The organism is Pontibacter indicus, from assembly GCF_900156345.1.
Classification (GTDB): domain Bacteria; phylum Bacteroidota; class Bacteroidia; order Cytophagales; family Hymenobacteraceae; genus Pontibacter; species Pontibacter indicus.
In genome coordinates this window covers 345,896-403,566 of the sequence record NZ_FTPP01000001.1, presented here as the reverse complement: position 1 = coordinate 403,566, position 57,671 = coordinate 345,896, and the positions used below count along the sequence as shown (strand labels likewise).

Here is a 57,671-nt window from a genome sequence, read left to right as displayed (position 1 = left end):
GTATAATAAGCTTTGGTTATCAGAGACAACCCGTAGCCAATTCCGCTCCCTAACAATATGAAAATCAGAAGTAAGCCAATGTTATTCTTAGCAGCTTTGAAAGTGAAAGCAATGCCTCTGCCGATTTTATTAAAGAACTTCCTTATTAAATCAATTAAAACAATTAGATCTACCTCATCATTTGCCTTAGACATTTGCTCGCGCTCTTTTAATTGTTGCATAACATCGAAATTTGCCAAATATACTGCTAAAATTTCAGATGCAATATTTACCATATTAAAAGGCAAATATTTTTAATAGCTTTGCATTCCGTTTGAAAAAGGATTTTTTCACTGCTTTCAAGCACACGCGCAGTAGTGATCAAAATTGCTAGTCGGGTGCCAGGAACTGCAAATCAGCCTTCTAAAGAGATTAACAGATTATTTGCTTATCCAGTCCCAGTGGTAGCTAGCATAAATGGGTTACTCTAAATTAGTGTGTTATAACCATAATTTTAGCAGGCCACATACTATACTACTCGCCATGTAGGTAGTACAATGGCTGAGGTGTCTGATGACTACCATTGTAAATAAAGTTTTAGAGCTGAGATCCAGTAAAATAGCAACCAATATTCTTTGGTTACTTTTTGACAAGGGGCTGAGAATGGGTTCCGGCCTGATCATTGGCATTTGGATAGCGAGGTACCTTGGGCCAGAACAGTTCGGTAAACTGAATTATGGCCAAGCGTTTATCGCCATATTTTCTGCCTTTGTCAGCCTAGGACTCGATACGACCTTAGTGAAGGAAATTGTAAGCGGGGAGCATGAAAAACACAAGCTTCTTGGCACTGGCTTTTTACTGAGGCTCACTGGAGCAATCGTTGCACTTGCAGTTGTTATTGCTTCATCCTTTGCCTTAGATTACGAAGCAGACCCACAATCTTTCACAATAATTGTTATTCTTGGCTTCAGTCTGGTCTTTCAGTCAGTCGATGTCGTGGATTTGTATTTACAAGCCCACCTGAAATCAAAAATTTCGGTCATTCTTAAAAACTCGGCTTTAGTTTTATCTTCCTTATTTAAAGTATACCTTCTCCTTAATGATTATCCGGTAAGCTACTTTGCCTTCGCAATTTTGTTAGATATAGGACTGGCTGCACTGTTTTTATTAGGGTACGCCTATAAAGGCCTGGCAATAAAAATAGCCACCTGGAAATGGGATACCGCTATTGCCAGATCACTCATGCAGTCCAGCTGGCCACTGGTTATCTCTGCCCTTACTGTTATAGCCTATATGCGCATCGACCAGTTGATGATAAAAAATATGCTGGGATCGGTTTCTGTCGGAAATTATTCCGCTGCGGTTCGTATTACGGAGCTATTCTCGATTCTGCCGGTCGTGATTACAAACTCCATGTTCCCATCATTGGTGAACGCAAGCAAAGACACCCTTTTATACCATAGTAGATTAGCTAAGCTTTACAGCATCCTGATCTATAGCAGCTTTGCCTTGGCTATCGTGACAACGGTACTCAGCCCCATTATCATTTCTTTGCTATATGGGCAGCAGTACCAGGACGCTATACCTGTCTTACGCATCCATGTCTGGTCCACCGTTTTTATTTTTTTGGGTGTCGCCAGCAGTCAGCAGTTGGTAATAGAAGGTAAATCAAAAGAAACGCTGTACAGAACCATACTGGGCCTTACTTCAAACATAATTCTGAATATTATCCTTATCCCTGCTTATGGAATCAATGGAGTTGCCACGGCTACACTAATCTCTTATGCAATCTCTTCCTTTTTGAGTAATTTTATTTTCAAAAGCACAAGATCCATTAACCTTTTATATTTAAAGGCTATATTATCTGTCAAAGGAAGAAACAACGCTTAGTATGTTAAAAAGAGTTACGCGTTACATTAACAAGATCGTTGATCTGAGGTTCGGGAGAGTTTCCTATTCCCAGGAAGGTGAAGATCTTTTGCTGGACAGAATATTTGAATATGCTCCCTCCGGATTTTATGTAGATGTAGGCGCCCACCACCCTAAAAGGTTCTCCAATACTTACATATTTTATAAAAGAGGGTGGCGTGGCATTAATGTAGATGCCATGCCAAACAGCATGCAGCGCTTTAAGGAAGTCCGCCCACATGATATCAATCTGGAGCTCGGTATTTCGAAGACAAAGCAAATATTAACCTATCACATGTTTGATGAGCCTGCGCTCAACAGCTTTGACGGAAAGCTGTCGGAGGAGCGGCACAATACGACTGGCTATAAGATAATAGGCAAAAAAGACATTCAGACACTCCCCCTCAGCGAACTGCTTGACACCCACCTCCCTCCTGCAGTCAATATTTCCTTCATGTCCATTGATGTAGAGGGACTGGACCTGGAGGTACTGGAATCAAACAACTGGACTAAGTACAGACCTGCTGTTATACTCATTGAAATACTCCACTCGACGATGGAAGACATCTATGAGTCAGCAGTACATAAGTTCCTGGCTGAAAAAAACTATGGGATTTACTGCAAAACACCTAATACCGTAATGTATCGGGATACCCAATTGAACGCCAAAGCAGTTAAGAACTAGTTGCAGCTTTACAGAATACATAACAAAGCACAAATCACCATAAATTTAAAACATATCTTGTGCTTCTTATTTTAAGATGGAAAGTACCCAAAACATGAATACTGGCGAGCTACTGAAAACAGCAATTTTATTCATCGTATTCAACCGACAGGAAACCACTCGGAAAGTTTTCGAGGCCATACGCCAAATCAGGCCGTCCAGGTTATACATCGCATCTGACGGACCCAGAGAAACTGTAGAGGGCGAGATGGAGAAAGTGCAGGCAGTCCGAGCCTATATAAAAGAACATGTGGACTGGGACTGCGAGGTCAAGACCCGATTTCAGGACAAAAACCTGGGGTGTGGCAGAGCGGTAAGTGGCGCAATTTCCTGGTTTTTTGAGCACGAGGAGAGCGGAATTATTCTGGAAGACGACTGCTTGCCGAGTCAGAGTTTTTTTAGGTATGCTGAAAAAGCACTTGCCAAGTATAAAGATCAGGAAAACATTTACGGTATCACTGGCGATTACCGGGCTCCTGTCAACCCGGCTATTGCTAACAAAACCTCTCTGATAAGCTTTCCATTAATCTGGGGATGGGCAAGTTGGAGACGCGTCTGGGAAAAGTATGACAGAGAGATGAAGAACTGGTCTGGCAGTATTGATGACATCCCGGCATTAAAAGATGCGCCTGAGGATACTAAGCGATATTTCCAGCGAGCCTTTCACAAAACAGCCATTGGGGAAATAAACACATGGGACTACCAACTCTCCTACCAAATGCTGATGAACAACGCCAAGTTCATTTCGCCTAATACAAATCTGGTATCAAACATAGGTTTTGGCGAGGACTCAACTCATTTGGTAACCTTCGATCCAACATACAGTGCGTTACCTGCCCATGAAGTTGAAGTAGACCTGGATGGACTGGTTGACAATGGCTATGACCAGTGGCTGTGCGCGCATGCCTTCAACCGCAAGTCTATAACAACACGGGCCTACAACAAACTGTACAGACTGGTACTGAGGAAATAGAGGCATGAGAGTAGTTCACGTCAATACCTCGGAATCGCAGGGGGGGGCCGCCCGTGCTGCGTCCAGAATACACAAGGGCCTTTTGGACATCGGCATTGACAGCCATATGCTCGTACAGTCAAAAGAGTCTGATGACTTTACGGTCACAGGTCCCAGTACCCGCATGCAAAAAGCTGCTGCCTTGGCCCGGCCATTTCTAGACCAGTTGCCTAAGCTATTTTATAAGAATAGCACCAAAGCTCAATTCTCTGCTGCCTGGGTTCCGTGGAGTGGTATTGCCAACAGAATAAATGCTCTGAAGCCTGATATCGTACATTTGCATTGGATAGGCGAAGGGATGATGCGCATAGAGGAGATCGCCCAAATCAAATCCCCTATCGTTTGGACTCTGCACGACAGTTGGGCATTTACAGGCGGCTGTCACGTTCGCTTCGATTGCAAAAAATATTTTGAAGGTTGTGAGGCATGTCCTGTTTTGGGCTCTGAGCGGAAGAGTGATTTAAGCAGCCGGGTATTTAAGCGCAAAGAGAAAGCATATGCTAAAATCGGGCATTTACGTATCACAGCTCCTAGCAATTGGCTGTCTAGCTCAGCTGCTGAAAGTAAGCTGCTTGGCAACAGAGTGGTTACAACCATACCTATCCCGCTGGAAACCAGCTCCTTTTCTCCGATCGATAAAAAACTGGCAAAAAAATTACTGAATCTTCCTGAGGACAAGCGCATTATTCTGTTTGGTGCAAAAAATGCATTAGGCGATCACAATAAGGGATTCTCTCTTTTGATAGATAGTTTAGGCAAAATTGAGACACAAGATGTGGAGCTTCTGGTTATTGGAAGCAGCAAGCCCGCTTCGCCTCCTGACGTAAGTATTAAGACCCACTACCTCGGTACAGTACATGATAACATAACACTCCGGATTATCTACAGTGCGGCTGATGTCAGTGTTATACCCAGTTATCAGGAGGCGTTCGGACAGGCCGCCACGGAATCCATGAGTTGCGCCACACCAGTGGTCGCGTTTGGAACCACTGGGCTGCTTGACATAGTTGACCATAAAATCACAGGCTATCTTGCTGAGCCATACAGCACCACTGACCTGGCCAAGGGTATAGATTGGGTCCTTTCCAATTCAGATTATGAAACTCTTTGCCGTTCTGCCCGCAAAAAGGCGATCCATGCCTTTGATGTAAGTGTGGTGATTGAGGCATACCTGGATACCTACCGAAAAATACTAAACTCTGATTCTTAGCATATTCAGAATGGTTTAGGCTGCGTGTTTGCGCCAAAGAAATCACCATAACTTTATTAGTCAGGCCTGCCTATCGGGCTTTGTCAACTTAACCGATGGCTCTTTCATTTACAATCTTTAACTTTGTAGCCGTTTAATCTAATTGCCTACCCCTTTTCATGAAAATAGTCCATGTAGTTGAGTGTTTTGCAGCCGGTACGGCACATTTTATAAACCTGCTGACTCAGTACACTTCCTGCGAACATGTCGTCATTCATGGGGAACGGGTGGAAGAAACCAGTGCGGAAGCAGTAAAAGCGAAATTCCCCAAAGGCGTTAGCTTCATCCATTGGAAAAGTGCACAGCGCGAGATCAGACCTGGTCAGGACCTCAAGGCATTAAAAGAACTGATCAAAATTCTGAAAGGCATTGAAGGAATTGATGTTATTCACCTGCACTCTTCCAAAGCAGGTTTCCTGGGCAGGGCCGCCTGTTTCTATTTAGGTATAAAACAGGTTATTTATACTCCGAATGGTGCTCCCTTTGCCCGTGCCGACGTTTCTCCTAAAAAGAAAACACTTTACGTGATGCTGGAGAAAGTTGCCGATAAGCTTTCCGGCCGGGTCGTGTGCTGCTCCCCTTCCGAGGCCCAGAGCTACGAAGAAATTGGAATTAGCACGACTTACATCAACAACGGAACCATTCTACCTGAGGAGACCACAGACCCTCAATCGATTGAAACAGACCGGCCTTTCACCATTGTCACCTGCGGACGGATTACGGAGCAGAAAAACCCAACACTCTTCAATGAGATAGCAGCTGCTTTTGTCCAGCGGCATGACGTTCGATTCGTCTGGATAGGGGAAGGTGAAAAAGAACAGCGGGCTATTTTAAGCGCTAAAAATGTAAATATAACTGGCTGGCTTGCTAAATCTGAGGTAGAAAGCAATGTAAGAGCCGCTGATCTATACCTGTCTACATCTTTATGGGAGGGCCTGCCATTTTCAGTACTGGAGGCCCTGAGCCTGGGGAAATGCCTGCTGCTCACAGACTGTGTTGGCAACAAAGACCTGGTGAAGGACGGCTATAATGGATTCCGATTTCTGACAGCGGAAGAAGCCATCAGCAGAATACAGTGGTTCATGCAAAATCCGGAGGCGATACGCCAGATGGAGAAGAACTCCCGCGAGTGGAGCGAGCAGGAATACGATATCCGTATTGTCTCCCGCCAATACCAGCAGCTTTATAGCCAGATAGCAGGCACAGACCACAAATTGAGTGCTCAAAAGGCCCTTTCTTCAAAAATTTAGCATACCATGGCCCACGCGTTGGAAGGAGGATACCGCATAAACAAACTTCAACCCGAATCAAGATCGGGTGTATTGGTCTCGGTGATCACTATAGTTTATAACGGTGAAAAGTATTTGGAGCAGACCATCCAAAGTGTTCTTTCACAAACTTATAAGAACTTAGAATACATCATTGTGGATGGTGGGTCTACGGATGGCACCCTGGACATCATCAGGAAATACGAAAGTCAGCTGGCTTACTGGAAGAGCGAGCCGGACAAAGGTATAAGCGACGCCTTCAACAAGGGAATCGCACTGGTTACAGGGGATTTGGTAGGTATACTCAATGCCGATGACTGGTATGAGTCAGATGCAGTCGCTAACATTGTCAACAAATACGAGCCGGAATGTGTGCTACATGGCAATAAGCAATATTGGAACCAGGACGGCAGCAGGGCTCACCAGGCGAAACCGAATCTGGAAATCTTGCCTTTGGAAATGAGCCTGAACCACCCGACTGTCTTTGTCAGCAAAAGCCTTTATGATAAGTATGGCAAATTTGACCTCAACTATAAATTGGCCATGGATTACCATCTGCTATTACGCCTCTATAGTGCTGGCGTAAAGTTCATCCATGTGGACCGCATCATCACCAACATGAGGCTGGGAGGCGTGTCTGCCAACATAGAGGGGTGTTACCGTGAAGTGCTCCGGGCAAAAAACGAGGTATTTGGCAGCAAGCTTAGCCATCAGATATACTACTATTGGACCATGCTGCGGTACAGGGTGTCGCAGACACTGGATAACTCGCCCCTGTCTTTCATCACTCGTTTCTATCGGACCCGCATCTCCCCAATAAAGAAGCAATATTAGTTTTTGGGAGCATTATTTTCCTAATTTTACATTTTATCGGTGCCCTAAGCTCCTTTGCAGCAATAGCGCTGAACCCTATTAACTAAGATGCGACTCACGGTAAACAGCTTTAGTTTATTTCTATTCCTCTTTTTCCTGTTCCTCAACCTGCAAAACCTAGGTTTAACAGGATGGATACTCTATGAGGAATCAGCTGTCAAGTTTTACCATTTTTTCTCGCTCTTTTTTATACCACTCTTGTTCATTAAACCAAAAGAGGGTCTGCCCAAAATACCGCGCTTTATCTTTCATTATTTTGCGGGTGTTATAGTTATATCCCTTCTGCTCTTTCTGGTATACCCGGTCAACAGACTACTGGTAAACCACCTGTTCGCCTTTTATGCTTTTGTCATCGGCTATTATGTGGCAGGCACAGTAACACCGGAGCAGGTATACAATGTGTTGCAGAAAGCGGCACTGCTTGTCTTCGCCATCATTGTTGGCAAGCTGTTCTTTCATCTTCCGGAGATACAGCGTTTTATGAAAGCCCCCGACGGACACCCTGACATTTATACCTTGTATGGCGGCGGAACCAACTTGGAGGCGACCTGGATGGGGTTGAACACGGCTCTTTTTATCAACAGGAAAAGGCTCTTTTACTTGTTTCTTACTATAACCCTGGTAGTTAGCATTATCTACGCTTCCAGGGTAGGAGTTGTCATAGCCTTTCTGGTGGCAGGCTTTAAGTTCATATCAGCCTCTACCTCAAAACAGGAAAGACGCGCTATCGTTGCGCTCGGTATGCTTGCCGTGCTGGCTTTTGTACTGTTCATAGACCTGGACAACCTGGCCGAAAAGGTATACGCTCTGCAGCGATTCACAGAGTTCGGCAGCAGCACGGACAAAGGGATGGGCGGCAGGTTTGCCATGTGGCGTTACTACGGCACAGCACTATGGGACAGCAAAATGCTTGGCTACGGCGCCGGTAATGGCATTTATGCCATAGAAGCAATTTCGGGGATCGACTACGAGGAAGACAACCTGCACAACCTGTACATGCAGCTCCTGATCGAGTTTGGAATCATAGGCTTGCTCTTATACCTGATCGTGGTTTACAATGTCAGTATCAAGGCATTTAGATCCAGTTTGAGCAATCCTATCGCGATTGTCATTATGGTATACTTTATAGCTTCTCTAATTCAGTTTAGAGGCACGGATGCGCTGATCTGGCTGTTTATAGGCCTGTTCCTGAAGATAGAGTCAAACAAAGCAAAACTGGCCGCCAATGCGTAACGATATCGTCATACTGATTCCACATTACAACAATCCTGCTGGATTGGAGAGCTCATTAAATTCAGTAGCCTTTCCTACCCCGATCCATGTGCTGGTAGTGGATGACGGTAGCCACACGAAACCTGATGAGCAGCGGCTCCGAAAGTTGTTTGAGGACAGGCTCAGCATCAGTTTCCTTTATAAAAGGGTAAACGAAGGGATAGAAAGAACGCTCAACAACGGACTCAGGTATATACAGGAACAGTTACCTTGTCAGTATATTGCCCGGCTCGACTGTGGTGACACATGTGCTCCTTCCCGGTTTGTCAAACAGAAGCAGTACCTGGACGCCCACCCGGATGTATACCTCATTGGCTCCTGGGTGGAGTTTGTTGACGAACAGGGGAAGAAGGTCTATACTTACAAAGCCCCTGCCGACCACAAGGACATTGTGAAAAACATGTACCTCAAGTGCAGTTTTATACATCCGTCTGTCATGTTCCGCGCAGCCGCTCTAAAAGAAATCGGCCCATATCCTGTTAATTATAAAGCTGCTGAGGATTACGCATTCTTTTTCAGGTTTGTCCAAAGGTATAAGACACACATCATACCGGAAGTACTCACCTACTGCGAGATTAATCCTGCGGGCATTTCGCATACGAAACGGAACATTCAACTAAAAAGCAAAATAAGAATCCTGATGGATAATAGAACAGCCTCCCCCTACTTTGTGGCCGGCCTGTTCCGAAATCTTGTCTTACGCGCGTTGCCCTACAGCCTTGTATCCAAAGCCAAGGCCATACTCCTTAAATGAAGACAGTTTACCAGTCATTCGATAAAGCTACGCTCTTTCAGAGAGGCTATCTATTTAGCCTAATCTTGGTGGCAGTGTCGCTGTTTTCCCCAAAGCAGGCATTGACGAACATCGCTATCATGCTGCTGGCGCTGGTCTGGCTGCTGGAGGGTGATTTTAAAGCAAAGTACCAGAGACTGGCAGCGAATTGGGTAGCCGTTTCGTTTATGCTGCTTTTCTTCCTATACCTGACCGGCGCATTTTACACAGACAATCTGGGAGCCGGCTTCAAGCGGTTGGAGACCAAATCCTCCCTGCTGATTTTTCCGCTGCTAATCGGCTCAGCCATCATCCGGCAAGACTACCTGCGCAAGACCTTGCTCACATTTGCCTTTACCTGCGTGGTCCTCAGCGCAGTAGCACTGGTTTACCAAACCTTTGTTGTACTGGAGAAGAATGACTTCAATTATTTTTTCAGCGACGGACTTGTTTCCATTATGGGGAAACAGGCGGCTTACTATTCCATTTATGTAGCTTTTTCGATCCTGATCCTCATCCAAGACCTTTGGCAGCGGTTTTCAGGTATAGGATGGGGCAGGAAAACTGTGTTCCTGGTAGCTATCCTATTTTTGCTCCTCTTTCTTTTCCTGTTAGCCTCCAGAACCTCCCTCGGCATTCTGCTGCTCATCCTGATCATTAGTCTGGTAGGGGTTGGCGTCAGGTATGGCAAACTCAGGTATACACTGCTGATGGTTGCGGCCCTTCTGGCATTTATTGTGGGACTTTCTGTGGTATTCCCACAGACCGTATCGCGTTTCAAGAGCCTGCGCAACATCAGTTTCGATTTTTCCAACACACAGGACATCTATCACTTTTCTGGGGAGGACAGCGAGGCCAAATGGAACGGGCTAAACATGCGGCTAGCCAAATGGGTGTGCGCGATAGATGTGATCAGGCAAAACCCGCTTGGAGTAGGCACCGGTGATGTGAAAGACGAATTGGTTGAAGCCTACCGGAACAGAAACTTTACTTACGCCGCTGAGAACCGTTTCGACCCCCATAACCAGTTCCTCGACACAACTGTGGCAATTGGTATTCCGGGCTTGATTGTGCTAATGTGCTGCTACTTGCTCCCTCTCTACCTAGCCATCAAACAAAAAAATTGGCTGTTAGGAAGCTTTGCCATTTTGATTATCGCCTGTTCGATTACGGAGTCTGTGTTATCAAGCGCACAAGGGGTTATCTTCATTTGTTTCTCTTTGTTCGTCCTGCTGGGGGCCTCTGTACCTGATAAATCACGAAAGGAACGTGCTGCCAACTTGCCGCAGTAGTTTTCCTCTACGAGTTGGGTAAATGCTGACTGTTTGGCGCTTCATTGCATACCAGTGCTTCCACACCTGGTCCCCAACTGAGATGCCCGTATCGATTTTCTATTTACAGTCAGCAATCATAAGTACAAAAAACATAAATAGAGTATAAATTTTTCTTTTGATATATTTGCAGCGATCTTTCTATGCCTGGCTTATATAACAAATACATCAGACCGCTGCATGCGGCCGGCGACGCTGTTTCCATCGCGCTTTCTTTTGCATTGGCTCACCAAATTGCACCTGGTGAGACTGCAACTCTGACTTTATCAGGTTACACGCAACTTTTGCTATATGCGCTCTTTGCCTGGTATACCTGTTCACTTCTACTAGGGACCTACAAAATCTATCGTGCGGTTTCGATCAACAGGCTCTTGCTAAATGCGCTGCAGGTTATCCTGCTCTATGTGCTTTTGTTTGAGGTTATCATTCAATTGTTCGATCTAGAGGCCGTATCCCGTCAGCTCCAGTTTCTCCACTATGGCTTCCTGACGTGTTTTGTACTCTTTTACCGCTTTGTGGTGCTCCTTTTGCTGCGTCATTTCCGAAGAAAAGGCTATAACAAACGTTTTGTTGTAATTGTGGGGATGGGAGAGGCTGGCAAGGAGTTGCGTCGTTTTTTTGAGCAGCACCCGGAGTACGGCTACCACTTTATGGGCTTCTTTGATGATAAAGCCGTTGGTGGACCGGACGTACTTGGGTCGATAGAAGATATTACGGCCTACTTGGAGGAAAACCATATCGACGAGATCTACTGCTCTCCTTTCGAGCTGCCGCGTAACCAAATCATCCGTCTGATGAACGATGCAGACGATCGCCTTATCCGGATGAAGTTCTTGCCAGAGCCAGGCACCTTTCACCATACCCGCATGAAGCTGGACTTTCATGACATGCTTCCTGTGCTGGTTTTCCGCTCCATCCCGCTCGATGATACCTTCAACAAGGTCATCAAACGCGCCTTTGATATCCTCTTTTCCTCCGTCGTGATTATCCTGGTTCTCTCCTGGTTGATTCCACTACTGGCACTGCTTATCAAGATTGACTCACGAGGACCGATTTTCTTTGGCCAGGAGCGCTCGGGTATAAATTATAAAACATTTCGCTGTTGGAAGCTCCGCTCTATGTATGTCAACAACGAAGCGAATTCGCTGCTGGCCCGGCGTGGCGACTCCCGGATTACGCGTGTAGGGGCATTCCTACGCAAAACTAGTTTGGACGAGCTGCCGCAGTTTTTTAATGTGTTCATGGGGCAGATGTCGATTGTGGGTCCCCGTCCCCATATGCTCAAGGTGAACGAAGAATACGCCATGGTGGCCGAGAAGTACATGGTACGCCATTTCATCAAGCCAGGTATAACAGGCTTATCGCAAGTGCGTGGCTACCGCGGCGACACCAGCTCCGATTACCAGATCCGCGGCCGCGTGAAACTCGACATCTTCTACCTCGAAAACTGGTCTTTCTTCCTCGACCTTAAAATCGTGTTCTATACCGTGTACAACATGCTGCGCGGCGAGGACAACGCATTTTAAAAATCAGTCTGCACGATTTGCTCCTGTTTTAGTAACTTCGCCTGCAAAGTTGAAAACATGAGCAAGGAAAAACCCTCTATACCGAAAGGAACACGCGACTTTGGCCCCGCCGTGGTGGTCAAGCGCAACTATATATTCGGCGTGATCAAGCGCACTTTCGAGAAATTCGGCTATTTGCCACTCGAAACGCCCGCCATGGAGCAACTCTCGGTACTCACGGGCAAGTACGGCGACGAGGGCGATCAGCTGATCTTTAAAGTGCTGAACTCCGGCGACTTCCTAAGCAAAACCACGGCTGCCGATATCGAGCAGGGCTCCAAACACCTGACCCGCAAGATCTCCGAAAAAGCGCTCCGCTACGACCTAACGGTGCCTTTTGCCCGCTTCGTAGTGATGAACCGAAACGAGATCAGCTTCCCTTTTAAACGTTACCAAATACAACCAGTTTGGCGTGCCGACCGTCCGCAGCGGGGCCGCTACCGCGAGTTTTATCAGTGCGACGCCGACGTGGTGGGTACCAATTCCCTGCTCTGCGAGGCCGAGATCGTGCAGATGATCGACGAGGTGCTGAGCACACTGGGCATGACGGACTTTACAATCAAGATCAACCACCGCGGCGTTCTGGCAGGTATAGCCGAGGCCATCGGCGAGAAAGGCCGCGAGGGCGACATCTGCGTGGCCATCGACAAGCTCGACAAGATCGGGGCGGAAGGTGTGCGCAAGGAGTTGCTGGAGCGAGGTATAGCCGAACCAGCTGTTGATAAGCTGGAGCCACTCTATGACCTCAAAGGCTCTAACCAAGAAATACTGGCCCAACTGCAAACCCTGCTGGGTAACACCGAGGAAGGCCAGCGTGGCCTGAAAGACCTGCAGGAGGTATGGGAATATTTAGATAACCTAGGCAGTGACGCCCTCACGACACAAAACCCGTCCGGTCAGCCACGCCTGCAACTGGACGTAACACTGGCGCGTGGCCTCTCCTACTACACCGGCTGCATCTTTGAGGTAAAGGTGAACAATGCCAACATGGGTAGCATCAGCGGCGGTGGCCGTTACGACAACCTAACGGGTATGTTCGGTATGCCGGGCGTGTCCGGTGTGGGCTTCTCGTTTGGCGTGGACCGCATTTACGATGTACTCGAAGAACTGCAGCTTTTCCCGGCCAGCAGCGAGGTGGGTACGAAGGTTCTAATCGTGCAATTCGATAAGGAATCCGAGCGCTACGCCCTGCCGTTGCTACAGAAACTGCGCAACGCAGGTATAGCCTCTGAGTTATACCCGGAACCCGCCAAGCTGAAAAAGCAGATGGGCTATGCCGACCAGAAAAAGATACCGTTTGTGCTGCTAGTGGGGTCTGAGGAAATGGCATCCGGCAAGCTGAAGCTGCGCGACATGCAGACAGGCGAACAGGACGAACTCTACATCGACGACATCATCTCCCAACTGAAATCTGAAGCGAACTAAACCAAACTATGAGCGACGTTCACCATATCTCCAGTCAGCACCTGAGCCTGGAGCGCATCGAGGAAATCATCAGCCGCAGGTATAGCCTGGCCCTTTCGCAGGAAGCGGAGGAGCGCATTCTGCACTGCTACAACTACCTGCACCGCAAGATCGCCAGCACCGACAAGAGCATTTATGGCATCAACACAGGCTTTGGATCGCTGTACAAAAAGCAGATATCGCACGACAACCTCGAGCAATTACAGCGCAACCTGATGATGTCGCACGCCTGCGGGATGGGCGACGAGGTGCCGGCTGAGGTGGTGAAACTGATGCTCTTGCTCAAGATTCAGTCGCTGGCTTATGGCAACAGCGGGGTGCAGCTGCAGACCGTAAAGCGCTTGATCGACTTCTATAACCGCGACATTTACCCGATCGTGTACCAGCAGGGCTCGCTCGGTGCCAGCGGCGACCTCGCACCGCTGGCCCACCTCTGCCTGCCGCTGATCGGTTTGGGTGAGGTATACTACCAGGGCTACCGACTGGAGAGTCGCCATGTGCTGGAGATGTTCAGTTGGGAGCCGATTGCCCTGCAGGCCAAAGAAGGCCTGGCTTTGCTCAACGGTACGCAATTTATGAGTGCCTATGGGGTGCACTGCTTGCTGCAGAGCCTGCGCTTGTCGCGCACAGCCGACGTGGTGGGTGCGCTGTCGCTGGATGCCTTTGATGGACGCATCGAGCCGTTCAACCACCTGATTCACCAGGCGCGTCCTCACCGAGGGCAAATTGAGACTGCCGCTACTTTCCGAGAGCTGCTGCAGGGCAGCGAGCTGATCGGCCAGTTCAAGCAGCATGTACAGGACCCTTACTCCTTCCGCTGCATTCCGCAGGTACACGGGGCCTCGAAAGACGCTATCCATTACACTGAGGGCGTGATTCTGACTGAGATCAATGCGGTGACCGATAACCCGAACATCTTCCCGGACGAGGACGAGATCATTTCAGGCGGCAACTTCCATGGGCAGCCGCTGGCTTTGGCGCTGGATTTCCTGGCAATTGCTTTGGCGGAGCTGGGCAGTATATCGGAGCGCCGTACTTACCAGCTCATCTCGGGTAGCCGCGGTTTACCGGATTTCCTGGTCGCGGAGCCAGGCCTGAACTCCGGCTTCATGATCACACAGTACACGGCTGCCTCTATCGTGAGCCAGACCAAACAACTCTGCACACCAGCTTCCATCGACACCATTCCTTCGTCCAACGGACAGGAGGACCACGTGAGCATGGGGTCGAATGCTGCTACCAAACTCTATAATGTAGTGCAGAATGTGGAACGCGTGCTGGCTATTGAGTTGATGAACGCGGCACAGGCGATGGAATTCAGACGACCACAACGCACTTCGGCGCCACTCGAACAATTACTGGCCGAATTCCGGGAGCAGATTCCGTTCGTGAGCACCGATCGCGTGATGCACCCGGACATGGAACGTAGCGTGTCTTTCCTCAGAACCTGCCATTTGCCGGCTGCTCTGGCTTAGAAAGCACTTCCTATTTCTGGAAATCCGCAACGGACTGAAAACCGTTGCGGATTTCTTTTTTATGCCTATTAGAAGTAGTACGACTAACCCATTAAGGGGATTATAGGGGTGTAAGTTCAGTCCTAAATGCTGCTGATAGACCAATGTGGGAGCCCCTCACAGCATCTGATGATCCTATACCTGTGCTTGTTGTCCTGACTTAAAAGCGCCACCTTCATGCATCGGATAAAGGACCAACGGCACTGGAAATCCAATACACAAAAGCTGTTATTGAAGTCGACTTCTCACAAATTAAGCTGAATCGCTGTGCTCCTATACCTAAAATTTAGGTATAGGCTTTTCTCCTATACCTTGCTTAGCTATATTCGTAGCACACCCTATACCTACTGCTTGAGATTCCTGCTTTTCATATCGCTTTTATTGACTGCTATACCTGTTTTGGGACAGGACGGCTGTTTTCGGGCTATACAGAATGGGCAGGAGGTGAAGGTGATTTGCGTCGGCGTACCTGTTTTTTTCGAGGATTGCAGCTCCGACCAGAATACGCAGTACACTACTTTTTACGACCCCGGTCCGAAGGCATTTGACCCTAAGAATTTCAACGAGAGCGAGTTAGTGAGTCGCGGCGCTGACGGCCGCTTTCAGTATACCTACACAGCGCCGGGCAAGTACATTATCACCCAGATCATCAACCGGGGAGGCGGCCAAAGCACCACCATCGAGCCCATGGAGTTTGAAGTGGTGGCTACTCCTGCTCCTGCTTTCTCAGTACAAGCCTGCGCCAGCCGATCGGTTCAAGTAACCATACCCGACACAGGCTACGACCTGTACGACATCGATTATGGCGACAATACCACAGTGCGGGGCGTGGCAGCCGGGGAGCAGCCACGTTATACCTATTCGGGCACTGCTTCCTCCTACACCATCCGGGTAAGCGGCAGGTATACATGCAGCTCATGCGAGAGCAGCTCCACCAGCACGGTTACGCTATTGCCAATTCCCCCTGCCCCGGTTATCGCTCAACTGGAGGTAGTGCGGGAAGCGGCAGACGGCGAGCTCCTGTTCACGTTCGAAAACCTGCAGCCCGGCTACCGCTACGTGCTGGAGCAGCGGACCACTGCGACCGGTAACTTTGTAGCCATCTATACAGGTACTCCTCTGACTCAAAACAGGCTGGCAAACTTCAGGGTCGGAAATGTAGACACCCGACAGCCCATCCAGTTCCGGATCCGCCCGGCCGATAACTGCGGCAATGAATTCCCCATCTTTTCGGCCCCTGTCAGCAGCCTGGTATTGGGCGTGCAGACGGGCAATGAACTTGCAAATCTTCGTTGGGCAGCTATAGCAGGGGGTGTCCAGGGCTATACTGTATTCCGAGACGGCAACCGGATTGGGGAACTCGGCAGTACCACAACCACTTATACCGACCTTAACTTGAGTTGCGGTCAAAACTACTGCTACCAGGTTCACAGCATCCTGCATAACGGGCAGAGCCGCTCGATCTCTGCCGCCCACTGCATACAGGCCACTTCCACCGCTACGCCACCGGCCGGCTACCTCTACAGCACCTACGACGAAAACAACCAGGTACAGCTTACCTTGACCCTCCCGCAGGGGCAGACAGTCCGGCAGGTACGCTACCTGCGCAGCATCGACGGCGTGCCCTTTGCCGATCTGCCCACCGACGGACAGACAACCTACACAGACGCACTGCAACCCCTCAATCCAGTGTGCTACCGCGCCAGCTATACCAACCCTTGCGACCGCAGCTCTACGCTCAGCAACACCACCTGCCCCATATACTTGGTCGCAATCTCTCAGGAAAACTCTCTGGCTATTTCGCTGGGTTGGACGGGTTATGTGGGTTTTCCGGATGGGGTGGGCGGCTACACCCTGGAGTTGCTGGACGCCAACAACATGGTTGTCAGCAGTTTGCCAGTTTCGGGCAACACCTACCTGGAACGCAACCCAAGCGATGAAATGCAGGAACTCCGCTACCGCATCCGGGTGACTTCAGGCAATGGCGGCGCCACTTCATATTCCAACACAGTGGTCATCCAACAGCCGCTACAAGTGCATATTCCGAACGCTTTCACCCCCAATGGCGACGGGCTAAACGATGTGCTCGAAGTAAAAGGCCGCTTTATCAGTTCCTTCAGCGTCAAGGTATACAACAGCGCTGGTCAGGTCGTATTTTCGGCGGATGACCGCAACACCTACTGGGACGGCACTTACCAGGGCAAGCCACAGCCAGCCGGTGCCTATGCCTACGAGGTGAACATTGTGAGCCAGAGCGGAGAAACAAAACGCCGTACCGGCACCGTCACGCTGCTGCGCTAGGATGGCCGACACGGCGATCTCCATTATCTTTTCACCATTATTTTAACGGACTTCACTTTGCCTCCACTCGTAATGCGCGCCAGGTACATGCCATCTTTCAGACCAGAAACATCCAGCTGTACCTCCGTCACTTCCCCGGCCTTTGCCAGGCCCTGCCTTGCCTGTTGCACCCGTGCCCCTTTCAAATCGAACAACTGAACTTCGTAAGCACTTTCCACATCCGCTGTAAAGCGAATCGTGGTGAGCGCATGGGCTGGGTTCGGATAAGCAAGCAGTTCGGCAGATGCTATACCTTGTATACCTTTCCCATTGGTGGCCAGCAGGTCGCGGTTGTCTTTTCTGCCGTTGATCTCGATGTTTCCCCGCCCGATACGTGGCCCGGTTTCTTGGCTGAGGTAGTAGATGTCACCGCCTGCCTCAAAGTTGTCGAATACCAGGTCATTGCCGCGGTCCATGTCCCAGATGCGGATGCGAAGCTGGTCGTTGGGGTCGTTTTTGCCCTTGCCGCCCGCATCACGAACCGACACGATGTAGCCAAAACGTCCGATGCCCTGCAACCGTGCGGTGCCTTTCCAGATAGCCTGGTTTCCGGTGATCACGAGCCAGTCGAGGGCGCCGCTTTGGGAGAATTTCTGCTTGTTCACGGTAAGCTGCACGGTACCCTGTGGCCTAGTAGCGTGCTTGTTCTGGTACCTAACAAAGAACGAGAACTCCGCTTCCAGCTTCTGGTTGTTGCCACCCAATCCAAAATCGGCTAAAGCAATACTGCCAGAGCCTTTCACATGGCCTGCCTCCGGATCGTAGATGACGTGCCACTGGTTGTAGTCGTTGTTAGCTGCCTTCAGGCAACTCTCCGAGAAGTCGAGCCCGACTTGATAGATGCCCGCCTGGGTATAGGTATGCTTGCCTGTGATGCGCGAGGTGCCGAAAGCGGTATACGACATCGTTGGCTCCGAGCCGTCGCCCCAGGTCCAACTCAGGCCGGTGTCTTCGTTGAGGATATGAGGTGAAAAGTCGGCGGTGGTGCGGGCCTCCCAGCCTGCCCGTATGGCATAAGGCGCCAGGTATAGCTGCACGTTCACAGGTATGGCGCACGGTTCTTCTGTAGACTGGGTGTATTTTACTAGCAGCACGTCTTGCTTGGTGTCGGGGTCATACACAATGCGGGCAACGATCACATTCCGGTCCGCATCCACAGCCAGCAACCCATCACCCGAATGCACTGGCTTCATTTCCTCCCATACCTTGGAGCCATCGGAGGTCAGCAATTTCACGGTGCGTAGGACCTGCTGTACGCCGTCCGTGTTCCAGCCAGTCACGTAAATTCCGCCCTGCTGGTCAAGTACCAGTTCAGACAGGACACCATCGTACGGTGATGCCCACACCACGCCCGGCGCTTCCGTGCTGAATTTGACCACATGAGCCTTGCCATTGATGAAGCATGTCACGTAAGCTCCTCCGGCATTGTCCACCATCAGGTTCTCTAAAGAGGTAGGTGTTGTCCCCTGGTCAGTCATGGGCTGACGCCAAACCAAGGCTCCGTTGGAGGCAGCAAATTTCAACAAATAGGACACACGCTCGCCTGTGTCCAGGTCGTCGAAGGCGGCCAGGTATACGCCCCCCGTATTGTCTACTGCCAGCCCCGAAACCCTATGCAGGGTTTGTCTGTTGCCGCTGTTGTAGATTTCCTGCCATAGCTCTCTGCCGTCACCTGACGCGTATTTGATCAGCACCAGGTTGTTCACAATGCCCGGCCCTGGTGCAGTGCCCGTCACGTATACCTCCCCTGCTTCATCCAGCGCAAAAGCCACCAGTTCATTCAGCACGTTATTCGGGTCGAACCTACCATATCGTTTCGTCCAGATGCTCGCTCCTGTGTCCGGGTTTATTTTCAGGAGGAAGTCCTCTGTCGCCACATCGGGTTGCAAACGGGTGGTACCCATCAGGTAAATGTTGCCTTGCAGGTCCAGTCTTATTTCCCTGCCTACATTGGCTTCGGTCGGCCCGTGGGTCGTTTCCCATAGCGCCTCACCTGTGGCCCCATCTACTTTATACAGCATAATGTCGGGCTGAGCATTACCTCTTGAAGCCTGCACCATGACGTACGCCGTACCCGTGGGATCCACAGCCAAATGCCTGGTATCGACACCTGTCGAGCTATTGTCGAACTGCCGCGACCAGAGCAAATCACCCGCTGCTGAGTACTTGAGTAAAACGGTGTGCAGATTTCTGTTGCCAGCATCATCAGTACCAGTCGATACCGTCATGTAAATATTCCCTGCATCGTCCGTCACCATATTGGTTGGCAGGTCTATACCTGAAAAAGTTTGCAGGAAGGTGAGGTTATAAACGAGCGCTCCTGTCGTTGTCTGGAGGCTTGCGGCGAAAAGGTGTGTTTCATCGGTACCAGTTGTGCCGGTCAGGTGTAAAGTGCCTGCCTCGGATAGGGCCATTCCCTGCAATAAATAGGTACTGTCTGCAGGAGAGGTATAGGTCCAAGCTACGTTCCCACGGCTGGCGTCATACCTGCGCACGGTGTAGGCGGCACTGTCCTGCCGGCTGCCCAGGTATAGGTTTCCAGCTTCGTCTGCCACCATATCGATGCTCCTACCTGCAAAGGTGGAAGACCAGCTTTGCGAGCCCGTGGAGGCGCTGTGGCGAGCCAGTCGGTTCTGGCCTTGCGAACTACTCCGCAGGTACAGCCCACCCGCTTCGTCTGCCAACAGCTGCTCAGGTATAGCGCTTCCGGCCATACTATGGAGCCATACCTGCCTGCCAGTGGCCGCATCGTACTTAAGCAGCGTGTTGGTCGATGGCTGATCAGGGTCGGAGGCATAGTGGATGCTCCAGGCATAAACTCCCCCTGCTTCGTCTACGGCAAGCTGCGCGGCGCGGTCCTGCAGATTAGTGTCGTACTGCATTTGCCAAACCAAAGAACCATCTGCACCACTGCGCTTCGTGGTCAGCATCTGGCTGGCATTCTGGTCTATGCCTGTGCTACCTGTCAGGTAGATGTCTCCCTGGCTGTCGAGGGCTATATCTGCCATCTGCTGGAACACGTTAGGGGCTACACTTCCGGATAAGGATTGTCGCCATGCCCTTTGCCCGGTGGTGGCATTGTACTTAAACAACTGCGTAAAATCGCCAGGCATCGTAAAGTGTCCGGAGCCTACCAGGATCACCCCTCCCCTATTATCGGCCAGCACCTGTATACCTGTCATCGTACTAAAGGGCGTCTCACTTTGCCGCCATACCTGTTTTCCATCTGCCAGGGCGTATTTTATCACGTCCACCATGGTTCTGGAGCCCATGTCCACTGTGGAAGTTACCACATAAAAACCCGTTTCATCAAGGGCGACATTCTTCACGGCATGTGGATACTGGAAGAAAGGAAAACGGTGCTGCCAAAGTACCTCGCCAGAGGGGTTGAATTTTGCTATGACATAACCATCATAACTGTTGGGAGAGCCCTGTGGGTTGATTCTGCTATTGCCCGCCACATAGGCATTGCCTGCGGCATCGACAGCACTGAGGGCACCTGACTCAAACGTGGGGATGGCGCTGTCGTAGCGTAGCTCCCATTCCTGTGTCACTTGCTGCGCCGTAGCCGGTAGGTTTGTTAGGTGCAGCAACAGAGATACTACAAGTAAAAATCCGAAGCCCCGATTGGGCAAGCTTAGAAAATGTGACATAGCAATACGGGTAAAATTTATTGGACCATATAGAACTGTTAGCAAGTGAAAGCAGGCATGAGATGACCGAGAAAAAGATAAAAAGGGTGAAAGAGGCAGGTAGAGAGCAACTACACGACAGGCAGCAAAAAAGTGGCCTGCGTAAAGTAATTTATTATATGCATTATTCCAATACGGAGGTTTCGCCTTTTAGGATAACTATTTTTTTAAGGAGGAGTGCAAAAAACACCTAGCCAGAATTGGACTGAATCAATAGAGAATATAGCAACCATTCTCCTTAACAGCACCATTATTCCTTTAATTTAAGATATGCTTGTATATTTGTATACCCCCTCGTAATAGATGGACGTTTATACCTGTACATAACACCAACAATACACCAAAAAGAAGATAGACTATGTTTGATATGATGGGCATGATGGGCAAGATGAAAGAAGTCCAGGCCAAAATGAAACAAGCGCAGGACAACCTGCAGCATATCACGGTAAGCGCCGAGTCGGGCGCGGGCTTGGTGAAGGCCACCGTGAACGGGCAGCGTAAGCTCCTCAAGATCGAAATCGACGACTCCATCCTGAACGCCAACGACCGCGACATGGTGAACGACCTGGTGGTGGCCGCCGTAAACAACGCCATGCTAACTGCAAGCGAGCGTGCAGCCGAAGAAATGAAGAAAAGCACAGAGGGCCTTTTACCTAACATCCCCGGTTTAGATCTAGGAAACTTTGGCCTCTAATCCCAGCCTCACGGCTATTGTCATACTTAACTGGAACGGGCTCCGCTATCTGCAGGAGTTTTTGCCGTCGGTAGTGGAAAACAGTGCAGGCTGCGAAGTGATCGTGGCCGACAATGCCTCTACCGATGGCTCCATCCCCTTCTTACAGGAGCACTTCCCGCAGGTGCGCATCATCCAAAACGACGACAACTACGGTTTCTGCGAAGGATACAACATTGCCCTGCGACAGGTAGAGGCTAAATACTACGTGCTGCTCAACTCCGACGTGCACGTGCCGCCAGCCTGGACGGAGCCGATTATTCAACTGATGGAGTCGGACGAGAACATCGCCGTTTGCCAGCCCAAGATCGTCGCGCAGCAGCACCCTGACTTTTTTGAATACGCTGGCGCGGGCGGTGGCCTGCTGGATGCGCTCGGCTACCCGTATTGCCGCGGGCGTTTGTTCGAGACGCTGGAGGAAGACAAAGGGCAGTACAACGATGTGGCGGAGGTGTTCTGGGCAACGGGCGCCTGCATGTTCGTGCGTTCCAATGTTTTTCACGGGCTAGGCGGCTTGGAGCCAGCTTTTTTTGCGCACATGGAGGAGATCGACTTCTGCTGGCGCGCCAAGAACGTGGGCTATAAGGTGATGTATAACGGCCACAGCCAGGTATACCACGTGGGAGGCGGCACGCTGCACAAGTCAAACCCGCGCAAAACATACCTGAATTTCCGGAATGGACTGGCCCTGCTGTACAAAAACCTGCCCGGCGGCGAGCTGTTTTCAACTGTTGTTATCCGGATTCTGCTGGACTGGCTGGCGGCCCTGCGCATGCTGATGGCAGGACAGTCGGCCGATGCCAAAGCGGTGCTGCGTGCGCATACCGACCTGCTGCGAAACAGCAAGTACTGGCGGCAGCGCAGAAAAGCACAGCAGCTGAAAGGCACTTTTCCAACTATGACGGGCGTTTACAGGGGGAGTATTGTGTGGCAGTACTTTGTGCGCCAGCGACGCACAGCGCGGGACCTATAAATCCCAGACGGTGCTGCGCTCGCGACGCAGGTGCTTGCTCACGTTCATCCAGAAAGCCATGATGAAGTACAGGATGATAGGTGAGCCCAGTGTGAAAAACGAAATGTAGATGAAGGACAGGCGAATGCTGCTAGAGGCTATTCCAAGCTTCTCTCCCAACATGGCGCAGACACCAAAAGCCTGAGATTCGATAAAGTATTGTAGCCTTTTCACTTTCGTTTGATTTAAAATTAAAAGTAGGAAATTTATAGATTTTCGTCAAAGATTATCGACAAAAATCAAGGTACGGCAGCTAAACAACGGCTGTACCAGCTATATCTTACGTTGGTTACCTCAATCTGATATGAAACACAACAAAAAAAACGTCGCTTTGTTTCTGCCGCTTGCCGTGGTGATGCTCTCTGCCAACACAGGTTGCACCCTGCAGCGCATGGTAAAACAGGCCAAAAAGCAGGAAATTGAAGTGACGCCCAATCCCCTCGTAGCAAATGGACAGGAGGTGGTATTTGAAATGAAGGCCACCTTGCCCGAGAAAATGCTTCGCAAAAACCAGGACTACCGCTACAAGATTGATGTGGTATACGAAGCTGCCGGTCAGCAGCGCGAGCAATTGGGCGCCCTCAACTTCGACCTGGGCAATTACCTGTACGAAAACAATCGCCCGACCATCACACAGGAGTTCACCTTCCCCTACGCACCGCACAAGAACAAGGGTAAGCTGCTGGTGCAGGGCACCGTCATTGACAAACGCAAGCGCGACCGCGTGGCCTATACCCCGGAGGAGCAGGTAGCCACCGGCCTGAACACCACCGCCCTGCTGATGGTGCGCAGTAACGACTATACCTATGTGCCCGATAACTACAAAACCATCGCCGAGGGTCCTGCCACCATCCTGTTCTACTTCGACGAGAACCAGTTCGCCACCAAAAACTACCTGGGCGAAAACCTGCCCGTGCTGGACCAGTACGCCATGGACACGGTGAAGCAGCAGACCATCAAGGTGATCGGCAGTCAGGCACCCAATGAAAAAGGCACCGACCTGGCCCAGAAGCGCGCCAAGGCCCTGGCCGACTACTATAGAACCAAAGTTGGTTTGCTCGACTACTCCGGCAAGAAAATAGAGATCAGTACCGAAACGGAACCGACCGACTGGGCAGCCCTGTTGGAGCGCGTGAATAAATCAGCGTTGCCTAAGGCACAGAAGCAGGAAGTTGCCACCATGCTGCAAGGCACCGGTTCTGACAAGCAGAAAACGGACGCCCTGCAGCAGAGTGCAGCCTTCGAGTACATCCGCAAGTACATTTACCCGACCATGCGTTTTGCCCGCGTGGAGGTGGACTATAACCGCGCCCGCAAATCGGACTATGAGCTATACCTGCTAGCCCGCCGCATTGCCGAAGACAGCCTGAGCGCGCAAGCCCTCACGGCCGAAGAACTGCAGTACGCCGCGACGCTGACACCACTATTGGCCGAGCGCCGCAAACTCTACGAGGCGGCCGTGAAAACCACCGACTTGTGGCCCGCCTACTACAACCTGGGTGTGGTGTATACCGAAATGGCCCGCAAAGAGTACCGTCCGAAGGCAAAAGAAGCCCTACTGGACAAAGCCATCCACAACCTGAACTTCGCCGGCTTCCGCAACCCGACTGCCGAAGTAAATTATGCCTTGGCCAGTGCCTACCACCTGCGTGGCGAGCGCGAAAAAGCACTGCAGATCTACGACTACGCCATCAAACTGGGTGGCGAGCAGGAGCTCCTGCACCGCATCTTCACCGACAAAGCCGCGCTGGAAATGGAGATGGGCCTCTACGACGAAGCTATCCGCAGCCTGACCTACTCCGGCGACGACTACCAGACGAACATGAACCTGGGTTTAAGTTATATGCTGAAAGAAAATTACGAAGGTGCCCGCCAGTACTACGAAAAGGCTTTGGAGCTGAAAGAGGAAGATCCGCTGGCGCACTACTCGCTGGCCGTATTGGGCGCGCGCATGCAGAACGAGGGCATGGTGCGCATTCACCTGCGAAGGGCCATTCAGCGCGATCGCAGCTATATGGAACGGGCCTTCGACGACCCGGAATTCGCCGCTTATCATGGGAAACAAGCCTTCCGGGAGGGGATGATACGATAAGTTCCCGCTTATACATTGCAAATTGAAAGAGTTATCTTAATTTTACCAGCTGAACAGAGATTTTAACATTACTATGCGAAGTATACAGTTTAGAGAAGCCCTTCGTGAAGCCATGTCTGAAGAGATGCGCCGCGATAAGAGCGTTTTCCTGATGGGTGAAGAAGTAGCCGAATACAATGGCGCCTACAAGGTGAGCCAGGGCATGCTGGACGAGTTTGGTCCGGAGCGCGTAATTGACACTCCTATTGCCGAGCTTGGCTTTGCCGGTATTGGCGTGGGTGCCTCCATGAACGGCCTGCGTCCGATCATTGAGTTCATGACCTTCAACTTCTCGCTGGTGGCCATTGACCAGGTGATCAACTCTGCCGCCAAAATGATGTCGATGTCAGGTGGTCAGTACTCCTGCCCTATTGTGTTCCGCGGACCTACCGGTAGTGCCGGCATGCTGTCTTCGCAGCACTCTCAGAACTTCGAGAACTGGTATGCCAACACCCCAGGTTTGAAAGTGGTGGTTCCTTCTAACCCATATGATGCCAAAGGCCTGATGAAGTCTGCCATCCGCGACAACGACCCGGTTGTTTTCATGGAATCAGAGCAAATGTACGGCGACAAAGGCGAGGTGCCTGAAGAAGAATACCTGATTCCGATCGGTGTGGCTGACATCAAGCGCGAAGGTACGGACGTAACCATCGTATCGTTTGGCAAGATGATGAAAGTAGCCCTGGCTGCTGCCGAGGAACTGGCCAAAGACGGCATCAATGCTGAGGTGATCGACCTGCGCACTGTTCGTCCGATCGACTACAAAACTTTGATCGAGTCTGTAAAGAAAACCAACCGCATGGTGGTGGTAGAAGAAGCATGGCCTCTGGCCTCTATCTCTGCTGAACTGGCCTACCACATCCAGAGTAATGCATTTGATTACATGGATGCCCCGGTGAAGCGCGTAACTTGCCGCGACGTGCCACTTCCATATGCTCCTACCCTGATCGAGGCATCGCTTCCAAACGTAGCGCGTACGATTGAGGCGGTGAAAGAAGTGACTTATCAGAAAGCTTAAGCTGGACTGATTGTATAAAAAACGGCCCCTGGTTTTTGGAACCAGGGGCCGTTTTGCTTTAGAAACCGGCACAGTCAGACAGAGGCACCTGCACGCCGCCGGCCTGTTCGTAGACGAGCTTGGCGCCGAGATGCCCGGTATAGGCCAGGTAACCACTGCCAACCAGCATGAGCACTACCATTACAGCTGATAACGGCCGCTTATACCTTTGTACCCAGTCCACCATAATACTCAGGTCGAGCACCGAAGCTGCTGTAAACAGGTAGGCCAGGTTGTAGGCGGCCAGTTCGTGGCTTTTCAGCACCGTGGGGTCGCACAACTGCCGCGAGACAATGCCATCGGCCAGGTCGCCGGTATAGATGCTCAGCCAGGCGCCTGCCGTGCCCGCAGAGAGCAGGTAAGCACCCATGCGGTGCCAGAAAGCAGCCGGCTGCGGCTTCAGCAAAACAGCCAGCAGTTTGGCCAGCGTGGCGAAGAGCAGCAGCGCCACCGGGAAATGCACCGTGAGCGGATGCCAGGCCTCGGTGCGCCAGCTCAGCAGTTCCTCCATGGGGTTATTCCAGAATGCGCACGGCTACGGGGTCCAGGCGTTGGCCTACTTTCTCTACCTGCACTTCCACCCGGGTCCCTTCCTTCAGATGGTCAAAAGGAACCGTCTCACCATTGTGGGTCAGCGTAGTGGCATCTGTGAAGTATAGTTCCAGCGTTTTGTTGTCATCAGTCTGCACGTAAATCTCAGTCTTCTCAGGCACAGCTTTTTTCACACTGCCCTGGTACGTGCCCGACTCCACTACATCGGTGCCGCCGCTATCGCAGCCATACATAAACACGGTGAGCATGGCAAACATGGCCAGCCAGGATTTCAGATTTTTCATAGGTATAGGTTTTAGTTAATAATCTCTGTCTCTGATGCTATGCAACTACGTGATATAATGCATTAAGTATCTAAAACTTAACATGATTAAGCATCAATCAAATATTTCATTTCAAAGCTTGATCTTTCGGAAAGGTGAAGGGGCGGTTTCCTTACGCTATACCTATCATTTTAATAAGGAGAGCACAACCCGTTAGTTGAGACCTGACTTGCGTTTCACTTCGACGGTGCCGGTGTCCTCGTCTTTCTCTATTTCCTGCTTTTCTACTTTCACGGCGGTATCGGTGGGCTCAACGCCGCGGTCATGATCTTCGGAATATACCTGCGTGAACTCAGCTCCCAGCAAAAAGATAACGGAGGTATAGTATACCCACACCAGAATCAGTACAAGCGAGCCAGCCGCTCCATAGGTGTCGGCTAGCGGGTCGTGCTGGAAGTAGATGTTGAGGACGTACTTACCCAGGGTGAACAGAATGGCGGTAACGACAGCGCCGACCCACACATTGGCCCAACGAATGCGGGCATCAGGCAGCACTTTGAAGATGGCAGCGAAAATAACCGTGGCAATGGCAATGGATACCAGGATGTTGCCGATCGTAACCAGGTATACGGCTATGCCGGAGAGCTCCTGCCGCAGGTAGTCGTAAAAAAGCCCCAGCACCACATCCACCGAAAGCGAAACGAGCAGCAGAAAGCCAAAGCTCACCACCAGGGCCAGCGACAGAAGACGGCCGATCACCAGCTTCATGAAGCCCTTTTCTACTTTGGCCTTCACCTTCCAGATGGCGTTGAGCGAATCCTGTAGCGCCACAAATACCGTCGTAGCACTGAAGGCCATGACGAGCACGCCAATCACCGTGCCGATGGTGCTGGCCTCGGACTGGCTGGCATTCTCGATGATGCTCTGTACCTGCGTGGCGCTGTTGCGCCCCACAATACCGCCCACCTGCTTCACCACCTCGCCGCGCACAGCCTCCTCCCCAAAAGCGGAGCCTGCAATGCGGATCGTGATGATAAGCACGGCCGGCAGCGAGAAAATAGTGTAGAACCCGATGATGGCCGCATAGTCCAGGGGGTTGTCATCGACGAACTTCTTGAAAGTCTGTTTGGTCAGTTCCCAGGTGGTTGTAAGCCTTTTTCGCATGAGGTTTGCCATTTTGCTATACCTACAGGCATACGGCAAAGCGGTCGCTTAAGGTATAGCCACCGCGCGAGGGCGGTTCTATGCCTGCGCGAGTGCCAGCCGGGCCAGGTAATTACCGGCCTCCCCTTCGTAGAGCAGCTCGAAGGTATAGCCGTGGCTGGTAGCATAGTCTTCCAGAATGGCCGGGTCGATGAAGAGCCATTTGAACTTGCCGGTCTGATGCTCTTTGTAGCGCATGTTGTACACTACCTCCCCGTAGTAGCCCGCGTTCAGGTCGAGCAGCACAGAGCCGTCTTCTTCTTCAAACATATACAGGATATCCGATGACTCGAGCAGAATCTGACCGCCAAGGTTCAGCAGTGTTTTGGTATGCTCCAGGAAGCGCTCCAGCCCTTCCAGATCGCCGGCTATACCTATCCCGTTCATGAGCAGTAGCAGCGTGTCGTAGCGCTGGCCACTCAGTTTGAAAATATCCTGCTCAAGTACCTGCCGTATACCTTGCTGTCGCATGGCCTGCACCGCCCCAGCCGACACATCCAGGGCTGTCACATCGACTCCAAGGTACTGCAGGGCAAGGCTATGGCAGCCGGCTCCTGCGCCCACGTCCAGCACCCGTCCCCGGCACTCATCCAGTGCCAGCAGCTCCAGCTCGGGCATTTCTTCGGGCGTCCGGAAAAGGTAGGCTACTTCTATTTCGTCGTCTTCAGTCAGGTTGCTTTCCACCACGATCCGCGCCTTGCGGTTTCCGGCCATAAAATCCTGTATAGCAGCCCCTACCGGGTCGTTGGTCATTTCCATGCTGTGTGTATTTTTTCTGCAAAGAAAAGGAACATTCGCCTTTGTTTCATCAGATTTGAACTTATCCAATTATATATTTTACTCCATATTAGATCACAAGCCTTATTATCAGTCATTTAGGCTCAAAAAAACAGCATCTTCCGTTGCACTAATCAGAAATTTATGTAGATTGGCAATCAATAATCGACCTCAACCTGCGTTTACCTATGAGCACAACCACCTATAGTCACATTCAATTGATGAATCCTTCGTTGGAAAGCCAATACCTGAAACTGGAAGAGTCGCGGAACCGACTGATCGGAGAGCTGGAGGGGCTGGACGAGGAACTGCTGAACCGCCCTGCCGCAACTGGCAAGTGGTCCATCAACCAGATCGTGGCTCACCTGATTCAGGTGGAGCAACTGACCAACAGCTACATACAGCGCAAAGTGCAGGAAAAGGAACTGGAATCAGCCTCGCTGGCACACAGCATCAGGTCTATCTTGCTTCGTGTGGCGCTGCATTCGGGTATGAAGTTCAAGGCCCCTGCCGCTGTGGCGAAGGTGCCGGCCTATGCCAGCCTGAACTCACTGCGCATTCAGTGGGACGCGGCCCGTTACCAACTCGAAGACACCCTCACCGAACTGCCTCCGCAGCAGTTAGGCAAGTGCCTCTTCCGTCACCCTTACGCGGGTATGCTTTCCATCAGCCAGACGCTCGATTTTTTACAGGACCACTTTACCCACCATGCCCGGCAGATCGCCCGCCTGCGGCAGCAGTGGCTCCAGTAGCCGCACTTAAAAGTCCCCTAACTCCATTTTCCTGATCACCAGTCCACGTCCTCCGGCACGTAACCCCACAATGTGACCCTCCCCGTCGAGCTGCAGCATCACTTCGATCTGGCTTGGCGACGGATGGCGCATGAGGTAGCCCTGGTGAATGAGGAAATTCGCTTTGTGATACTGCAGATGATCGTGCAGGTAGCAGGCAAGTGGGCCGGCCGCCATGCCTGTGGCCGATTCTTCGGCTATACCATAGCTCGGTGCAAACATGCGGGCGCTCGCATCGGCTACTTCCGTATTTGTCGTAAAGGCATAGAAGCCCACCAAACCTGCTTTGTCCGACACGGCCCTGATCAGCTCCTGGTCAGGCTGCAGGTGGTGGAGCGTGCGCTCGTCAGGTATAGGCACCAGTAAAAAAGGAACCCCGGTGCTGGCGACTACAGGCGCTTGTGGAAGGACAAATCCCTCCGGCAAGCCGAGCGATGTAGAAATCACGTTCGGATCAATGCCGGCCGCTCCCAGCGTTGTGTACTGCGGTGGCAGCTGCGCCTGGTATACCTTGCCTTCCTCGTAACTGATCTGGCGTGGTCCCTCTATAGATTCTTTCACAGCGCTTCCGTCCAGCAGTAGTCCCTTTTGCCAGAGCAAACTAAAGGCAGCGACCGTGGCATGACCGCAGTGCGGAATTTGCTTGAGCGGGGTGTAAAACTCTACTTTCACATCTCCCACATCGGAGGCGGACACAAAAGCCGTTTCGGAAAGCCCCAGCACGGCGGCTATTTTCTGGCGACGTTCACGAGAGAGCTTGTCGGCAAAGAGGACGACGCCGGCGGTGTTCCCTCCGTTTGGCTGTTCTGTAAATGCTTTGACCAGGTATAACTCAGGTGTAAGGGTCTCTGTATTGGTCATAGGGTGTAGCTGTTATTAGGGTATCTTTTTAGTTCGTTGTCTCGCTGTCCTTTAGCGCGGCAAATTCCATCTGAAGGGTCTTTATACGTACCTCGGTTTCGTCGGGCAGTTCATCGAAGGCTTCTTTGCGCTGGTTCAGCTCCTCGAGCACGGCGGCCGCCATGTCCCAATCCTGCTGTTTCCAGTTTTTGCTTCGGGCACGCACGTTGCTCATGAAGTTCTGGTAGGCCTGCTCCACATTTCCTTCACTCAAAGCGGTGCCATTGGCGTACTGTCCCAGCAGGTCGCGCTCCCATTTCGATAACTCGGCCTCGTTGTTCGCCAGGCTGTCTCGTTCCCGCTCACGGGCCTTAAAATCTTCTTTGATCTGCTGATAGTCAGCACGCAGCTTTTCGGAGAAGCGCTCCTGCTTGCGGTCGAGCTCCTCGGTGCGAGTTCTAAAGTCTTCTTTTGTTTTTTTCCAGTCCTCCTCGGTTCGCTCCTCCAGTTTGTTTGTCTGGGCATTCACCCAGGAGCGAAACTCGTTTACGTCCCCTTCAATCTCCTGCTCTCGCGTGGTGGTGCAGGCGCTTAGCAAAAGCGTGCTAAAAAGTACAAAAGCACACCAACGCACTTGGTGCTTCATCTTTAAAATAAGATCTGTAACCGACAGTTGAAATTTGGCAGTCATAAGCATATGAATCATTAGTTATCAGATATTTCCATTTTCAGGCATTGGTTCAATAAAATATACCTACGTATTTTCTGTATTCAAAACCAATGCTATAATTGGTGCGTAATAAATTAAGAAAGATTGCTATAGTCCAAATTATAAACTCTATACTTCCAAAACTAGATATTTCATTTGAGTAAGGTACGGGCTGCCCACTTTTGAGGAGCAGCATTAGCTAGAATAGCTTGCACTACGAGTATGCGTTAAAAGGCACAAGTGTAGTGTAAGCTATTGCTATTTTATATACTTGTCTCAGCCAGTTTTGGATAGGTTTATGACTAACAATTACAGCTTTTTCACGACGACGAGGAGCACGATCACAAAGCGGCATCATACATCGATTTCTGCCGGTATAACGTATGCTGCAGCGTAAGGCATATCCTATGACAGAAGAACAGAAAAACTTTATGCGGGAGGCCATCAGGCTATCCGTCGAGAAAATGGAGGCTGGTTTTGGCGGGCCTTTCGGTGCAGTGGTCGTGCGGGACGGCGAAATCATCGCTCGTGGGTATAACAATGTGCTCGCTACGAACGACCCGACTGCCCATGCCGAGGTAGACGCCATTCGCAAGGCCTGTCAGGCGCTAGGCACCTTTCAGCTGACGGACTGTGAGCTTTATACCAGCTGCGAACCCTGCCCCATGTGCCTGGGCGCCATCTATTGGGCCCGTCCACGCAAAGTATACTACGCCAACTCCAAAACTGATGCCGCTGATGCCGGTTTCGATGATCAGTTCATCTACGACGAGATCGACAAAGACGCGCCCGAAAGGTCCATACCCATGGTGCAGATGCTGCGAGAAGAAGCACAGGAAGCCTTCGAAAAGTGGGCGAAGAAAGAAGACAAGCAGGTATATTAGCGCTATACCTTTGCTAAATTGTAGGCTTAAGAATTTTCAGGTAAAGCTTTGGGCTTAGGAAGGTATAGGCTTGGGTATAAACAGGTATAGCTTTAACTGGTTAGTGCAGGTATAGGCAAGTATAATTGACACCGCGGAGGTATAGGCATGATCCTGGCAGGTATAGCAGCAGGCACAACTTGCTAAAAATGAAAAAGGCTGAGCTTATACCTGCTCAGCCTTTTTGCTTATATCTGGAAACCTCCTAGCGACGACCGCCCATCATTTTGGCAAGGTTGGCCATACCGCCTTTGGTGCCGGCCATTTTGTTCATGGAGCGCATCATCTTGCGCATGTCGTTGAACTGCTTCATCAGGTTGTTCACCTGCGTGATGTCGGTGCCGGAACCCTTGGCGATACGGGCACGGCGGCTGCCGCTGATCATATCCGGGTTTTCGCGCTCCTGTGGCGTCATCGACTTGATGATCGCTTCGATCGGCTTGAACGCGTTCTCGTCAATCTCCACATCTTTCAGCGCTTTGCCAACACCCGGGATCATGCCTACTAGGTCCTTGATGTCACCCATTTTCTTGATCTGCTCGAGCTGGGTCAGGAAGTCGTCGAAGTTGAACTGGTTTTTGCGGATCTTCTTGTTGATGCGCTTCGCCTCGTCCTCGTCGAAAGCCTGCTGGGCACGCTCTACGAGGGAGATCACGTCACCCATGCCGAGTATACGCTGGGCCATACGATCTGGATAGAACAGGTCGAGAGCCTCCATTTTCTCACCCGTAGAGATGAACTTGATCGGCTTCTCTACCACAGAACGGATAGAGAGGGCCGCACCACCGCGCGAGTCACCGTCGAGCTTGGTCAGCACCACACCGTCGAAGTTGATACGCTCGTTGAAGGTCTTGGCTGTGTTCACCGCATCCTGGCCCGTCATGGAGTCCACCACGAACAGCGTCTCGGTCGGTTTAATGGCCGCCTTGATCTCGGCTATCTCTTTCATCATCGCCTCGTCCACGGCCAGACGACCGGCGGTGTCGATGATGACTACTTTCTTGTTAGTCTTTTTAGCGTGGGCAACGGCGTTGAGGGCGATCTGAACCGGGTTCTTGTTTTCCAGCTCGGTATAGGCCTCTACGCCTACCTGCTCGGCCAGCACCTGCAGCTGGTTGATCGCGGCCGGACGGTACACGTCGCAGGCAGCCACCATGACGCTGCGGCCCTGCCTCTTAAGGTGATTGGCCAGCTTGCCCGTGAAAGTGGTTTTACCAGAACCCTGCAGACCCGCGATCAGGATGATGGCCGGCTCGCCTTTCAGGTTGATGTCTTGCTTTTCGCCGCCCATCAGCTGGGTCAGCTCCTCGTACACGATCTTCACCATCAGCTGCCCCGGCGACACGGCGATGAGTACGTCGCGGCCCATGGCCTCGTCTTTGATCTTGTCGGTTACCGTTTTGGCTACTTTATAATTAACGTCGGCGTCTACCAGGGCACGGCGTACCTCTTTGATAGTGGCGGCCACGTTGATCTCGGTGATGCTTCCCTGGCCCTTAAGGGTTTTAAAGGCGCGGTCTAGTTTGTTACTTAAATTATCAAACATCTCTCTAGTTCTGGATTTACCTACAAAACTAAGGAATATCAGGAATAGTTGCTATAGGAATGAGGAAAGGGGAATGAATAATGAGTAATGACTAATGAGTAATGACTAATGAATAATGAGTAATCAAGTATGAAGAATTGATAGGTATAGCGTGAAATGAATAATAAATGGGTAGACAGATAGAGTTGACAAGCTGAGGAATGTTGTTATTTGCTTCAGCTTTGATCTGCAAGCCAACCTATTCCCTGGCTTTACCGAATACAGCCATGATTAGGTATGGCCACAAGTCATTCCCATTAATCAGCAATTATTTCTTATTCATGACGCATTAATCATTTTTCATTCGTCATTACTCATTAAACTTCATTTGCTATCTTTGGGAAAGAAGATACTCTGCTGATCGCTTTGGAAAAAACAGACCAGATCAAATTACTATACATCTCCTACTACTGGCCCCCATCGGGTGGGCCGGGCGTGCAGCGTGGGCTGAAGTTCTGTAAATACCTGCCACAGTCGGGTGTGCAGCCGAGCGTGCTCACGGTTGACGAAAAACAAGCTTCCTATCCGGTGCTAGACCATACCTTTGCAAGCGAAGTGCCCGAAGGTATAGCCGTATACCGTACTGCTACCTCCGAGCCCTTCGAGTATTACAAGAAGCTCTCCGGCAAGAAAGAAATTCCTTATAGCGGCTTTGCCAACGAAGAGGCCAAAACCGGCTTTCTGGACAAAGTGTTCAAGTTTGTGCGCGGCAACCTGTTTATACCTGACGCCCGTGTTGGCTGGAACAAGCATGTCCTCAAAAAGGCTGATGAGTTACTAAAGGGGGGCCAGATCCAGGCAATCCTGACGACCAGTCCGCCCCACTCTACCCAACTGATCGGCCTGAAGCTAAAGGAAAAGTACGGCCTGCCCTGGATCGCGGACCTGCGCGACCCCTGGACGAACATACACTACTACGATCAGCTCTACCACACCCCCATTGCCAAACGCATCGACCGGAAGTACGAACTGCAGGTGCTGGAGCGGGCCGATGCCGTGATCGTGACGAGCGAAGACACCAAACGCCTGTTCATGAACAAGCCCGTGCGCGTCAACCCCGACAAGATCCATGTGATCCCGAACGGGTACGACGAGGATGATTTCATCTACCCTTCCACACCGCCGCAGGACGAATTTCTGATCACCTATACCGGTACGATCACCGAGAATTACAACATCGATGTGTTCCTCAAAGTGATCTCGCAGCTGCGGTCCGTAAACAGCGACATCCGTTACAAACTGCGTTTTGTAGGGAAGGTATCAGAGGGTGTAAAGGAGCGCATCAGAAAGGCGGGTCTGGAAGGTATAACGGAGTTTGTGCCGCATGTGCCGCACACCGAGGCCATTAAGTACCTGATGGAAAGCACCATGCTGCTGATGGCCATCGCCGATGTGCCGGCTGTGTACTCCAACGTGCCAGGCAAGCTGTTTGAGTACCTGGCGTCGAACAAGCCAATCATTTGCCTCGGCCCGGTGCACTCCGACACCGACCGGATCATAGACGAATGCGGTGCCGGTCGTTTATTCCACTATACGGCTCACGAGCTTATGCTCGACCACATGATGCTGATGAGCAAGGCCTGGACAATCAACCCGAACCTTGACCTGCCCTACCTCAATCACGCCCAGTTTTCGAGACGTGAGTTGACAGAGAAGCTGGCCAAGGTGGTGAAGCGGTTGGTGGGGAAGGCTAAGGTTTAGTCAATTTTCCAGTCTACCGTAACGGGTCTGAATTCATCTACTATATAGGAAATTAATATTTCTCTGTTATCAATAACCTTGATGACGTGGCGGGTTGTTCTTAAATTAAGAAAAATGGAGTCAGCAGCTGTGGGAGTGCCTAAAGCTGATTGTGAGAGGTTTGCAAGCCTTTCTTTCGTTATAGTGAAAGATGTTTCGCCAGGTTTAACTAAATAGCCGACTTGTCGAGTCCGATTAATAGTGGGCGATGAAAGGACTTTACCTATGCCTTCTTTAGGGACAATCAACAGACCGACTATAATGCTGTCTTTTACAGAATTTCTTTCGAATTGAAAGTTAATTTCTTCATCAAATGAAATACGCGAAGGTACTGCATGCCATTTAGCAGCTTTCGGAACATCAGTCATCTCCACCCTGTACCCCTTGCTCTTATCACTATTTAAGTACTCCCATTTCAAATTTCTCACCTCGTGCTGGTTCCCGTATAAGTTCCAGGATGTAGAGGGTTTCGAAGAGTCACAGATATTATTAATATAGGTCTCGGTGCACATGGTCTGCCCGTTTATTTTGCTGCTTTGAAGCGGGACATGGGGACCATTTGTATCCTTCCCGAGATACGAGGCCTTGAAGTACCCTTTATCAATCGTGAATTGAGAAGGTGGGCCAGATGTAAAGATATGATTCTCCGTGTACATGAAAATCCCATCCACTTCATCGTATTTGCTAGCTTTGACAGGTACATCAGTGGTGTTGGCATCTACTACGACATATTCTACTTCTTCCTGTGTAGGCAGTACTGTTTCATCTTCTTTGCTGGAGTCACAGCTGTATAGCAGGAGTGAAAGGCTGGCAAGAACTAGCGAGGATCTGTAAAGTTTCTTCATGATTTAAGTTTTGTTAAAGGTGGGACGCTAAATACAAGGTATTCTTAATATTCTATACAAGCAATTACTGTTCCATGATTTCAGTAAAAGCATAAATAATAGAATTATATTTAAGATGTAAGCCACCTGCTAACCATCTAATTTCTCACGCTTCTGTTGCTCCCAGAAGGCAGAGATAAATAGCAGCAGGAAAGAAAGCTTATAAATCCGGTACCACCAGACGTTTGTCTCCCAGAAGAACACCCGGTAAACTTCTTCTGAGGTATAGAAGGAGCTTACCAAATCTACCAGCATGGCAGCAGCAAATACCAGGTATAGGATCTTGAGAAATTTCATGTGTTGATTTCTTTGGCTTTGGAAGGATCGGTGAAAATTAAATCTACTGTTTTTCTGCTTTACTTGCTATACCTTGATTGATTAAGTTCAGGGTATAGCTCAGCACCGTATCCTCTCCTTTCAGGAAATCCGCTGCGGTGGGTGCTACCAGGTGGGCGGTTGGTATGGATTTGCCTTCCATCGGAAAGCCTCCGACAGAAACTCTGGGCTCGCGGGTAGGTATACGGAAAGTCAGGCCCTGACTAGTCGCAAACAGGGTGGCGCCATTGCCGGTATCGCCGTGGGTGGGCGTGCCGATCAGCACGGCATCCGCACCCTCCCAAAGGTCTATGGCAAAGCTCTCGGCAGACGAGAAGGTATAGCCGCTCGTCTGCACAAGTAAGTTACCTTGGTAATTGTCCGCGCCTGGGATGAGCGACTTGCGTGAAACACTCGCCTTGTATTTCCTTTTGATCAGGTAGGCAGCCATTTTCTCACCCAGAGCAGAATTTCCGCCACCGTTGTTTCGGAGGTCAATGATCAGGTATGGCTTGTGTTTAAGCCTCTGGTAATGCTGCACAAACTGCTCCACCACATCGCCGCGCATCCCATTGATGGCGATATAACCGACCTCTTCAGAATTGCTTTTCCCGGTAGCCAAGGTATAGCCTGGCGCTTGCGAAGAAGCCTGATCATCGAAGGTGATAGCAATCTCCTTCAGACTATCGGCAGTCTGGATGAGGTAGCGCCGGGTATCCTTGAAATAACTGGTAAAAAGGTTATTGCTAAGTACCAAAGCGGTTCTACCCTGCGTTGTGGAAGCAGACACATAAGTTTTCTCACGCTCCAACCAATCCAGCACCGGTATACCGTCGATCTCCAGGATCTCGTCCCGCCCCTTTATACCTGCTGCAGCAAAGCGATCGTCCCACACGTTGCTGATAAACACCCTGTCCTCTACCAAAACAGCACTGCAGTTGATGACACCCCTGCGGAAATACACATTGGAATGTCCATTCTGTAGGTCACCAAAATATTGAAGCATCAGCTTGCCATAAGCTGCATTGTCTTCTGCCTTTGCGACTAGGGTAGCGTATTTCGCATAAAGAGAGTCTGGCTGTATACCTTTCGTTTTCAGGTACGGATGCTTGCTTTCCACAATAGCGTGGATTTCCTTGAAGTTTGCAAGATACCTGGCCTGATCATGCTCCAGATCGCTGAGGTAGATGCTTTGGAAGTTGGGGGATGAAGTGGAGCAGCTGGAGAGAATGACGAGAGTGATGAACAGGGCGAGGTAAAGTTGTTTCATGTGGTGGGTTGGTGAATACTAACAGCTGAGACATGAGGTGAGCAAGGCGTATACTCTGCTTTACACATGTGCTTTGTTGGCGCTTCGTTGTTTTTATTTTTTCTGCTCGTCCCACATCTCCTGTATACTATCCCACCATTGACTAGCCCACTGCTTCAGTTTGCCAAGTGTCAAAGGTTCACCGTTATCATTGAAGATTTGGTAATCTGTTACAGTAAAAGTCAATTCACCACCAGCAATTTCTTTAGAACTATTGCAATGAAGCACGTAAATGTCAGGTGTAGTATAGGTATAGCTTTGAACTTCAAGCCCCAGTTTCGCCAAGGTCTGTGGGTCGTTTGTTATTCTTTTTTCTGTTTCTTGGAGTGCAAGAGGCTTTGACTTGTTAGCTTCATAGTCTTTAAACACAAAGAATTCGCAAAGTAAATCCCTACACCCTGACAGCTCAACTATTATTTGGTATTCCAAAACGACAGGATTCCATACCTGCCCCCAAGGAATCACAAACTCCAAAGTCAAAGCTTCCCCGTCTTTGCTCACACCCTTCAACTCAAAGTCGTGAAACATTGAAAACAGTTGTTCAATGTCTTGTTGTCTATTCATATTTCCAATGTACGCCAACTACTTGCTGGCAGAAGTACCTACTCCCACTATCCATACTATAGCTGGATAAAGCCTAAACCTGCCCCACCCTACAACTTAAATTTAACTAAATATACCTAAACTCCTATACCTTTCATCCAGGCTTCTACCTCCTCAACCGATACGGTATAATTCTCCAGCCTGTCCCCTGTCGTTCCAACCAGGGCGCTGTACCGGAAACCAAGCGCTTTACAGAGCAGAAAGTAGTGGGTTTTGATGAGATTGGCCGGGTGAAACTCGAGCACCTGGCACTGCTCCGAGAATAGCAAATTGGTGAGCCCGGCGCCATGGGGAGCAATGACGAGTTCGGCTTCAAAGAAGAGCTGCACTTGCTGCTGGTAGGTCAGTTCCTCGGCCCGCACCATCTCAAAGCCATACCTTTCAAGAAGCGGTAGTAGCTCCTGCTCGTTCAGCACCCGGCGGGTTTTGGCCTTGGCTCGGCTGATGTAGATGCGTCTTCTGCGACCGCTTTGCTCCACTGCATAGCCTTTCCATACCTTGTGCCGCAGCCACTCGGCCACTTCGTGGGGCAGGTAACCGCTTTGGGCATTGGTTATGAAAGAAGGTAAAACAAATTCATCTAATCGCCATTTCTCATGTTTATCAATGAAGACCAGTTCGGCCTGGGGATAATCTTTCAGCACGAAAGCAAATGTTTCCAGCTGGTAAGGGGCCATGTCACGGCGCATAATCACCTTGATCGGTTCCTGCGTGTGCTCCAGCACCAGGTATAGCCGCGGCAGACAGTCAAAAAACCAGTGATAATTGTTGTTATCAGCCCAGGGCAGGAAAAGCACCGAGGTATAGCGACCGGCTTTTCGCTTGGGCAGCAGCAAAGACACCTCCTTAAAGGCATCGGACTTAGCCAGACGGCTCACCTCCCCCACCGACTCCACCACCACATTGCCGTCCAGCACCAAAGCACCGGAGTTGCCTAGCAATTCCACATCCTGCAGCCGGACCAGGTACTGCTCCTTTTGCCGGTAGCCCAAGCTATAGTCGATGGCGTAGTTAAAGCTGCTCGCCGAATCTTCAAGAAAAGCTTTCTCATCTGCATTGAAATCTAGCACGCAAGTTTGGCTAAGCAATTGTTTGCCAGGGTGATGCAATACGGAGGTATAGCGGGAGTAGTAACCCAGAGTATGCAGCAAACTGAAGAATGCTTTTTTTAACATGAAATAGGTGGAGTTTGGGAGTTTAAGAGTTAAAAAGTCCCTACATTGAAACAGCGTTCTTCGTAGGGACAGGTCGCGACCTGTCCGATTCTAGCACAAGTCATTTGTCTGAATCAGAATTTAAAGGATTAACAGGATTCTCAACATCAATTATGCTTGTGTACCAATCCTGAAAATTTTAAAATCCTCTAAATCCTGGGGTAAGGCCCCTTTGTATATATTCAGAGAGTTAACAACTCAGCAATCTAAACGGCCAACAACGAGCAATTAACAATTTCCACGGGCAACTACCAACCTGCACCCAACAATTTATCCATTCAACAATTTAACAATTACCAATCAGCAATTAAATATTTAACTTGCACCTCGGCGTGGGTTACGATTAACTGGCCCGCTTATTAAGTAAAAAAGAAACATGGCATTAGACCTTAACAATAAGTCTATTTTGATTACAGGCGGCACCGGCTCGTTTGGGAAGAAGTTCGTGGAGATGGTATATGCGCGCTTTCCGGATGTGAAGCGCGTGGTGATTTACTCCCGCGACGAGCTGAAGCAGTTCGAGATGTCGCAGGTGTTCCCACACAGCAAGTATAATTCTGTCCGCTACTTTATTGGGGACGTGCGCGACGGCGACCGTTTTAAACGTGCGTGTGAGGGCATCGACATTATTGTGCACGCTGCCGCCATGAAGCAGGTGCCAGCCGCTGAGTACAACCCGATGGAATGCATCAAGACAAACGTGCTAGGTGCTGAGAACGTTATCAACGCTGCCCTCGACACAGGCGTGAAGCACGTGGTGGCGCTCTCTACCGACAAAGCCGCCGCTCCGATCAACCTGTATGGCGCCACCAAACTGTGCTCCGACAAACTTTTTGTGGCCGCCAATAACATGAAAGGCAAGCGCGACATCAAGTTTTCGGTGGTGCGCTACGGCAACGTGATCGGCTCCCGTGGTTCGGTGGTTCCTTTCTTTTTGAAGAAGCGGGAAGAAGGCGTACTGCCGATCACCCACCCGGAAATGACGCGCTTCAATATTTCGCTGGAAGAAGGCGTGGAACTGGTTTTCCATGCGCTGGAGCACCATTGGGGCGGTGAGATCTTTGTGCCGAAGATACCATCTTACGTAATTACTGACCTGGCCGAGGCCATTGGTCCTACCTGCAAGCAGGAAGTGGTAGGTATACGCCCGGGCGAGAAACTGCACGAAGAGATGATCACCGAAACCGACTCCCTCAACACCGTGGAGCTCGAAAAATACTACGTGATCGTTCCTTCAACCCCACTCTGGAAAGTGGAGGACTTCATGAAGGCCCACAACGGCAAGATGGTAGAACTGGGCTTCAAGTACAACTCCGGCACTAACAACGACTGGCTCAGCGTGGAGCAGCTCCGCGAGCAGATCCGTCAGCACGTGGACGCGAGCTTTAGTGTTTAATTAATAATGAGTAATGAATAATGATTTGCTCTTTGGTGTAGCAGTCCACATTAATTATTACTCATTATTCGTTCACCATTACTCACTATTCATTATTCATTACGAATTAAAACCATGAAGCCAATCCCCTACGGACGCCAGCACATCACCGAGGCCGACATACAGGCGGTGGTGGAAACATTGCAGTCGGATTTCCTGACACAGGGGCCGAAGGTGGCCGAGTTTGAGCAGGCCTTCGCCAGGTATGTGGGCGCTAAATATGCTGTGGCGGTGAGCAACGGGACGGCCGCCCTGCACCTGTGCGCCATGGCGTTGGGCGTGAACGAGACCTCGCGCGTGATCACCACGCCCATCACCTTCGTGGCCTCGGCCAACTGCGTGCGCTACTGCGGCGGCACGGTCGAGTTTGCCGACATCGACCCGGCCACGGCTCTGATCGACATTGCCAAGGTACGTCAAATGGTGGAGAGCAAGCCAAAAGGCTACTACAGTGGCGTCATTCCGGTGGACTTCGCCGGCAACCCTGTCAACCTGGAACAACTGCGCGAGCTGGCAGACGAGCACGGTCTGTGGATCGTGGAGGACGCGGCACACGCGCCGGGTGGCTTCTTTGTCGACAGCCAGGGTAAAAAGCAGTTCTGCGGCAACGGTCGCTATGCCGACATGGCCATTTTCTCGTTTCACCCCGTCAAGCACATCGCCACCAGCGAAGGCGGCATGATCACGACCAACGACGAGGAACTCTACAAGAAACTTTTATTATACCGCACCCACGGCATCACCCGTGATCCGGAGCTGCTGCAGGAGAACCACGGCGGCTGGTATATGGAGATGCAGGAGCTGGGCTACAACTACCGCATCCCCGACATGCTCTGCGCCCTGGGCATCACCCAACTGGCCAGAGCCGACGAGGGCATGGCCCGGCGGAAGCAGATCGCCCGGGTATACGACGAAGCCTTCGCAGGCGCGACAGGTATAGACGTATTGGGCACCAACCCAGCAGCGCTGACAGCAGACGGCGAGACAGGCCACGCCTACCACCTTTATGTGATTCAGGTACAGGACCGCAAGGGGCTGTACGACTTCCTGCGCGAGCACAACATCTTTGCGCAGGTGCACTACATCCCGGCCCACACCATGCCCTACTACCGCGGTGTGGGCTATAAAAAGGGCGACTTTCCAGAGGCTGAAGGCTACTACGAGGCCTGCCTGAGCCTGCCCATGTACCCGAGCCTGACGGACGAGGAGCAGCAATACGTGATCGAGAAAGTAAAAGCGTTTTGCAAGGCTTGAGTCCGGACACAACATCAACGGGACAGCGGCTGGTCCTGGGCACGGCGCAGTTCGGACTTGCCTATGGTATCAGCAACCAGCGCGGTCAGATTCCTCAGACCGAAGTAAGCGCCATTCTGGAAGAGGCGGCGAAGGCAGGTATAGGCACCCTGGACACAGCCGCAGCTTACGGCAGCAGCGAAGCGTGCCTGAGCAATGTCCTACCCGCGTTGCCAAACTCATACCGCATCATTTCCAAATACCCGCCCAACCAACCCGACAAAAGCATCCGGCAGGCCTTCCAGGAATCGCTGGAGCGCCTACACGTTGACAGGCTTTACGGCTATCTGCTGCATAGCTACGCCAGTTACAGCAGCAGGCCAGGTATACTAGATGAGCTTCTGGAACTGAAAGCGTCAGGCTTGGTCGAAAAAGTGGGCATCTCTCTTTACCATCCGTCTGAGGCTGAGGAGTTACTGAAAAGGGAGGCGCTGATCGACCTGTTGCAGTTCCCCTACAGCGTATTCGACAGGCGATTCGAGGAACTGCTGCCCGAGCTGCGCAACCGTGGCATTGAAACACACATCCGCTCGGTATACCTGCAGGGGCTCTACTTTATGCAGCCGGGCAAGTTGCCGCTATACCTGCAGGAAGTGGCACCCAAGCTGGAGCAGCTCCAAAAAATGGCCGAAAGCTATCAACTCCCGATCGGAGCAGTTTGTCTGGCTTTTGCGCTGGCAAATTCCTATATTTCACAGGTGGTGGTTGGGGTGGAGAGCCTGCAGACCCTGCAGGAGAATATCCGCTACAGCAGCGTAGAACTCCCTGCTGAGCTCTATACCGCACTTTTAGAACTGAAAGAAGAAAACGAGCACATACTCTTACCCTACAACTGGCCCGCACGATGAGTAGCAAACTGACCGACTTATTTTCCCTGACTGGCAAAGTGGCCCTCGTCACGGGTGGCTACGGTCACCTGGGCACCGCCATCAGCCTAGGACTGGCCGAGGCCGGGGCCACTGTCTATGTGCTGGGCCGGAGCGAGGATAAATTCCAGGACGCTTTCGGACAGCAGCCCGATCTGAAAATCTCCTTCGTCTACTGCGACATATCAGATACGGCCACTGTAGCTGCAGCGTTCAAACAGATGCAGCAGGCAGCAGGGCGCATTGACGTGCTGGTGAACAACGCCTTTTACTCCAAAGGACAGCATCCGGAGCAACTTACAGACGAGGAGTGGGCTTACGGCATCGACGGCAACCTCAACAGTGTGTACCGCTGCATCCGGGAGGTGATTCCATACTTGAAGCAAAACGGCGGCCGCATCATCAACGTGTCCTCCATGTACGGCATGGTTTCGCCGGATTTCAGCATTTACGACGAAAGTCCGGCTTTTCTGAATCCGCCGCACTACGGAGCCGCCAAGGCTGGCGTGCTGCAGCTTACGCGCTATTTCGCTTGTTACCTGGGCAAGGAGGGTATTACCGTCAATGCCGTTACGCCGGGACCGTTCCCGAGCGAGCAGGTGCAGCAGAATGAAGGGTTTGTAAATCAACTGAAAAAGAAGAATCCATTGGGCCGCATCGGGCAGCCAAACGACCTGAAGGGGGCCTTCGTATACCTGGCTTCGGACGCGTCGGCCTTCATGACGGGGCAGAACCTGGTGCTGGACGGAGGCTGGACGGCATGGTAAAGGTCGGCTCGATCATACAAGTGCGCCTGTGCTCGGAGCGACTGCCGGGCAAGGCGCTGCTGCCACTCCCATTCAGCGGTAACACAAGTCTGCTGGAACATGTGGTGACGCATGCGCAAGCAGCAAGCACATTGCAACAGACAATTGTTGCTACTACAACGAGTAGTGCTGACGATGCCATCGAGGCTTTTTGTGAGGAAAAAGCCATAACCTGTATGCGCGGACCGGCCGACGACGTGCTGGAGCGCTTCCGGCAAGCGGCCTATACCTATAAGCTGGATGTGATCGTGCGTCTCACGGGAGATAACCCTTTTGTGATGTCCGAGACGATTGACCAGGCGGTGAACCGATTATTGGAAACAGGATCAGATTATATCATCACCACCGGCCTGCCGCTCGGCACTAATGTGGAGGTGTTCACGCGACAGGCCCTGGAAGCAGCCGCCGCCGAAGCCACTGAAGCTGCCGACCGGGAACATGTGACACCTTATATCAGAAGAACAGCCGGGTTCAAGAAGCAAGCATTTCCGTTCCCCTCTCCCATCGAAGCGCTGCGCCTGACCGTAGACTACCCTACGGACTACGCTCTGGCCTCCCTGATCATGGAGCGGCTTTGGAAACCGGGTCAGCCGGTGACAAACGAGCAGATTGCCGCCTTGCTGCAGGAGCAGCCCTGGTTGCAGGAACTCAACGCGGCTAATTCGCAGCGGCAGGTTTTCAACTCCGAAGAAGAGGAAATGGCCGCTGCCAAAATGCTGCTGCAGGCCGGGGGATTTACGCGGGCACTGCGGAAGCTCTAGTCGGCTGCTAACAATACAATAGCATGAACAAGAAGACACGCATCATTTTCAGAGCAGACGGGAACAGCCGCATCGGGTTGGGCCACGTGACGCGCTCGTTGGCGCTGGTGCACATGCTGCGCCGGGAGTTTGAATGCGTGTTCGCCATCCAGTCGCCTGACCAGGCGCTGCAGGAGCGGATCCGGGAGGTCTGCGACGGCATCATCGTGCTCCCGCCCGCCGAACCGGATGCGGACCGCTTTGTTCACGAGCTGGACGCTTACGTTTCTGAAGAAGAGATCGTGGTGCTGGACGGCTATACCTTTGGCACGGCTTACCAACAGAACTTAAAATCACGCGGTGCTGCGCTAGTCTGCATCGATGACATCCATGCCTATCCTTTTGTAGCCGATGCGGTCATCAACCAGGCCGGCGGTGTGTCGCCTGAACGCTATGATACTGCCCCCTATACCCGGCTGCTACTGGGGCCACATTATGCGCTACTCCGTCCTGCCTTTTTAAGATCAGCTAAAGCCAGCCGCCCCTTACCGGAGGGCGAGTTGCGGGTGTTGGTCTGCATGGGAGGCGCCGACCCGGACAACCATACCTTACAAGCGCTGGAAACGCTATTGGCTATACCTACCGTGAAGCATATCGAAGTGGTAGTTGGCAGCGCTTATACCTACCTGCACGAGCTGAAACAGCAACTAAAAAACTATACACAGACCAAACTGCACCGTGACTTGTCTGCCGAAAACTTGCGCCGTTTGATGACGAATTGCCATGCGGCCGTCACTTCCGCCAGCGGCATTTCTTATGAATATGCTGCCGTAGGAGGCGCTCTTTTTGTGAAGCAGACCGTGGATAACCAGGCAGGGATGTACCAATTCTTAACCTCAACAGGTATAGCGCGATATTATAACAGCCTTTCGCAAGTTCTGCAGCAAGGTATAAGTCAGCAGGAGTTTGAATCTCAGGTTGCTACCCAGCGTCAGTACTTCGACGGCAAAAGCCCGGAGCGACTACTAGAGGTATTCCGAAAGCTAGGGCTGGCAACCAGTCTGAAACTGCGGAAAGTTATATCTGAGGACCTGCAACTGCTCTTTGAATGGGCCAATGATCCGGAAGTGCGCCGGCACTCCTTCAACCCGGAACCTATTTTGCTGGAGGACCACACCCGCTGGTTTCAGACCAAACTTGACAACCCCGATGCCATGCTCTATCTTGCCGAGGCAGACGGAAAGCCAGCCGCCCACATCCGCTTTGACCTGAATCAAGGTATAGCCACCATCAGCTACCTGATCGGGGCAGACTTCCGGGGCAAAGGACTCGGGCACACGGTATTGCTCAAAGGTATATACCAACTGCTGCAAAATAGACCGGATGTAAAGTCGGTGGTGGGTTTGGTGGAGCAGCAGAACACAGCCTCAGTTCGGTCATTTGAAAAAGCCGGTTTTGCTTACGGCGAACCTGATCCGGCACATCCGAAAGCTTTCCGTTTTATCTGGCAGCCAAAGGCCAGCGAATAGTTTAGAAACAGAAACCATGATTAACGATATCAGCATTGCCGGCCGCCTGGTCGGGCCATCGCACAAGCCCTTTATCATCGCCGAAATGTCGGGCAACCACAACCAGTCGCTGGAGCGGGCGCTGGCCATCGTAGACGCCGCCGCGGATGCCGGAGCCGACGCCATCAAGCTGCAGACCTATACGGCCGACACCATGACGCTGCCTGGCGCCCTCACCATTGAGGACGAGGGTTCCCTGTGGAAAGGCCGTGAGCTGTATGACCTTTACAAGGAAGCCTATACCCCTTGGGAGTGGCACCAGCCGATCTTTGAGCGGGCACGGGAGCGCGGCATCATCGCCTTCTCCTCCCCTTTCGACGAGTCGGCGGTGGATTTTCTGGAGAGCCTGGGAGCGCCGGCCTACAAGATCGCCTCGTTTGAGAACACCGACCACCCGCTGCTGCGCAAAGTAGCCGCCACCGGCAAACCCGTGATCATGAGCACCGGCGCTGCCACTGTGCAAGAAGTGGCCGAGGCGGTGCAGGTGTTGCGCGAGGAGGGCTGCCTGGAGCTGATCCTGCTCAAGTGCACCTCCACCTACCCGGCCACCCCAGAGAACACCAACCTGCGCACCATCCCGCACCTTCACGCGCTCTACGATCTGCAGGTCGGCCTGTCGGACCACACTATGGGGGTGGGTGCTTCCGTGGCTGCTGTGGCCCTAGGTGCCACTGTCATCGAAAAGCACTTTACGCTTAGCCGCGCCGACGGCGGGGTGGACTCAGCCTTCTCGCTGGAGCCTGCCGAGTTGCGGTCGCTGGTGGTGGAGTCGGAAAGGGCCTGGCTGGCGCTGGGGCACGTGCAGTACGGTGTGCAGCGAGCCGAGGAAAAGAGCCGGCTCTTCAAGCGCTCCGTTTATGCCTCCAAAGACATCAAGGCAGGGGAAGCACTCACCAAAGAGAACATCCGGGTGATCAGGCCGGGCCTGGGGCTGCCGCCGAAGCACTATGAAAGCCTGCTGGGCAAAAGCGCCGCGCAGGACATCAAAGCGGGCACGCCACTGAGCTGGGACATGGTATAACACATGAAAGACTGGTATACGCGCTACAGCAACATCCTATACCTGCACTTTTCCGAGGGTTTTTACCGACTGCCGGAAAGCGCCAAAAACGCCGCCTCACCCAGTAATCCGGGGATGCGACTGCTGCGCATGGCCGGCTATACCTTGGTGCGGCTGCTGGGCAACCTGTTTAAGTCCGTGGAACAGCCGGAACGACTGCAGGGCAAGGTATGGCTGTATGTGGTGAGTCAGAACAATTACGACAGTCTGCACTTTCTGGAGGCGGCTATACCTGATGCCGTGCTGGTGGCGGGTCAGAGCAAGGCCATTGGCAGGTATAACCAGCAGGTCGCGCGTCTCTCTCTCCGCAAAAAGCTGCTCTACTACTATAAATTTCTACCCCTGTTCTTCCAGTTTTTGTCACATCGCAGACAAAGTACGCTCCGCTTTGTGGACCTGCTCTACGATGCCGTCGGCTTTTATGAGGTATACCTGCAGAAGCTCCGGAACTACCGTCCGCAGGCGATTGTGTTTGCCAACGACCACAACGCCGACGCCCGGGCCATGCTGCTGGCAGCAAAAGAACTAGGTATACCTACTGTTTATGTGCAGCACTCGAGCGTGAGCAACTTATTCCCGCCCCTGGCTTTTGACCTGAACCTGCTCGAGGGGCAGGATTCGCTGGATAAGTACAAACAGTGCGGGCCGGTACAAGGCCGGGTGGAGTTTATCGGGATGCCGAAAGCCGATAGGTTCGTGCCGCTTCGTAACAGGAGCCAGCAAGTGCAAACGCTGGGCATTGCCTGCAACCTGATGGACCGGGTGGAGGAAGTGGAGCAATTGATCCGCCAGATCAGCCGTGATTTTCCACAGCTCCGTATCCTGTTACGCGCCCACCCCCGCGACAAACGCAGCTATACCTTTGCCACCGGCATCAGCCCGAATGTTATCCTGACCAACCCAAGGCAAGAGTCCGTTTTTGAGTACCTGCAAGGTATAGACATGCTGGTGAGTGGCAACTCCGGCATCCACCTGGAGGCTGTGCTGCTGAATGTGTGGTCTGTTTATTTTAACTTCAATCCGAAAGAAGAACTGCACGACTATTATGGTTATGTGAGACAGGGCCTTGTAGAAGAGGCGACTTCCTATGCTACCCTGAAACCGATGCTCGCGCAAGGTATAGTGCACAAACCGGAGGTATACCTGCGGGCTAAATATTATAATGCAACTGTGGGAACGGACTACGATGGCAAAAGCAGTGTGCTGGCAGCTGATTTTGTGAAGGCGATTCTGACGCAGCGTGCCTAATTACAAGAATCCTTTACCTTTGTGGGCTGAATCAGAAACATGAGCAAACACCTCCAGCGAGAAGGCATCTGGAACACCATTATCTCATACGCCGGTATTGTGATCGGCTATGTGAACACCATCCTGCTTTTCCCGAACTATCTGGAGGAGGAGGAAGTGGGCCTCACCCGCCTGTTGATTCAGATTTCGGTGATGTTTGCGCAGTTCTCAGCACTCGGCTTCGTGAACATGAGTGTCCGCTACTTCCCCTATTTCCGGGACAAAAGCAAAGAGCACCACGGTTTCCTGTTTCTATTGCTGGCTATACCTGTGCTGGGCTTTGGCGCTATCACGGGGCTCTTCCTGCTGTTCAAGCCAGTGGTAGTGGACTATTACATCGAGAATTCCCCTCTCCTGCTCGATTACTATTACTTCGTCATCCCGCTGGCCTTTTTCACGCTGCTCTTCAACCTGCTCACGGCCTACCTGCGCTCCCTGTTCAAGACCATTATCTCGTCTTTCGCCCAGGATTTCCTATTGCGCATCCTGACCACGGCGCTCATCGGGCTCTACGCGATTGACTGGATTGACTTCAGGCAGTTCGTGTTGCTTTACATCGTCATCAATGCCACCATCACGCTCACGCTGGTGGTGTATGCGCTTTGGCTGAAGCAGTTGTTTTTGCGCCCACGCCTGGCCGCTCTCAGCATTGTGCCCCTGCGCGAGATGCTCTACTATGGTTTTTTCACCTTCCTGGGCAATATCTCGGTTACCATCATTACCACCGTCGACCAGATCATGATCAGCTCTTACAGCCTGGGCGACAATGGTATTTACACCACGGCTTTCTTTATGACCAGCGCCATTATGGTGCCGGCCCGCTCTATCTTCAAAATTGCTTTTCCGCAAGTGGCGGAGTATTGGAAGGATAAGAATATGACGGGTATGGCGAGCCTATACAAGCAGATCACGCTCATCAACCTGATCATCGGCCTGCTGCTGTTTATCGGTATCTGGGCCAATATCGACAATCTTTTCTCGTTTATGCCGGAGACCTACCGGGCAGGCCAGTATGTGGTGCTGTTCCTGTCCGTGGCCCGCATCATCGACCTGGCCACGGGTATAAACGGCATCATTCTGGCTACTTCCGAAAAATATCGTTGGGATTTGCTCTTTAACGCGGTGCTGGCTGGCCTTACGATCTGGACGAATCTAATTTTCATTCCGCGCTACGGCATCGACGGGGCAGCCTTTGCCTCCATGATCTCTTATGTGACGATCAACCTGCTGCGCCTGTTCTTTGTGCAGTGGCTTTACAAAATGCAGCCTTTCGCCTGGAGCTCGGTGGGCGTGACAGCCATTGCAGCGCTGGCCTTGGGCGCCTCATACCTGCTCCCCTTCCTCGGTAACCTATACCTGGACATACTGGTGCGCTCCCTGCTTATCACGTCCATTTACATGGGGCTGATGCTGGGCCTGCGGGTATACCCCGCTATGAACGAATGGCTGCTGAATTACGTGCGCAGAAAAGTGTAAAGGTCTCTTGACAAAGAAATTCTTTGACAAAGGACATGGACTTTTTTGAGTAAGAAGAGATGATTACAGAAACGTGCGTGCGGCTCCTCCACACTTCCTTTGGCATGAAAGCTAAGAATGCGGAGCAACAGACTCAAGTGGAGTTAAGCTCTCCTAATGGCTCGTGCCAAAGCTAATTACCAAGCCACCTTTCGAAAAGTCTTTTGTCAAATAGTCAAAAAACTAATACCCGGTCGTCAGGTTAAAGTCTTCCACCTTGGAGTCGAGCACTTTGCCGTTCTCGCATTTGAGTACGCGGTGCGGGTAGCGGTGAATGATCTCGTAGTTGTGGGTTGCCATCAGTACGGCTGTGCCGCTGTTGTTGATCTCGTTGAAGAGTTGCATGATGCCGTCGGCCACGATCGGGTCGAGGTTACCGGTAGGTTCGTCGGCCAGCAGGATAACCGGCTCGTTGAGGAGCGCGCGGGCAACCACAATGCGCTGTTGCTCGCCTCCTGAGAGTTGGTGCGGCAGTTTGGTGGCAGCGGCAGCGAGTCCCACCCGCATGAGTACTTCTGTGATGCGCTGCTTGCGCTTCGATTTGTCTTTCCAGCCCGTGGCTTTCAGCACAAAAGCCAGGTTCTCGGCCACCGTGCGGTCGAAAAGAAGCTGAAAGTCCTGAAACACAATGCCGATCTTGCGGCGCAGGTAAGGCACCTGCTTGCGCGGCAATTTGCTCAGCTTGAAATCGGCAATATGACCCACGCCAGTCTGGAGAGGCAGATCGCCGTAGAGGGTTTTGAGCAGCGAGCTTTTACCGCTACCTGTGCGCCCCACCAGGTATACGAACTCGCCCTTGTCAATGTCGAAGTTGACATTGCTCAGCACAGTGTTCACATCCTGGTAAATAGCCACGTCGCGTAGCGACACTACAGGGTTGGAAGAAGAAAAGCTCATAAGAAAATTAAATGTCTAGTTGCTGCAGTTTACCAAACTCAAGGGACTCGATCAGTGCCGCCAATTCCTCCTCCTTGCCCTCCAGACCATAGCGGTCGAGGTTCTTGAGCGGGCGGTCTGCCCTAAAGTAGGCGATCAGCACGAAGTTATCGTCGCGCAGCTGAATGTAATCCGGAATTTTGGCCTTGCCCTTTACTTTGATGATGTACATCTTTTTTGAATGAATAATGAGTAGTGACTAATGAATAATTGATCTGATATAGAATGGATAATGATTAATGAAGCAGAATGTTTAAGTATTATACCTTATTCACTATACTTCATTAACCATTACTCATTAGTCATTCATTATTACTTATTTCCTTTGGCGTGGTCGGCCAGGAACTTCTGCAGACCGATGTCAGTCAGTGGGTGGTTCAGCAGGCCCGTGATCACAGAAAGCGGGCAGGTTACCACATCGGCACCCAGCTCAGCGCACTGCACCAAGTGCATCACGTGACGCACAGAGGCAGCCAGCACCTGTGTCTGGTAACCGTAGTTGCCATAAATGTGCACGATCTGCTCGATCAGCTGCAATCCGTCTGTTGACACGTCATCCAGACGACCTACGAAAGGAGACACATATGTAGCACCTGCCTTGGCAGCCAGAATAGCCTGACCGGCAGAGAACACCAGCGTACAGTTGGTCTTAATGCCACGCTCGCTGAAGTGACGGATCGCCTTCACGCCGTCGCGAATCATGGGCACTTTCACCACAATGTTCGGGTGCAGCTCGGCCAGCAGTTCGCCTTCACGCACCATGCCTTCATAATCTGTCGCGATTACTTCCGCGCTGATGTCGCCATCCACGATTTCGCAAATCTGCTTGTAGTGCGCCATCACGTTGTCGTGTCCGAAGATGCCTTCTTTGGCCATCAGCGATGGGTTGGTGGTAACACCGTCGAGCACACCGAGGTCGTGCGCTTCCTGAATTTCCTGCAGGTTTGCAGTATCAACAAAGAATTTCATAATGCTGAGGATGTAGATTTTCCTACAAATCTAACGCAATATGCCCTAAGTCAAAAGACATTGCACAAAAGATGCGGGACAAATAAGGTATAAGGCCTTTATCGCGGGTTAACCGACTACAGGACATGGTATAGTGAAGGAGAGCGAGCGCTGTTTGGCTTAACAAGAAAGACCGGCAGCGGGCCGGTCAGAAAAGTAGGGGCAAAAAAAAGTGGCAAACCAACATCGCGCCGCATCGACCGTCTACCCTTGCTGCCTTCCGGCCCTGGGGGAGTTCGACGGGAGCTGGCCGTGCCGATTTGCCGTTACAAAAGTACGAAGAATATCTTTCAGTGCAAGCATCTTTTAAAGATTTATCTGTTAGAATTGCCGTTTGGAGGCGTTCATGCTACTAATCAGGTTGTTTAGTTTTGGATGAAGGTATTTGATGTCTCGTGAATGGCACGTCTGAATCAGGATTTACCGGATTAGAGGATTGACAGGATTGATATCGATGTTAAGGATAGCGGACCTCGCAGTGTGTTTAGACTTGCGAGCGTCTAACAGAACAGCGGTAAATGAGCAGAGACAGGTATAGTTAGACGCTCGCGGGAGCTGCGCACACCGCGAGGTCTGCAGCTTGGCTGAATCTATACACAGGGCCCCTGCCTCAAGGATTTACGGGATTTTCGTGCACGATTGACACACCCCTACCCCTCTCGAGAGGGGACTTTTCTGTAGCTGCTATACCTATTGTATAGACTCTGTAGCTTCTGTTTTGCTACACCGGATCCAACCACCCCTAACCCCTCCTTGTCTAAGGCGAGGAACCTTGTGTTGCCATTTAATTAGGTATAAGCTCTATAGTATAGTGCTATATTCAGGCATGATTCTGTCATTTCGAGCGCCAGTGAGAAATCCGCCGCCCAGTCTCAATAATCCAGATTTCTCCCGCTGGTCGAAATGACAGTTACGAGTAGGTATAGCAAGAATAACTTGCACGCTCACTACAAAGTGGATAGCAGTGCCAGGTGCACCAAACGACACTCCACTGTTTGAGCGTTCAGCGAGTGGGGGTAGGGGCCCTCGATTTGGAGGGTCTTGATTTTTTTGCTCACTTTTTGTGTCAAGACAAAAAGTGAGTGCCCGCCGCACAGGCGAAGCTACAAAGCAATACAGCTTAAGGTATAGAATGACCGAAGCTACGCCAGGTATAGGTATAGGTATAGGTAAAGGTATACCTGACACTGGGCCAGAGACCCCACTATATTAGTCACGAGCGAGGACACTCGCGCCATACCCCGCCGGTCAGGCGCAAAATCCCTACTTCAAAACATATCTCCCCTATTTTTGGCAAAAAAGCCTAAAGTGCCTTACCTTTGCGCATGCCAGAAAAAATACTGATTCTCGATTTCGGCTCCCAGTACACCCAGTTGATCGCCAGACGGGTGCGCGAGCTAAATGTGTATTGTGAGATTTACCCTTACAATAATGTTCCGGAACTAACGGAAGATGTGAAAGGCGTTATTCTATCGGGTAGCCCCTGCTCGGTGCGCGACCACGAACACCCCACCATCGACCTGAACCAGTTTATGGGCAAACTGCCCCTGCTGGGCGTGTGCTACGGCGCACAATTGATCGCCTTCGAGCACCAGGGCGAAGTGACTCCCTCCACTATCCGCGAATACGGCCGCGCCAGACTCTCTGAACTGCACACCGCCAATCGCCTGATGAAAGAACTCACACCGGGTTCAGTGGTTTGGATGTCGCATGGCGATACCATCAAGGAAATTCCAGACAATTTTGAAGTAATAGCCAGTACAGAAACCGTGCGCGTAGCCGCTTACAAGCTGCGCGATCAGGAAACTTACGGTATTCAGTTCCACCCGGAAGTAACGCACTCTGACGAGGGCAAAACCCTGCTTCGCAATTTTGTGGTGCACATCTGCGGTTGCCAGCAGGACTGGACCTCCGAGCAGTTTGTGGACGCTACCGTGGCTGAACTGAAAGAGCAATTAGGCAACGATAAGGTCGTGCTTGGCCTTTCTGGCGGTGTGGACTCAAGCGTAGCTGCCATGCTGATTCACCAAGCCATTGGCGAGAACCTGTACTGCATTTTCGTAGACAACGGACTGCTGCGCAAAGACGAGTTCGAATCAGTGCTCGATTCTTACAAGCACATGGGTCTGAACGTGAAAGGTGTGGATGCCAAAGACCGTTTCTACTCCGCACTCGCCGGTATCTCTGACCCCGAAGGCAAGCGTAAAGCGATCGGCCGCGTGTTCATTGAGGTGTTCGATGATGAAGCGCACAAGATAGAAGGTGTGAAATGGCTCGGCCAAGGTACGATCTACCCGGACGTAATCGAGTCACTGAGCGTGAAAGGTCCTTCTGCTACCATCAAGTCGCACCACAACGTGGGCGGCCTTCCTGATTTTATGAAACTGAAAGTGGTGGAGCCTCTCAAGACGCTTTTCAAAGACGAAGTGCGTTTAGTAGGCAGAACCCTGAAGATTGACGAAAACATTCTCGGCCGCCATCCTTTCCCTGGTCCGGGTCTGGCTATCCGTATTCTGGGCGATATCACACCGGAAAAGGTACACATCCTGCAGCAGGTTGATCACATCTTTATCAGCAACCTGAAGAAAACCGGTCTGTATGACGAGGTATGGCAGGCAGGCGCTATCCTGACTCCGCTGCAATCAGTAGGTGTGATGGGCGATGAGCGTACCTACGAGAATGTGGTGGCCCTCCGCGCCGTGACCTCCATCGACGGTATGACGGCAGACTGGAGCCGTTTACCGTATGAGTTCCTGGCCGATGTATCGAACGAGATCATCAACAAGGTAAAAGGCGTAAACCGCGTGGTATACGACATCAGCTCGAAACCACCGGCTACCATCGAGTGGGAATAATTTATTGAGTGAGTTAGTGAATGAGTGAATGGTTTAATTGTTAAATGGCTGAATTGTTGATTAAGCTTTAATAAAACGGCTATTATCAAGTGTTTAGGTTTAATTTGATCGAATTAATCACTCACCAAAGCAATAATCACTCAATCGCTAACTCACTCAATCGCTAAATAGAATAAAACATGAAAGGAAGCTTTTTGAAGCATGCGGCAGGTTTGCTGCTAATGGCTGCGCTTGCGCTGCCAGCACAGGCCCAGCAGGATTACAGCACGACTTATAGCAATGGCAAGGTCCTGATCGAGCGTGAGCAGTACGATAAGGCCATGGCCGAGCTTTTGCCAATCACACAGGCTGGACCTAAAAATCAGTATGCTCCTGAGGCTTCCTACCTTTATTCCGTAGCGGCGCTTAAGGCCAACAAACTTCCGGAGGCACGCCGCATGCTGCAACAGCTGCAGGGGCAGCACCCCAACTGGCCTAACCAGGCCGAAGCGAGTTATCTGCTCGGCAACGTACTCTTTGAGCAGGGTGAATACGAGCAGGCGCTGGCCGAACTGAACAGCCTCCGCTCCACCAAACTGCAGGGCGATGTTGAAAAGCTGAAGCGCCACTACCTGATGCGCATCACCGAACGCGCCACCTTCGAGCAGCTACTACAGCGCTACCCGGATGACAAAGCCGTAGCCCAGACCTTCGCTGACAAGCTGCTGGCTGGCTGGTACCGCCCGGAAGACAGGTCCACGCTGGAGGACATTGTAACGAAGCACCGCCTGGACCGCAACCGCTACCTGAGTGCCAACGCCATGCGCAAGCAGGCCTACAGTGTGGCCACGCTCCTACCCTTTCAACTGGATCAGGACCCAGGTCAGGCTGCCCGCAAAAACCAGTTTGCCACCGACCTCTACGCCGGCATGAAAATGGCGCAGGACTCCCTTAAACGACAAGGCATCAACATCAATCTGTATGCATACGATGCAGGCACCGACACCACAGCCGTAAAGCGTCTACTGGAAACCCCGGAACTGAAAGGTATGGACCTGGTCATCGGGCCCGTTTACAGGTCGGCGGCCAAAATTGCAGGCCGCTTCGCAGCGCAGAACAACGTGAATACGATCAACCCCCTTTCGCAGGACCTGGAAGTAGCTGGCGAGAACCCGAACGTATTTCTGTTCGAGTCTTCGGTAGCGACACAGGCACGCCAGGCGGCGACATACGCCTACCATACTTTTGAGCCGAAAACAGCTGTCATTCTGTATGAAAACAGCAAGGATGATATCGCGTTCAGCCAACATTACCGTGACCATTTCCTGAAACTGGGGGGTAAGGTAGCGGCTTTCAAAAAGATAACCTCTACGCAGAGTGCTGCCACTGCCGCTGTTTTCAAAGAGCTGAAACTGGAGAATGTGGGCCATCTGGCTGTCTTCTCAGACCAGATGACGGCTGCTGCCAACACCGTCAGCACCCTACAGTCCAGGGCAGCCACGCTCCCACTCGTTACCTTCGAGAGTTGGCTGGGCATAGGTCAGCTGACGCTACGCCAGCTCGATGATTTGGAGATCTACTTCGTGAACCCGAAATACATTGATCAGATGAGCCCGGCGGTGCGTCATTTCCGCAAAAAATACGCGGCCAGGTATAACATGCCGCCATCGCCCTATGCCTATGCGGGTTTTGAGATGCTTTATTATTTCGGAACCTTACTCCAGAGTTATGGTCCGCGCTTTAATCTGGCGCTGGGCTCAGAGGGGCTCAGACCGGGTGTTTTCTACAAGGGCATAGGCTATACCGATCGCTCCGCCCAAAACCAGGTGCACCACGACAATCAGTACATCCCGATCACCAAGCTGGAGAACCTGCAGCTTACGGTGGTGAATCCGGTTTTTTAATTCTCCGAATCTCGTAACATTTAGCAAGCAGTATACCTTCACCTTAAACTCTCAGGGTTCCACCAGGAAAGCCGGGTTACTTTAAGGTGTGGGATTTGCTTCGTATCTTTAACAAAACACAAGCATATCGATATCATGAAAATAGCTCCAATCAGCGAAGAACTTTTCCAGCGTGCGCAAAACTCCATACCGGGCGGTGTAAACTCGCCTGTCCGTGCCTTCCGGGCTGTGGGCGGCAATCCGCGCTTTATGGTTTCGGCTAAGGGTCCTTATATGTATGACGAGGACGGCAACCGTTACATGGAGTTCATCAACTCCTGGGGGCCGATGATCCTGGGTCATGCCGCTGAGGTGGTGCAGGAAGCTGTGCAGCAGGCTATACCTAATTCCCTCTCGTTTGGTGCTCCTACCCGCAAGGAAATTGAGATCGCGGAGCTGATCGTGGACATGGTGCCTTCGATTGAGAAAGTGCGCATGGTGAACTCCGGTACGGAAGCCACTATGTCGGCTGTGCGTGTGGCCAGAGGCTATACCGGCCGCAACAAAATGATCAAGTTCGAGGGCTGCTACCACGGTCACGGCGACTCTTTCCTGATCGCTGCCGGTAGTGGCGCCATTACGCTTGGCGTTCCGGATAGCCCGGGCGTGACGCAGGGCGTAGCCGCCGATACGCTCACCGCTCCGTTCAATGATTTGGAAGCAGTAAAGACACTGGTAGAAGCTAACAAAGATCAGGTAGCAGCCATCATTCTGGAGCCAGTGGCCGGCAACATGGGCTTGGTGCTGCCAGCGCCAGGCTTCCTGCAGGGTCTGCG

The 57,671-nt window shown here is 51.5% G+C and carries 51 protein-coding genes and 1 other RNA gene (2 of these 52 running past the window's edge); 33 read left to right on the top strand and 19 right to left on the bottom strand.

The features are described 5' to 3' along the window. On the bottom strand, positions 1–275 hold the 5' end (the start) of the coding sequence (locus tag B0B12_RS01730) for a chain length determinant protein (RefSeq protein WP_244554562.1). 679 nt of this gene lie to the left of the window's left edge; 275 of the gene's 954 nt are visible here — the first part of the coding sequence; its start codon is at positions 273–275; its stop codon lies beyond the left edge, outside the window. 277 nt (positions 276–552) lie between these two features. Here B0B12_RS01730 and B0B12_RS01725 point away from each other — a divergent pair, with 277 nt between their 5' ends. The 13 genes from B0B12_RS01725 (at position 553) to B0B12_RS01665 (ending at position 17,232) form a co-directional block, all read left to right on the top strand. Further along, on the top strand, positions 553–1,869 hold the full coding sequence (locus B0B12_RS01725; RefSeq protein WP_076665777.1) for a flippase: 1,317 nt from the start codon (positions 553–555) through the stop codon (positions 1,867–1,869). 1 nt (position 1,870) lies between these two features. Then, a complete protein-coding gene (locus B0B12_RS01720) occupies positions 1,871–2,572 on the top strand; it encodes an FkbM family methyltransferase (protein WP_076665776.1) in 702 nt (233 codons plus the stop codon). 76 nt (positions 2,573–2,648) lie between these two features. Next, the gene (locus tag B0B12_RS01715) at positions 2,649–3,584 is read left to right on the top strand and encodes a hypothetical protein (RefSeq protein ID WP_076665775.1); all 936 of its coding nucleotides are present in this window, start codon (positions 2,649–2,651) and stop codon (positions 3,582–3,584) included. Positions 3,585–3,588: 4 nt separating this feature from the next. Continuing rightward, complete coding sequence (locus B0B12_RS01710; protein WP_076665774.1) at positions 3,589–4,833, top strand: glycosyltransferase; 1,245 nt, start codon at positions 3,589–3,591, stop codon at positions 4,831–4,833. A gap of 158 nt (positions 4,834–4,991) precedes the next feature. Next, a complete protein-coding gene (locus B0B12_RS01705; protein WP_076665773.1) occupies positions 4,992–6,122 on the top strand; it encodes a glycosyltransferase in 1,131 nt (376 codons plus the stop codon). Between the two features lie 6 nt (positions 6,123–6,128). After that, positions 6,129–6,974, top strand: coding sequence for a glycosyltransferase family 2 protein (locus B0B12_RS01700; RefSeq protein WP_076665772.1), 846 nt, complete (start codon positions 6,129–6,131; stop codon positions 6,972–6,974). A gap of 237 nt (positions 6,975–7,211) precedes the next feature. Then, positions 7,212–8,246: an O-antigen ligase family protein gene (locus tag B0B12_RS01695; RefSeq protein WP_170871799.1), complete on the top strand. Its 1,035-nt coding sequence runs from the start codon at positions 7,212–7,214 to the stop codon at positions 8,244–8,246. Next, entirely contained in the window at positions 8,239–9,039 is an 801-nt protein-coding gene (locus tag B0B12_RS01690; protein WP_076665770.1) for a glycosyltransferase, read from the top strand. Before B0B12_RS01695 ends, B0B12_RS01690 begins: the two co-directional genes overlap by 8 nt. Then, positions 9,036–10,349 carry an O-antigen ligase family protein gene (locus tag B0B12_RS01685; protein WP_083704051.1) on the top strand — a complete coding sequence of 438 codons (1,314 nt, stop codon included), beginning with the start codon at positions 9,036–9,038 and terminating at the stop codon, positions 10,347–10,349. Before B0B12_RS01690 ends, B0B12_RS01685 begins: the two co-directional genes overlap by 4 nt. A 182-nt stretch (positions 10,350–10,531) precedes the next feature. Continuing rightward, positions 10,532–11,914, top strand: a complete 1,383-nt coding sequence (locus B0B12_RS01680; RefSeq protein WP_076665768.1) for an undecaprenyl-phosphate glucose phosphotransferase — start codon at positions 10,532–10,534, stop codon at positions 11,912–11,914. A gap of 57 nt (positions 11,915–11,971) precedes the next feature. Further along, entirely contained in the window at positions 11,972–13,378 is a 1,407-nt protein-coding gene (gene hisS / locus B0B12_RS01675; protein ID WP_076665767.1) for a histidine--tRNA ligase, read from the top strand. Positions 13,379–13,386: 8 nt separating this feature from the next. After that, on the top strand, positions 13,387–14,892 hold the full coding sequence (hutH, locus tag B0B12_RS01670; RefSeq protein WP_076665766.1) for a histidine ammonia-lyase: 1,506 nt from the start codon (positions 13,387–13,389) through the stop codon (positions 14,890–14,892). A gap of 390 nt (positions 14,893–15,282) precedes the next feature. Further along, positions 15,283–17,232 carry a T9SS type B sorting domain-containing protein gene (locus B0B12_RS01665; RefSeq protein WP_139337747.1) on the top strand — a complete coding sequence of 650 codons (1,950 nt, stop codon included), beginning with the start codon at positions 15,283–15,285 and terminating at the stop codon, positions 17,230–17,232. 23 nt (positions 17,233–17,255) lie between these two features. Here B0B12_RS01665 and B0B12_RS01660 read toward each other — a convergent pair whose 3' ends face one another. After that, entirely contained in the window at positions 17,256–20,864 is a 3,609-nt protein-coding gene (locus B0B12_RS01660) for an outer membrane protein assembly factor BamB family protein (protein ID WP_076665764.1), read from the bottom strand. 457 nt (positions 20,865–21,321) lie between these two features. On the opposite strand from B0B12_RS01660, the gene B0B12_RS01655 reads away from it, so the two are divergent. Together B0B12_RS01655 and B0B12_RS01650 are read left to right on the top strand one after the other, a co-directional pair. After that, entirely contained in the window at positions 21,322–21,657 is a 336-nt protein-coding gene (locus B0B12_RS01655) for a YbaB/EbfC family nucleoid-associated protein (RefSeq protein ID WP_076665763.1), read from the top strand. After that, positions 21,647–22,669 carry a glycosyltransferase family 2 protein gene (locus B0B12_RS01650; protein ID WP_076665762.1) on the top strand — a complete coding sequence of 341 codons (1,023 nt, stop codon included), beginning with the start codon at positions 21,647–21,649 and terminating at the stop codon, positions 22,667–22,669. Before B0B12_RS01655 ends, B0B12_RS01650 begins: the two co-directional genes overlap by 11 nt. On the opposite strand, the gene B0B12_RS01645 is transcribed toward B0B12_RS01650, so the two are convergent. After that, positions 22,664–22,882, bottom strand: coding sequence for a PspC domain-containing protein (locus B0B12_RS01645; protein ID WP_007654962.1), 219 nt, complete (start codon positions 22,880–22,882; stop codon positions 22,664–22,666). The two genes, B0B12_RS01650 and B0B12_RS01645, sit on opposite strands and share 6 nt — an antisense overlap. Positions 22,883–23,012: 130 nt before the next feature. Between B0B12_RS01645 and B0B12_RS01640 the strand changes: the two genes are divergently transcribed. Next, positions 23,013–24,800: a tetratricopeptide repeat protein gene (locus B0B12_RS01640; protein ID WP_076665761.1), complete on the top strand. Its 1,788-nt coding sequence runs from the start codon at positions 23,013–23,015 to the stop codon at positions 24,798–24,800. Between the two features lie 73 nt (positions 24,801–24,873). Next, positions 24,874–25,857, top strand: a complete 984-nt coding sequence (locus B0B12_RS01635) for a pyruvate dehydrogenase complex E1 component subunit beta (protein ID WP_076665760.1) — start codon at positions 24,874–24,876, stop codon at positions 25,855–25,857. A 58-nt stretch (positions 25,858–25,915) separates the two neighbouring features. On the opposite strand, the gene B0B12_RS01630 is transcribed toward B0B12_RS01635, so the two are convergent. The 4 genes from B0B12_RS01630 to B0B12_RS01615 form a co-directional block, all read right to left on the bottom strand. After that, on the bottom strand, positions 25,916–26,407 hold the full coding sequence (locus B0B12_RS01630) for a DUF2231 domain-containing protein (protein ID WP_076665759.1): 492 nt from the start codon (positions 26,405–26,407) through the stop codon (positions 25,916–25,918). Positions 26,408–26,411: 4 nt separating this feature from the next. Further along, positions 26,412–26,732 carry a hypothetical protein gene (locus B0B12_RS01625; protein WP_076665758.1) on the bottom strand — a complete coding sequence of 107 codons (321 nt, stop codon included), beginning with the start codon at positions 26,730–26,732 and terminating at the stop codon, positions 26,412–26,414. 192 nt (positions 26,733–26,924) lie between these two features. Next, on the bottom strand, positions 26,925–27,887 hold the full coding sequence (locus B0B12_RS01620; RefSeq protein ID WP_244554561.1) for a YihY/virulence factor BrkB family protein: 963 nt from the start codon (positions 27,885–27,887) through the stop codon (positions 26,925–26,927). 66 nt (positions 27,888–27,953) lie between these two features. Beyond that, entirely contained in the window at positions 27,954–28,673 is a 720-nt protein-coding gene (locus tag B0B12_RS01615) for a class I SAM-dependent methyltransferase (protein WP_076665757.1), read from the bottom strand. A 206-nt stretch (positions 28,674–28,879) separates the two neighbouring features. Here B0B12_RS01615 and B0B12_RS01610 point away from each other — a divergent pair, with 206 nt between their 5' ends. Next, entirely contained in the window at positions 28,880–29,443 is a 564-nt protein-coding gene (locus B0B12_RS01610; RefSeq protein WP_244554560.1) for a DinB family protein, read from the top strand. A gap of 6 nt (positions 29,444–29,449) precedes the next feature. Here B0B12_RS01610 and B0B12_RS01605 read toward each other — a convergent pair whose 3' ends face one another. Continuing rightward, positions 29,450–30,343 (bottom strand): PhzF family phenazine biosynthesis protein, encoded by an 894-nt coding sequence (locus tag B0B12_RS01605; protein WP_076665755.1) that lies wholly within the window; start codon positions 30,341–30,343, stop codon positions 29,450–29,452. 28 nt (positions 30,344–30,371) lie between these two features. Beyond that, positions 30,372–31,013, bottom strand: coding sequence for a hypothetical protein (locus tag B0B12_RS01600; protein WP_076665754.1), 642 nt, complete (start codon positions 31,011–31,013; stop codon positions 30,372–30,374). A 425-nt stretch (positions 31,014–31,438) separates the two neighbouring features. On the opposite strand from B0B12_RS01600, the gene B0B12_RS01595 reads away from it, so the two are divergent. Beyond that, positions 31,439–31,915 (top strand): nucleoside deaminase, encoded by a 477-nt coding sequence (locus tag B0B12_RS01595; RefSeq protein WP_076667584.1) that lies wholly within the window; start codon positions 31,439–31,441, stop codon positions 31,913–31,915. A gap of 244 nt (positions 31,916–32,159) precedes the next feature. On the opposite strand, the gene ffh is transcribed toward B0B12_RS01595, so the two are convergent. After that, the gene (gene ffh / locus B0B12_RS01590) at positions 32,160–33,500 is read right to left on the bottom strand and encodes a signal recognition particle protein (protein ID WP_076665753.1); all 1,341 of its coding nucleotides are present in this window, start codon (positions 33,498–33,500) and stop codon (positions 32,160–32,162) included. A gap of 405 nt (positions 33,501–33,905) precedes the next feature. Between ffh and B0B12_RS01585 the strand changes: the two genes are divergently transcribed. Continuing rightward, complete coding sequence (locus B0B12_RS01585) at positions 33,906–35,240, top strand: glycosyltransferase family 4 protein (RefSeq protein ID WP_076665752.1); 1,335 nt, start codon at positions 33,906–33,908, stop codon at positions 35,238–35,240. On the opposite strand, the gene B0B12_RS01580 is transcribed toward B0B12_RS01585, so the two are convergent. The 5 genes from B0B12_RS01580 to B0B12_RS01560 form a co-directional block, all read right to left on the bottom strand. Beyond that, positions 35,237–36,124 carry a hypothetical protein gene (locus B0B12_RS01580; RefSeq protein WP_076665751.1) on the bottom strand — a complete coding sequence of 296 codons (888 nt, stop codon included), beginning with the start codon at positions 36,122–36,124 and terminating at the stop codon, positions 35,237–35,239. The two genes, B0B12_RS01585 and B0B12_RS01580, sit on opposite strands and share 4 nt — an antisense overlap. Before the next feature lie 129 nt (positions 36,125–36,253). Then, positions 36,254–36,460 carry a hypothetical protein gene (locus B0B12_RS01575; RefSeq protein ID WP_076665750.1) on the bottom strand — a complete coding sequence of 69 codons (207 nt, stop codon included), beginning with the start codon at positions 36,458–36,460 and terminating at the stop codon, positions 36,254–36,256. 43 nt (positions 36,461–36,503) lie between these two features. Further along, complete coding sequence (locus tag B0B12_RS01570; protein WP_076665749.1) at positions 36,504–37,748, bottom strand: S41 family peptidase; 1,245 nt, start codon at positions 37,746–37,748, stop codon at positions 36,504–36,506. A gap of 93 nt (positions 37,749–37,841) precedes the next feature. Next, on the bottom strand, positions 37,842–38,351 hold the full coding sequence (locus tag B0B12_RS01565; protein WP_076665748.1) for a hypothetical protein: 510 nt from the start codon (positions 38,349–38,351) through the stop codon (positions 37,842–37,844). Between the two features lie 116 nt (positions 38,352–38,467). After that, complete coding sequence (locus tag B0B12_RS01560; protein WP_076665747.1) at positions 38,468–39,565, bottom strand: glycosyltransferase family 61 protein; 1,098 nt, start codon at positions 39,563–39,565, stop codon at positions 38,468–38,470. A gap of 415 nt (positions 39,566–39,980) precedes the next feature. On the opposite strand from B0B12_RS01560, the gene pseB reads away from it, so the two are divergent. From pseB to B0B12_RS01515, 9 genes are all read left to right on the top strand, one after another. After that, on the top strand, positions 39,981–41,000 hold the full coding sequence (gene pseB, locus B0B12_RS01555) for a UDP-N-acetylglucosamine 4,6-dehydratase (inverting) (protein WP_076665746.1): 1,020 nt from the start codon (positions 39,981–39,983) through the stop codon (positions 40,998–41,000). A 114-nt stretch (positions 41,001–41,114) separates the two neighbouring features. After that, positions 41,115–42,293, top strand: coding sequence for a UDP-4-amino-4,6-dideoxy-N-acetyl-beta-L-altrosamine transaminase (gene pseC, locus B0B12_RS01550; RefSeq protein ID WP_076665745.1), 1,179 nt, complete (start codon positions 41,115–41,117; stop codon positions 42,291–42,293). Further along, positions 42,290–43,180: an aldo/keto reductase gene (locus B0B12_RS01545; protein ID WP_076665744.1), complete on the top strand. Its 891-nt coding sequence runs from the start codon at positions 42,290–42,292 to the stop codon at positions 43,178–43,180. Before pseC ends, B0B12_RS01545 begins: the two co-directional genes overlap by 4 nt. After that, positions 43,177–43,965: an SDR family NAD(P)-dependent oxidoreductase gene (locus B0B12_RS01540; protein ID WP_076665743.1), complete on the top strand. Its 789-nt coding sequence runs from the start codon at positions 43,177–43,179 to the stop codon at positions 43,963–43,965. The genes B0B12_RS01545 and B0B12_RS01540 overlap by 4 nt, the downstream gene beginning before the upstream one ends. Then, complete coding sequence (locus B0B12_RS01535) at positions 43,959–44,765, top strand: cytidylyltransferase domain-containing protein (RefSeq protein WP_076665742.1); 807 nt, start codon at positions 43,959–43,961, stop codon at positions 44,763–44,765. The genes B0B12_RS01540 and B0B12_RS01535 overlap by 7 nt, the downstream gene beginning before the upstream one ends. 23 nt (positions 44,766–44,788) lie before the next feature. Continuing rightward, complete coding sequence (gene pseG / locus B0B12_RS01530) at positions 44,789–46,273, top strand: UDP-2,4-diacetamido-2,4,6-trideoxy-beta-L-altropyranose hydrolase (protein WP_076665741.1); 1,485 nt, start codon at positions 44,789–44,791, stop codon at positions 46,271–46,273. 16 nt (positions 46,274–46,289) lie between these two features. Then, positions 46,290–47,333 carry a pseudaminic acid synthase gene (gene pseI, locus B0B12_RS01525; RefSeq protein WP_076665740.1) on the top strand — a complete coding sequence of 348 codons (1,044 nt, stop codon included), beginning with the start codon at positions 46,290–46,292 and terminating at the stop codon, positions 47,331–47,333. Between the two features lie 3 nt (positions 47,334–47,336). Next, the gene (locus tag B0B12_RS01520; RefSeq protein ID WP_076665739.1) at positions 47,337–48,620 is read left to right on the top strand and encodes a glycosyltransferase family protein; all 1,284 of its coding nucleotides are present in this window, start codon (positions 47,337–47,339) and stop codon (positions 48,618–48,620) included. A 39-nt stretch (positions 48,621–48,659) separates the two neighbouring features. Then, a complete protein-coding gene (locus tag B0B12_RS01515; protein ID WP_076665738.1) occupies positions 48,660–50,135 on the top strand; it encodes a lipopolysaccharide biosynthesis protein in 1,476 nt (491 codons plus the stop codon). A gap of 222 nt (positions 50,136–50,357) precedes the next feature. Here B0B12_RS01515 and B0B12_RS01510 read toward each other — a convergent pair whose 3' ends face one another. The 4 genes from B0B12_RS01510 to ffs all read right to left on the bottom strand — a co-directional run bounded on the left by B0B12_RS01510 (position 50,358) and on the right by ffs (position 52,385). Beyond that, the gene (locus B0B12_RS01510) at positions 50,358–51,071 is read right to left on the bottom strand and encodes a cell division ATP-binding protein FtsE (protein WP_076665737.1); all 714 of its coding nucleotides are present in this window, start codon (positions 51,069–51,071) and stop codon (positions 50,358–50,360) included. 7 nt (positions 51,072–51,078) lie between these two features. Further along, the gene (locus B0B12_RS01505) at positions 51,079–51,282 is read right to left on the bottom strand and encodes a fructose-6-phosphate aldolase (RefSeq protein ID WP_076665736.1); all 204 of its coding nucleotides are present in this window, start codon (positions 51,280–51,282) and stop codon (positions 51,079–51,081) included. A gap of 140 nt (positions 51,283–51,422) precedes the next feature. Further along, entirely contained in the window at positions 51,423–52,079 is a 657-nt protein-coding gene (gene fsa, locus B0B12_RS01500) for a fructose-6-phosphate aldolase (RefSeq protein WP_076665735.1), read from the bottom strand. A 208-nt stretch (positions 52,080–52,287) separates the two neighbouring features. Beyond that, positions 52,288–52,385, bottom strand: an RNA gene (gene ffs / locus B0B12_RS01495) — signal recognition particle sRNA small type. A gap of 796 nt (positions 52,386–53,181) precedes the next feature. On the opposite strand from ffs, the gene B0B12_RS20175 reads away from it, so the two are divergent. The 4 genes from B0B12_RS20175 to hemL form a co-directional block, all read left to right on the top strand. After that, a complete protein-coding gene (locus B0B12_RS20175; protein WP_170871798.1) occupies positions 53,182–53,331 on the top strand; it encodes a hypothetical protein in 150 nt (49 codons plus the stop codon). A gap of 112 nt (positions 53,332–53,443) precedes the next feature. Beyond that, the gene (gene guaA / locus B0B12_RS01490; protein WP_076665734.1) at positions 53,444–54,973 is read left to right on the top strand and encodes a glutamine-hydrolyzing GMP synthase; all 1,530 of its coding nucleotides are present in this window, start codon (positions 53,444–53,446) and stop codon (positions 54,971–54,973) included. Positions 54,974–55,152: 179 nt separating this feature from the next. Further along, complete coding sequence (locus B0B12_RS01485) at positions 55,153–56,856, top strand: ABC transporter substrate-binding protein (RefSeq protein ID WP_244554559.1); 1,704 nt, start codon at positions 55,153–55,155, stop codon at positions 56,854–56,856. Between the two features lie 135 nt (positions 56,857–56,991). Continuing rightward, a protein-coding gene (hemL, locus tag B0B12_RS01480) for a glutamate-1-semialdehyde 2,1-aminomutase (protein ID WP_076665733.1) crosses the window boundary here: on the top strand, positions 56,992–57,671 show its 5' portion. It continues 619 nt past the right edge of the window; the window shows 680 of its 1,299 coding nt (coding positions 1–680); it begins with the start codon at positions 56,992–56,994; its stop codon lies beyond the right edge, outside the window.

Coding starts and splice junctions, on each gene's coding strand:
- B0B12_RS01635 (WP_076665760.1), top strand. CDS start 24,874: ATGCGAAGTATACAGTTTAGAGAAGCCCTTCGTGAAGCCATGTCTGAA.
- ffh (WP_076665753.1), bottom strand. CDS start 33,500: ATGTTTGATAATTTAAGTAACAAACTAGACCGCGCCTTTAAAACCCTT.
- B0B12_RS01535 (WP_076665742.1), top strand. CDS start 43,959: ATGGTAAAGGTCGGCTCGATCATACAAGTGCGCCTGTGCTCGGAGCGA.
- B0B12_RS01510 (WP_076665737.1), bottom strand. CDS start 51,071: ATGAGCTTTTCTTCTTCCAACCCTGTAGTGTCGCTACGCGACGTGGCT.
- B0B12_RS01570 (WP_076665749.1), bottom strand. CDS start 37,748: ATGAAACAACTTTACCTCGCCCTGTTCATCACTCTCGTCATTCTCTCC.
- pseG (WP_076665741.1), top strand. CDS start 44,789: ATGAACAAGAAGACACGCATCATTTTCAGAGCAGACGGGAACAGCCGC.
- B0B12_RS01640 (WP_076665761.1), top strand. CDS start 23,013: ATGAAACACAACAAAAAAAACGTCGCTTTGTTTCTGCCGCTTGCCGTG.
- B0B12_RS01580 (WP_076665751.1), bottom strand. CDS start 36,124: ATGAAGAAACTTTACAGATCCTCGCTAGTTCTTGCCAGCCTTTCACTC.
- B0B12_RS01710 (WP_076665774.1), top strand. CDS start 3,589: ATGAGAGTAGTTCACGTCAATACCTCGGAATCGCAGGGGGGGGCCGCC.
- B0B12_RS01520 (WP_076665739.1), top strand. CDS start 47,337: ATGAAAGACTGGTATACGCGCTACAGCAACATCCTATACCTGCACTTT.
- B0B12_RS01655 (WP_076665763.1), top strand. CDS start 21,322: ATGTTTGATATGATGGGCATGATGGGCAAGATGAAAGAAGTCCAGGCC.
- B0B12_RS01505 (WP_076665736.1), bottom strand. CDS start 51,282: ATGTACATCATCAAAGTAAAGGGCAAGGCCAAAATTCCGGATTACATT.
- B0B12_RS01720 (WP_076665776.1), top strand. CDS start 1,871: ATGTTAAAAAGAGTTACGCGTTACATTAACAAGATCGTTGATCTGAGG.
- B0B12_RS01680 (WP_076665768.1), top strand. CDS start 10,532: ATGCCTGGCTTATATAACAAATACATCAGACCGCTGCATGCGGCCGGC.
- guaA (WP_076665734.1), top strand. CDS start 53,444: ATGCCAGAAAAAATACTGATTCTCGATTTCGGCTCCCAGTACACCCAG.
- B0B12_RS01620 (WP_244554561.1), bottom strand. CDS start 27,887: ATGGCAAACCTCATGCGAAAAAGGCTTACAACCACCTGGGAACTGACC.
- B0B12_RS01715 (WP_076665775.1), top strand. CDS start 2,649: ATGGAAAGTACCCAAAACATGAATACTGGCGAGCTACTGAAAACAGCA.
- B0B12_RS01600 (WP_076665754.1), bottom strand. CDS start 31,013: ATGACTGCCAAATTTCAACTGTCGGTTACAGATCTTATTTTAAAGATG.
- B0B12_RS01485 (WP_244554559.1), top strand. CDS start 55,153: ATGAAAGGAAGCTTTTTGAAGCATGCGGCAGGTTTGCTGCTAATGGCT.
- B0B12_RS01595 (WP_076667584.1), top strand. CDS start 31,439: ATGACAGAAGAACAGAAAAACTTTATGCGGGAGGCCATCAGGCTATCC.
- hisS (WP_076665767.1), top strand. CDS start 11,972: ATGAGCAAGGAAAAACCCTCTATACCGAAAGGAACACGCGACTTTGGC.
- B0B12_RS01700 (WP_076665772.1), top strand. CDS start 6,129: ATGGCCCACGCGTTGGAAGGAGGATACCGCATAAACAAACTTCAACCC.
- pseC (WP_076665745.1), top strand. CDS start 41,115: ATGAAGCCAATCCCCTACGGACGCCAGCACATCACCGAGGCCGACATA.
- B0B12_RS01575 (WP_076665750.1), bottom strand. CDS start 36,460: ATGAAATTTCTCAAGATCCTATACCTGGTATTTGCTGCTGCCATGCTG.
- B0B12_RS01605 (WP_076665755.1), bottom strand. CDS start 30,343: ATGACCAATACAGAGACCCTTACACCTGAGTTATACCTGGTCAAAGCA.
- B0B12_RS01630 (WP_076665759.1), bottom strand. CDS start 26,407: ATGGAGGAACTGCTGAGCTGGCGCACCGAGGCCTGGCATCCGCTCACG.
- B0B12_RS01705 (WP_076665773.1), top strand. CDS start 4,992: ATGAAAATAGTCCATGTAGTTGAGTGTTTTGCAGCCGGTACGGCACAT.
- pseI (WP_076665740.1), top strand. CDS start 46,290: ATGATTAACGATATCAGCATTGCCGGCCGCCTGGTCGGGCCATCGCAC.
- B0B12_RS01540 (WP_076665743.1), top strand. CDS start 43,177: ATGAGTAGCAAACTGACCGACTTATTTTCCCTGACTGGCAAAGTGGCC.
- B0B12_RS01615 (WP_076665757.1), bottom strand. CDS start 28,673: ATGGAAATGACCAACGACCCGGTAGGGGCTGCTATACAGGATTTTATG.
- B0B12_RS01515 (WP_076665738.1), top strand. CDS start 48,660: ATGAGCAAACACCTCCAGCGAGAAGGCATCTGGAACACCATTATCTCA.
- B0B12_RS01725 (WP_076665777.1), top strand. CDS start 553: ATGACTACCATTGTAAATAAAGTTTTAGAGCTGAGATCCAGTAAAATA.
- hutH (WP_076665766.1), top strand. CDS start 13,387: ATGAGCGACGTTCACCATATCTCCAGTCAGCACCTGAGCCTGGAGCGC.
- B0B12_RS01560 (WP_076665747.1), bottom strand. CDS start 39,565: ATGTTAAAAAAAGCATTCTTCAGTTTGCTGCATACTCTGGGTTACTAC.
- B0B12_RS01610 (WP_244554560.1), top strand. CDS start 28,880: ATGAGCACAACCACCTATAGTCACATTCAATTGATGAATCCTTCGTTG.
- pseB (WP_076665746.1), top strand. CDS start 39,981: ATGGCATTAGACCTTAACAATAAGTCTATTTTGATTACAGGCGGCACC.
- B0B12_RS01685 (WP_083704051.1), top strand. CDS start 9,036: ATGAAGACAGTTTACCAGTCATTCGATAAAGCTACGCTCTTTCAGAGA.
- fsa (WP_076665735.1), bottom strand. CDS start 52,079: ATGAAATTCTTTGTTGATACTGCAAACCTGCAGGAAATTCAGGAAGCG.
- B0B12_RS01625 (WP_076665758.1), bottom strand. CDS start 26,732: ATGAAAAATCTGAAATCCTGGCTGGCCATGTTTGCCATGCTCACCGTG.
- B0B12_RS01690 (WP_076665770.1), top strand. CDS start 8,239: ATGCGTAACGATATCGTCATACTGATTCCACATTACAACAATCCTGCT.
- B0B12_RS01565 (WP_076665748.1), bottom strand. CDS start 38,351: ATGAATAGACAACAAGACATTGAACAACTGTTTTCAATGTTTCACGAC.